General features: G+C 61.4%; 53 protein-coding genes (2 of these 53 cut by a window edge). 15 read left to right on the top strand and 38 right to left on the bottom strand.

Translation table 11 applies throughout. The annotated features are described in order from the left end of the window. Nucleotides 1-559, bottom strand: the 5' portion of a protein-coding gene (locus tag GXB78_RS12975) for an HAD family hydrolase (RefSeq protein ID WP_329515666.1). The gene continues 497 nt to the left of window position 1, outside the view; the window shows 559 of its 1,056 coding nt (coding positions 1-559); it begins with the start codon at nt 557-559; its stop codon lies beyond the left edge, outside the window. A 240-nt stretch (nt 560-799) separates the two neighbouring features. On the opposite strand from GXB78_RS12975, the gene GXB78_RS12980 reads away from it, so the two are divergent. Continuing rightward, nucleotides 800-2,188 carry an L-cystine transporter gene (locus tag GXB78_RS12980; RefSeq protein WP_329515667.1) on the top strand — a complete coding sequence of 463 codons (1,389 nt, stop codon included), beginning with the start codon at nt 800-802 and terminating at the stop codon, nt 2,186-2,188. A gap of 73 nt (nt 2,189-2,261) precedes the next feature. On the opposite strand, the gene GXB78_RS12985 is transcribed toward GXB78_RS12980, so the two are convergent. Further along, nucleotides 2,262-2,780 (bottom strand): dihydrofolate reductase, encoded by a 519-nt coding sequence (locus GXB78_RS12985; RefSeq protein ID WP_122506152.1) that lies wholly within the window; start codon nt 2,778-2,780, stop codon nt 2,262-2,264. A gap of 85 nt (nt 2,781-2,865) precedes the next feature. Here GXB78_RS12985 and GXB78_RS12990 point away from each other — a divergent pair, with 85 nt between their 5' ends. Next, the gene (locus GXB78_RS12990; RefSeq protein ID WP_329515668.1) at nt 2,866-4,239 is read left to right on the top strand and encodes a DUF2868 domain-containing protein; all 1,374 of its coding nucleotides are present in this window, start codon (nt 2,866-2,868) and stop codon (nt 4,237-4,239) included. Next, entirely contained in the window at nt 4,232-5,617 is a 1,386-nt protein-coding gene (locus GXB78_RS12995; RefSeq protein WP_329515669.1) for a GTPase/DUF3482 domain-containing protein, read from the top strand. Before GXB78_RS12990 ends, GXB78_RS12995 begins: the two co-directional genes overlap by 8 nt. 173 nt (nt 5,618-5,790) lie before the next feature. On the opposite strand, the gene GXB78_RS13000 is transcribed toward GXB78_RS12995, so the two are convergent. From GXB78_RS13000 to GXB78_RS13030, 7 genes are all read right to left on the bottom strand, one after another. Continuing rightward, nucleotides 5,791-6,348 carry a phosphonate degradation HD-domain oxygenase gene (locus GXB78_RS13000; protein ID WP_329515670.1) on the bottom strand — a complete coding sequence of 186 codons (558 nt, stop codon included), beginning with the start codon at nt 6,346-6,348 and terminating at the stop codon, nt 5,791-5,793. After that, nucleotides 6,345-7,478, bottom strand: coding sequence for a TIGR03364 family FAD-dependent oxidoreductase (locus GXB78_RS13005; protein ID WP_329515671.1), 1,134 nt, complete (start codon nt 7,476-7,478; stop codon nt 6,345-6,347). The genes GXB78_RS13000 and GXB78_RS13005 overlap by 4 nt, the downstream gene beginning before the upstream one ends. A 165-nt stretch (nt 7,479-7,643) precedes the next feature. After that, the gene (locus GXB78_RS13010) at nt 7,644-8,669 is read right to left on the bottom strand and encodes a putative 2-aminoethylphosphonate ABC transporter substrate-binding protein (protein WP_122692366.1); all 1,026 of its coding nucleotides are present in this window, start codon (nt 8,667-8,669) and stop codon (nt 7,644-7,646) included. 26 nt (nt 8,670-8,695) lie between these two features. After that, entirely contained in the window at nt 8,696-10,420 is a 1,725-nt protein-coding gene (locus GXB78_RS13015; protein ID WP_329515672.1) for a putative 2-aminoethylphosphonate ABC transporter permease subunit, read from the bottom strand. Then, nucleotides 10,420-11,496 carry a putative 2-aminoethylphosphonate ABC transporter ATP-binding protein gene (locus GXB78_RS13020; RefSeq protein WP_329515673.1) on the bottom strand — a complete coding sequence of 359 codons (1,077 nt, stop codon included), beginning with the start codon at nt 11,494-11,496 and terminating at the stop codon, nt 10,420-10,422. Before GXB78_RS13020 ends, GXB78_RS13015 begins: the two co-directional genes overlap by 1 nt. Before the next feature lie 234 nt (nt 11,497-11,730). Next, complete coding sequence (locus GXB78_RS13025) at nt 11,731-12,594, bottom strand: LysR family transcriptional regulator (protein ID WP_329515674.1); 864 nt, start codon at nt 12,592-12,594, stop codon at nt 11,731-11,733. Between the two features lie 13 nt (nt 12,595-12,607). Next, on the bottom strand, nt 12,608-14,863 hold the full coding sequence (locus tag GXB78_RS13030; RefSeq protein ID WP_329515675.1) for a heavy metal translocating P-type ATPase: 2,256 nt from the start codon (nt 14,861-14,863) through the stop codon (nt 12,608-12,610). Between the two features lie 84 nt (nt 14,864-14,947). On the opposite strand from GXB78_RS13030, the gene cadR reads away from it, so the two are divergent. After that, on the top strand, nt 14,948-15,397 hold the full coding sequence (cadR, locus tag GXB78_RS13035; RefSeq protein WP_329515676.1) for a Cd(II)/Pb(II)-responsive transcriptional regulator: 450 nt from the start codon (nt 14,948-14,950) through the stop codon (nt 15,395-15,397). Nucleotides 15,398-15,521: 124 nt separating this feature from the next. Here cadR and GXB78_RS13040 read toward each other — a convergent pair whose 3' ends face one another. The 3 genes from GXB78_RS13040 to GXB78_RS13050 form a co-directional block, all read right to left on the bottom strand. Then, nucleotides 15,522-16,493, bottom strand: coding sequence for a thymidylate synthase (locus GXB78_RS13040; RefSeq protein WP_329515677.1), 972 nt, complete (start codon nt 16,491-16,493; stop codon nt 15,522-15,524). A 50-nt stretch (nt 16,494-16,543) separates the two neighbouring features. After that, nucleotides 16,544-17,359: a prolipoprotein diacylglyceryl transferase gene (lgt, locus tag GXB78_RS13045; protein WP_016772683.1), complete on the bottom strand. Its 816-nt coding sequence runs from the start codon at nt 17,357-17,359 to the stop codon at nt 16,544-16,546. A gap of 79 nt (nt 17,360-17,438) precedes the next feature. Continuing rightward, the gene (locus tag GXB78_RS13050; RefSeq protein WP_329515678.1) at nt 17,439-18,221 is read right to left on the bottom strand and encodes a sulfite exporter TauE/SafE family protein; all 783 of its coding nucleotides are present in this window, start codon (nt 18,219-18,221) and stop codon (nt 17,439-17,441) included. Between the two features lie 130 nt (nt 18,222-18,351). On the opposite strand from GXB78_RS13050, the gene GXB78_RS13055 reads away from it, so the two are divergent. Continuing rightward, entirely contained in the window at nt 18,352-19,098 is a 747-nt protein-coding gene (locus GXB78_RS13055; protein WP_329515679.1) for an NRDE family protein, read from the top strand. Nucleotides 19,099-19,206: 108 nt separating this feature from the next. Here GXB78_RS13055 and ptsP read toward each other — a convergent pair whose 3' ends face one another. Further along, on the bottom strand, nt 19,207-21,486 hold the full coding sequence (ptsP, locus tag GXB78_RS13060) for a phosphoenolpyruvate--protein phosphotransferase (protein ID WP_064364717.1): 2,280 nt from the start codon (nt 21,484-21,486) through the stop codon (nt 19,207-19,209). A gap of 22 nt (nt 21,487-21,508) precedes the next feature. Further along, nucleotides 21,509-21,988: an RNA pyrophosphohydrolase gene (locus tag GXB78_RS13065; protein ID WP_060543982.1), complete on the bottom strand. Its 480-nt coding sequence runs from the start codon at nt 21,986-21,988 to the stop codon at nt 21,509-21,511. 143 nt (nt 21,989-22,131) lie between these two features. On the opposite strand from GXB78_RS13065, the gene GXB78_RS13070 reads away from it, so the two are divergent. Further along, nucleotides 22,132-22,788, top strand: a complete 657-nt coding sequence (locus GXB78_RS13070; RefSeq protein WP_042606521.1) for a histidinol-phosphatase — start codon at nt 22,132-22,134, stop codon at nt 22,786-22,788. A gap of 94 nt (nt 22,789-22,882) precedes the next feature. On the opposite strand, the gene GXB78_RS13075 is transcribed toward GXB78_RS13070, so the two are convergent. Together GXB78_RS13075 and ilvA are read right to left on the bottom strand one after the other, a co-directional pair. Next, the gene (locus GXB78_RS13075) at nt 22,883-23,296 is read right to left on the bottom strand and encodes a DUF2269 family protein (RefSeq protein ID WP_329515680.1); all 414 of its coding nucleotides are present in this window, start codon (nt 23,294-23,296) and stop codon (nt 22,883-22,885) included. Nucleotides 23,297-23,337: 41 nt separating this feature from the next. Continuing rightward, the gene (gene ilvA, locus GXB78_RS13080; protein WP_329515681.1) at nt 23,338-24,852 is read right to left on the bottom strand and encodes a threonine ammonia-lyase, biosynthetic; all 1,515 of its coding nucleotides are present in this window, start codon (nt 24,850-24,852) and stop codon (nt 23,338-23,340) included. A gap of 260 nt (nt 24,853-25,112) precedes the next feature. Between ilvA and rpiA the strand changes: the two genes are divergently transcribed. Then, entirely contained in the window at nt 25,113-25,787 is a 675-nt protein-coding gene (gene rpiA / locus GXB78_RS13085) for a ribose-5-phosphate isomerase RpiA (RefSeq protein ID WP_007913886.1), read from the top strand. Nucleotides 25,788-25,933: 146 nt separating this feature from the next. Here the strand turns inward: rpiA and GXB78_RS13090 are convergent, their stop codons facing one another. The 4 genes from GXB78_RS13090 to GXB78_RS13105 all read right to left on the bottom strand — a co-directional run bounded on the left by GXB78_RS13090 (nt 25,934) and on the right by GXB78_RS13105 (nt 30,293). Then, the gene (locus GXB78_RS13090) at nt 25,934-26,851 is read right to left on the bottom strand and encodes an SdiA-regulated domain-containing protein (protein ID WP_329515682.1); all 918 of its coding nucleotides are present in this window, start codon (nt 26,849-26,851) and stop codon (nt 25,934-25,936) included. 116 nt (nt 26,852-26,967) lie between these two features. Then, nucleotides 26,968-27,891, bottom strand: a complete 924-nt coding sequence (locus tag GXB78_RS13095) for an SdiA-regulated domain-containing protein (RefSeq protein ID WP_329515683.1) — start codon at nt 27,889-27,891, stop codon at nt 26,968-26,970. 300 nt (nt 27,892-28,191) lie between these two features. Further along, nucleotides 28,192-28,857 (bottom strand): fumarylacetoacetate hydrolase family protein, encoded by a 666-nt coding sequence (locus GXB78_RS13100; protein WP_329515684.1) that lies wholly within the window; start codon nt 28,855-28,857, stop codon nt 28,192-28,194. Between the two features lie 41 nt (nt 28,858-28,898). Further along, entirely contained in the window at nt 28,899-30,293 is a 1,395-nt protein-coding gene (locus GXB78_RS13105; protein WP_042606516.1) for an FAD-binding oxidoreductase, read from the bottom strand. 205 nt (nt 30,294-30,498) lie between these two features. Here GXB78_RS13105 and serA point away from each other — a divergent pair, with 205 nt between their 5' ends. Further along, nucleotides 30,499-31,728 carry a phosphoglycerate dehydrogenase gene (gene serA, locus GXB78_RS13110; RefSeq protein WP_025112046.1) on the top strand — a complete coding sequence of 410 codons (1,230 nt, stop codon included), beginning with the start codon at nt 30,499-30,501 and terminating at the stop codon, nt 31,726-31,728. Between the two features lie 122 nt (nt 31,729-31,850). Here serA and GXB78_RS13115 read toward each other — a convergent pair whose 3' ends face one another. Next, nucleotides 31,851-32,276 (bottom strand): DUF4399 domain-containing protein, encoded by a 426-nt coding sequence (locus GXB78_RS13115; protein ID WP_329515685.1) that lies wholly within the window; start codon nt 32,274-32,276, stop codon nt 31,851-31,853. 135 nt (nt 32,277-32,411) lie between these two features. Here GXB78_RS13115 and GXB78_RS13120 point away from each other — a divergent pair, with 135 nt between their 5' ends. Further along, the gene (locus GXB78_RS13120; RefSeq protein WP_329515686.1) at nt 32,412-32,978 is read left to right on the top strand and encodes a transporter substrate-binding domain-containing protein; all 567 of its coding nucleotides are present in this window, start codon (nt 32,412-32,414) and stop codon (nt 32,976-32,978) included. Between the two features lie 103 nt (nt 32,979-33,081). Here GXB78_RS13120 and GXB78_RS13125 read toward each other — a convergent pair whose 3' ends face one another. Together GXB78_RS13125 and GXB78_RS13130 are read right to left on the bottom strand one after the other, a co-directional pair. Beyond that, on the bottom strand, nt 33,082-33,567 hold the full coding sequence (locus GXB78_RS13125) for a DUF523 domain-containing protein (RefSeq protein WP_329515687.1): 486 nt from the start codon (nt 33,565-33,567) through the stop codon (nt 33,082-33,084). A gap of 2 nt (nt 33,568-33,569) precedes the next feature. Beyond that, nucleotides 33,570-34,202, bottom strand: coding sequence for a 2OG-Fe(II) oxygenase (locus GXB78_RS13130; RefSeq protein ID WP_329515688.1), 633 nt, complete (start codon nt 34,200-34,202; stop codon nt 33,570-33,572). Nucleotides 34,203-34,310: 108 nt separating this feature from the next. Here GXB78_RS13130 and GXB78_RS13135 point away from each other — a divergent pair, with 108 nt between their 5' ends. Continuing rightward, nucleotides 34,311-35,045 carry a DUF2059 domain-containing protein gene (locus GXB78_RS13135; protein WP_130900339.1) on the top strand — a complete coding sequence of 245 codons (735 nt, stop codon included), beginning with the start codon at nt 34,311-34,313 and terminating at the stop codon, nt 35,043-35,045. 91 nt (nt 35,046-35,136) lie between these two features. On the opposite strand, the gene GXB78_RS13140 is transcribed toward GXB78_RS13135, so the two are convergent. Then, the gene (locus tag GXB78_RS13140; RefSeq protein ID WP_329515689.1) at nt 35,137-36,084 is read right to left on the bottom strand and encodes a phospholipase BipL; all 948 of its coding nucleotides are present in this window, start codon (nt 36,082-36,084) and stop codon (nt 35,137-35,139) included. 99 nt (nt 36,085-36,183) lie between these two features. Here GXB78_RS13140 and GXB78_RS13145 point away from each other — a divergent pair, with 99 nt between their 5' ends. Next, entirely contained in the window at nt 36,184-36,762 is a 579-nt protein-coding gene (locus GXB78_RS13145) for a DUF6436 domain-containing protein (RefSeq protein WP_329515690.1), read from the top strand. A gap of 102 nt (nt 36,763-36,864) precedes the next feature. Beyond that, nucleotides 36,865-39,273, top strand: coding sequence for a penicillin acylase family protein (locus GXB78_RS13150; protein WP_329515691.1), 2,409 nt, complete (start codon nt 36,865-36,867; stop codon nt 39,271-39,273). A gap of 201 nt (nt 39,274-39,474) precedes the next feature. On the opposite strand, the gene GXB78_RS13155 is transcribed toward GXB78_RS13150, so the two are convergent. Next, nucleotides 39,475-40,440, bottom strand: coding sequence for a GlxA family transcriptional regulator (locus tag GXB78_RS13155; RefSeq protein WP_329515692.1), 966 nt, complete (start codon nt 40,438-40,440; stop codon nt 39,475-39,477). A 311-nt stretch (nt 40,441-40,751) separates the two neighbouring features. On the opposite strand from GXB78_RS13155, the gene GXB78_RS13160 reads away from it, so the two are divergent. Beyond that, the gene (locus GXB78_RS13160) at nt 40,752-41,393 is read left to right on the top strand and encodes an HD domain-containing protein (RefSeq protein WP_329515693.1); all 642 of its coding nucleotides are present in this window, start codon (nt 40,752-40,754) and stop codon (nt 41,391-41,393) included. Between the two features lie 142 nt (nt 41,394-41,535). Here GXB78_RS13160 and GXB78_RS13165 read toward each other — a convergent pair whose 3' ends face one another. The 8 genes from GXB78_RS13165 to GXB78_RS28165 all read right to left on the bottom strand — a co-directional run bounded on the left by GXB78_RS13165 (nt 41,536) and on the right by GXB78_RS28165 (nt 50,340). Then, nucleotides 41,536-42,426, bottom strand: coding sequence for an ABC transporter permease subunit (locus GXB78_RS13165; protein ID WP_122506169.1), 891 nt, complete (start codon nt 42,424-42,426; stop codon nt 41,536-41,538). After that, nucleotides 42,423-43,304 carry an ABC transporter permease subunit gene (locus tag GXB78_RS13170; protein WP_173867416.1) on the bottom strand — a complete coding sequence of 294 codons (882 nt, stop codon included), beginning with the start codon at nt 43,302-43,304 and terminating at the stop codon, nt 42,423-42,425. Before GXB78_RS13170 ends, GXB78_RS13165 begins: the two co-directional genes overlap by 4 nt. 35 nt (nt 43,305-43,339) lie before the next feature. Beyond that, nucleotides 43,340-44,482: an ABC transporter ATP-binding protein gene (locus tag GXB78_RS13175; protein WP_016772662.1), complete on the bottom strand. Its 1,143-nt coding sequence runs from the start codon at nt 44,480-44,482 to the stop codon at nt 43,340-43,342. Between the two features lie 63 nt (nt 44,483-44,545). Then, complete coding sequence (locus GXB78_RS13180) at nt 44,546-45,643, bottom strand: polyamine ABC transporter substrate-binding protein (RefSeq protein WP_329515694.1); 1,098 nt, start codon at nt 45,641-45,643, stop codon at nt 44,546-44,548. A gap of 186 nt (nt 45,644-45,829) precedes the next feature. Then, complete coding sequence (locus tag GXB78_RS13185) at nt 45,830-46,942, bottom strand: polyamine ABC transporter substrate-binding protein (RefSeq protein WP_042607056.1); 1,113 nt, start codon at nt 46,940-46,942, stop codon at nt 45,830-45,832. Nucleotides 46,943-47,113: 171 nt separating this feature from the next. Next, nucleotides 47,114-48,478 carry an aspartate aminotransferase family protein gene (locus GXB78_RS13190; RefSeq protein ID WP_329515695.1) on the bottom strand — a complete coding sequence of 455 codons (1,365 nt, stop codon included), beginning with the start codon at nt 48,476-48,478 and terminating at the stop codon, nt 47,114-47,116. 56 nt (nt 48,479-48,534) lie between these two features. Next, nucleotides 48,535-49,893: a glutamine synthetase family protein gene (locus GXB78_RS13195; protein ID WP_042607058.1), complete on the bottom strand. Its 1,359-nt coding sequence runs from the start codon at nt 49,891-49,893 to the stop codon at nt 48,535-48,537. A 90-nt stretch (nt 49,894-49,983) separates the two neighbouring features. Continuing rightward, entirely contained in the window at nt 49,984-50,340 is a 357-nt protein-coding gene (locus GXB78_RS28165; protein WP_408005127.1) for a glutamine amidotransferase, read from the bottom strand. A gap of 278 nt (nt 50,341-50,618) precedes the next feature. On the opposite strand from GXB78_RS28165, the gene GXB78_RS13205 reads away from it, so the two are divergent. Together GXB78_RS13205 and GXB78_RS13210 are read left to right on the top strand one after the other, a co-directional pair. Next, entirely contained in the window at nt 50,619-51,995 is a 1,377-nt protein-coding gene (locus GXB78_RS13205; RefSeq protein ID WP_039757469.1) for a glutamine synthetase family protein, read from the top strand. Between the two features lie 226 nt (nt 51,996-52,221). Beyond that, nucleotides 52,222-52,848 (top strand): TetR/AcrR family transcriptional regulator, encoded by a 627-nt coding sequence (locus GXB78_RS13210; RefSeq protein WP_042607059.1) that lies wholly within the window; start codon nt 52,222-52,224, stop codon nt 52,846-52,848. 137 nt (nt 52,849-52,985) lie between these two features. On the opposite strand, the gene GXB78_RS13215 is transcribed toward GXB78_RS13210, so the two are convergent. From GXB78_RS13215 to GXB78_RS13235, 5 genes are all read right to left on the bottom strand, one after another. Beyond that, entirely contained in the window at nt 52,986-53,201 is a 216-nt protein-coding gene (locus GXB78_RS13215) for a TOBE domain-containing protein (RefSeq protein WP_003229256.1), read from the bottom strand. A 120-nt stretch (nt 53,202-53,321) separates the two neighbouring features. Further along, entirely contained in the window at nt 53,322-54,128 is an 807-nt protein-coding gene (gene ssuB / locus GXB78_RS13220; protein ID WP_329515696.1) for an aliphatic sulfonates ABC transporter ATP-binding protein, read from the bottom strand. Further along, nucleotides 54,125-54,907 (bottom strand): aliphatic sulfonate ABC transporter permease SsuC, encoded by a 783-nt coding sequence (gene ssuC / locus GXB78_RS13225; protein WP_011336451.1) that lies wholly within the window; start codon nt 54,905-54,907, stop codon nt 54,125-54,127. Before ssuC ends, ssuB begins: the two co-directional genes overlap by 4 nt. A gap of 9 nt (nt 54,908-54,916) precedes the next feature. After that, on the bottom strand, nt 54,917-56,065 hold the full coding sequence (ssuD, locus tag GXB78_RS13230; protein ID WP_016772653.1) for an FMNH2-dependent alkanesulfonate monooxygenase: 1,149 nt from the start codon (nt 56,063-56,065) through the stop codon (nt 54,917-54,919). A gap of 25 nt (nt 56,066-56,090) precedes the next feature. Next, nucleotides 56,091-56,522, bottom strand: partial view of a sulfonate ABC transporter substrate-binding protein gene (locus GXB78_RS13235; RefSeq protein WP_329515697.1) — the end only. The gene runs 543 nt beyond the window's last position; 432 of the gene's 975 nt are visible here — the last part of the coding sequence; the start codon falls outside the window, past its right edge — the gene reads right to left on this strand; the stop codon is at nt 56,091-56,093.

Below are 56,522 nucleotides of genomic sequence, written 5' to 3' on the forward strand. Positions count from 1 at the left end.
TCACGTAGACCTCGATGCCATTCTCCATCAGCTTGTTGTACAGCTCCTGCTGGCCGGTGAAGATCTTCGGCGGATTGACGTCGAGCTTCTTCAGCACATCGCCTTCGTAATACGTCGCCGGCACCGGTTTGCCCGAGGCCATCAGCTCGTCGACGTAGCCCTTGAGCTCTTTGAGGGTGAAACCGGAAAACACCTGCGCCACCCACGGGTAACAGACCATGTCGTCGACTTCGCAGAGCCGGTAGTAATAACTGAACAGGCTTTCCTTGTGCTCGGCGGTGTCCTTGAAGGGCATCAGTTTCAGCGAGGGATCGAGCTTGTCGCGGGTGATCAAGCCCTTGTTCTCCATGAACGGCAACAAAGACTCTTCGAGGTCGTAGCGGTAACTGGTGTTGTCCATGTCGAACACCGCGTAGTTGCCCTTGTTGGCGTTGGCGGCAATCATCGCGTCCAGAGCCTTGGCCTGATCTGCCGGCCAATGCTTGAGCTCCGTGGCCAATGCATGGCCGGCGAGGCCAGCCGCCAATGCCACAGCCAACAACGTGCGTGCAATTCTCATAGCGCTACTCCCCGATGCAAAGAGTTCGACGCTAACAAATAAGTGTGACAACCCTGGCCTGTCAGCGACCGCCTGCGTCCCCTGTGCGTCAGCTGCATTGCCGACAGCGACACGCGCTTATTCCAAAAACGACGGACCCTCTGCCATTTCGGTATTAAATCATTGCAAATCAAGCTGTTAGGCTTGCCGGTTCGCAGCAGCCCCGGATGGCTGTTGGCACAGTCTTTTTCTGGAGTTCCCATGAATCTACCGCTGATTCTCAACCTGCTGGTGTTCCTCGCCCTGCTCTTCGGTCTGGCGCAAACCCGCCACACCTCGTGGAGCCTGGCGAAAAAAGTCCTGCTTGCACTGGTCCTCGGCGTGGCGTTCGGCGTCGCTCTGCACACGATTTACGGTGCCGGCAACCCGGTACTGAAAGCCTCGATCGGCTGGTTCGATCTGGTCGGCAACGGTTACGTGCAGTTGCTGCAAATGATCGTGATCCCGCTGGTTTTCGCTTCGATCCTCAGCGCCGTCGCCCGTCTGCATAACGCCTCGTCGCTGGGCAAGATCAGTTTCCTGACCATCGGCACGCTGCTGTTCACCACTGCCATTGCGGCGCTGATCGGCATCGGCCTGACCAACCTGTTCGGCCTCACCGCCGAAGGTCTGGTCGCCGGCACTCAGGAAATGGCGCGCCTGCAAACCATTCAGAACGACTACGCCGGCAAGGTCGCCGACCTGAATGTGCCGCAGCTGCTGTTGTCGTTCATCCCGCAGAACCCGTTCGCGGATCTGGCCCGGGCCAAGCCGACCTCGATCATCAGCGTGGTGATTTTCGCCGCGTTCCTTGGGGTTGCCGCGCTGCAACTGCTCAAGGACGACGTCGAGAAAGGTCAGAAAGTCATCAACGCCATCGACACCCTGCAAGCCTGGGTGATGCGTCTGGTGCGTCTGGTGATGAAGCTGACCCCGTACGGTGTGCTGGCGCTGATGACCAAAGTGGTCGCCGGTTCCAACCTGCAGGACATCATCAAGCTCGGCAGTTTCGTCGTGGTCTCGTATATCGGCCTGGGCCTGATGTTCGTAGTGCATGGCGTGCTGGTTTCGGCCGCGGGGATCAACCCGCTGCGCTTCTTCCGCAAGATCTGGCCGGTGCTGACGTTCGCTTTCACCAGCCGCTCCAGCGCCGCGACCATTCCGCTGAGCATTGAAGCGCAGACCCGTCGTCTGGGCATCCCGTCGTCGGTAGCCAGTTTCGCTGCCTCGTTCGGTGCGACCATCGGCCAGAACGGCTGCGCCGGTCTCTATCCGGCAATGTTGGCGGTAATGGTGGCGCCAACGGTCGGCATCAACCCGCTCGATCCGCTGTGGATCGCGACGCTGGTGGCAATTGTCACGTTGAGTTCGGCCGGCGTGGCCGGTGTCGGTGGCGGCGCGACCTTCGCCGCGCTGATCGTGCTGCCGGCGATGGGCTTGCCGGTTTCGCTGGTGGCGTTGCTGATTTCGGTTGAGCCGCTGATCGATATGGGCCGCACCGCGTTGAACGTGAGTGGCTCGATTACCGCGGGGGCGATTACCAGCCAGGTGATGCAGCAGACGGATAAAGCGCTGCTGGATGCGGATGAACACGCGCAGCTAGTCAGCTGAAGCTGCAAGCTGCAAGCTGCAAGCTGCAAGCCAAGAGCCAATCAGCTTTTACTTGCAGCTTGCAGCTTGAGGCTTAAAGCTGCTTTTTCTCCCAGACTTCGAAGTTGTACGCGGGTTTATCTTCAACCGCCGGGTTTTCAACATTCGACACCAGCTTCCATTCGCTCAGATCAAACTCCGGAAACCACGCATCCCCTTGCGGGCTCAGCGCCACGCGGGTCAGGTACAGACGATCGGCCTGCGCCAGCCCTTGCGCGTACAACTGCGCGCCGCCAATCAGCATCAGTTCATCAACCCCCTGCGCCTTCGCCCATTCCTCGGCACGCGCCACGGCGGCTTCCAGCGACGGGTAGACCTCGGCGCCTTCGAGCTGCAGATCCGGCTGACGGCTGACCACGATGTTCAAACGCCCCGGCAATGGCCGACCGAGCGAATCCCAGGTCTTGCGACCCATGATGATCGGCTTGCCGAGGGTGGTCGCCTTGAAGTATTTGAAATCCCCCGGCAGGTGCCAGGGCATGCTGTTGTCGACGCCGATCACGCGGTTTTCACCGAGGGCTGCGATCAGGCTGAGAGGGAGTGATTTAGTCATGCCGGCGAGGATACCAGAGCCGCGCTTACCCCGATAAGCGCCACAGCGGTTATGCTCAGCGCTCGATTTAGCGACGGGACGCCGCGTGACTGAACTGACTCCATTGCAAAACCTCTGGCTCACCGAAACCATCCGCCTGCGCGAAGAACACGCGGGGCCGCTGGATGATCTGGAAGCCAATCGTCTGGCCCGCGCCGCTGGCGGCGATCTGCCGAGCCGCATTCAGCGCCGGGCGCTATGGCTGGCCGAGCGTGACGGGCTGAGCGCCGCGCTCAGGCATTGGCTGCAGGGCGCGCGCCTGGCGCTGGTGGTGTTGATGATTTTTGCGCTGCTGAGCGGCGCCGGTCTGGCCTTCGCCGCACTTGGGCAGACGCCGGTGAATGTGTTCTGGGCGCTCGGCAGTCTGCTCGGGATCAATCTGCTTTTGCTGTTGAGTTGGGCGCTGGGCCTGATTTTCGCTGGCGAACACGGCGCCATCCTTGGGCGACTTTGGCTGTGGCTCAGCGAAAAATTCGCCCGCGACGCCAAAGCCGCGCAACTGGCGCCGGCCCTGCTGTTGCTGCTGCAACGCAAAAAACTCAACCGCTGGGCGCTGGGCGCTTTGGTCAATGGCCTGTGGCTGCTGGCGATGCTCAGCGCGCTGATTCTGTTGCTGACACTCATGGCTACCCGGCGCTACGGCTTTGTCTGGGAAACCACGATCCTCGGCGCCGACACCTTTATCCACCTCACCCAGACCATCGGCTATCTGCCGGCGCTGCTCGGTTTCAACGTACCGAACGAGGACATGATCCGCGCCAGTGGCGCCGGCGCCCTCGACATCGAAAGCGCACGACAGGCCTGGGCGACCTGGCTGGTCGGCGTGCTGGTGGTCTACGGCGTGCTGCCGCGCCTGCTGCTCGCACTGTTTTGTTTCTGGCGTTGGAACAGCGGCAAAGCCGCGCTGCGCCTGGACCTGAACCTGCCCGGCTACGCGCAACTGCGCGAACGGCTGATGCCGACCAGCGAACGCCTAGGCGTCAACGACCCGGAGCCGGCGCAGTTGCATAGTGTCGAAAGCAACCTCAGCGAACTCGTCAGTGAAGGCGCGCTGTTGGTAGCGATCGAGCTCGACGACCAACGCCCGTGGCCACCGGCGCTGCCGAAAAACGTCAGCAATGCCGGCGTCCTCGACAGTCGCGAATCGCGGCACAAACTGCTCGAACAACTCAGTCGCTTCCCCCCGGCGCGGCTGGCCATCGCCTGCGATCCGCGACGCTCGCCCGATCGCGGCAGTCTCGCATTGATCGCTGAGCTGGCGCGCAATGCCGGCGCCACCCGCATCTGGCTGCTGCAAGCGCCGCCCGGCGAAGCGCTGGATGGTCAGCGTCTGGGCGACTGGCACGCTGCGCTGCAACAGCTGGAATTGCCGTTCGCCGATTGCGCGCCGATGAACTGGCTGGAGAGCGGACATGACTGATGCACGCAAAGCCCCGCTGAAACTCGCGGTGGTCGGCCACACCAACGTCGGCAAGACTTCGCTGCTGCGCACCCTGACCCGTGATGTCGGCTTCGGCGAGGTCTCGCACCGGCCGAGCACCACCCGGCATGTCGAAGGCGCGCGGTTGTCGGTGGACGGCGAACCGTTGCTCGATCTGTACGACACGCCGGGGCTGGAAGATGCGATCGCCCTGCTGGATTTTCTCGAACGTCTGGAACGCCCCGGCGAACGCCTCGACGGCCCGGCACGGCTGGCGCGGTTTCTCGACGGCAGCGAGGCGCGCCAGCGTTTCGAACAGGAAGCCAAGGTACTGCGGCAATTGCTCGCCTCCGACGCCGGTCTGTATGTGATCGACGCCCGCGAGCCGGTGCTGGCCAAGTATCGCGACGAGCTGGAAGTCCTCGCCAGTTGCGGCAAACCGCTGCTGCCGGTGCTGAATTTCGTCAGCAGCGCCAACCATCGCGAACCCGATTGGCGTGAAGCGTTGGCGCGGCTGGGCCTGCATGCGCTGGTGCGCTTTGACAGCGTCGCGCCGCCCGAGGATGGCGAGCGGCGGCTGTATGAAAGTCTTGCGTTGCTGCTGGAAAACGCACGGCCGCAACTGGAGCGGTTGATCGCCGATCAACAGGCGCAACGCCTCGCTCGTCAGCAAAGCGCCGCGCGCTTGATTGCCGAATTGCTGATCGACTGCGCGGCGTGCCGGCGCAGTGTGGTCAGCGAGGCCGAGCAGGAACAGCAAGCGATCAGTGAATTGCGCAAAGCGGTGCGTCAGCGCGAGCAGCGTTGTGTCGAGGCGCTGCTCAAGCTTTACGCGTTTCGCCCGCAAGATGCGGCGGCCAGTGATTTGCCGTTGCTCGACGGGCGCTGGGGCGATGACCTGTTCAACCCGGAAACCCTGAAGCAGCTCGGCGTGCGCGTCGGCGGCGGCATTGCTGCCGGTGCGGCGGCCGGTGCTGGCGTGGATCTGCTGGTCGGCGGGATTACTCTCGGTGCAGCGGCGTTGGCCGGTGCGATTGCCGGCGGCGCACTGCAAACCGCGCGCAGTTATGGCAGCCGCTTGCTGGGCAAGATCAAGGGGCAGCGAGAACTGACCGTGGATGACGGGGTGCTGCGCCTGTTGGCGCTGCGTCAGCGGCAGTTGGTGTTGGCGCTGGATCAGCGCGGGCATGCGGCGATGGACAGCATTCAAGTAGCCACGCCTGTGGACAAGAGCTGGCGCGAAGGCAAGCTGCCCGAAGCCTTGAACAAGGCCCGGGCGCATCCGCAGTGGTCGTCGTTGAATCCGCAGGCGAAGTTGAATCAGGGGGAAAGGCAGGAGCAGGTTGAGGCGTTGGTTAATCGGGTGCTTGAGCTTTAGATCGCTCCCCCTCACCCCAGCCCTCTCCCCCAAAGGGGGCGAGGGGGAAAGGGAGCCGATCTGCATGCTTTTCAAACCTGAGTTCGACTGGATATCTAAGGTCGGCGCATGATCAGAGAACAACTCGGTCGGCTCCCTCTCCCTCCGGGAGAGGGCTGGGGTGAGGGCTGCAATCACTCAGCCGACAACAAATTCTCAGCCTTGCGCCTTAGCACACTCAGATCCATCACCGGCACCGCAACCTCCTTCGCCAACTCATCCCAGCGCCGCATGCGCAGACTGAGCGCACACAACGGATCAGCCTCGAACGCATCCGCCTCAGCCGCGCTCATCATCCCGCCCTGATATTCGAGCGTCCTGCGACTCGCCTCACTCAATCGCGCGTAATACCCCGGCTCGCGTAAGGTCAGATAGCGCTTGGCCTGGACGTGATACTCCACCAGCCGCGCCAGCCGCTCGCTGAAACCCGCCTCACGCAGATAATCCGCACCGAGCCGTTCATGGCTGACCACGCCAAAACCGCCCATGTTTTCCGCGCCCTCGGCACACAAATGGCCGATGTCATGGAAGAACGCCGCCAGCACCACTTCATCGTCACAGCCTTCGGCAATCGCCAGCTCGGCGGCCTGGGACATGTGCTTGAGTTGCGACACCGGTTCGCCGATGTAATCGCTGGCGCCGAAGCGTTCATACAGGCCGAACACCCGGGCGATCACCTGCTCATGCTTCATTCCTCCTCCAGCAACTGCGCGATGTTGCGCTCGGCCAGCGCCGGGCCGACGCTCATGCCGACGCCGGTGTGCATCAGCGCTACGCTCAAACCCGGTGCCGGGCGCAGGAACGAAAACGGCCCCGGCCCGCGAGAACCATAGACGCCCTGCCAGCGCTCGACCACTTGCACCCGACAGCCCAGAGTCTGCTCGGCGAGTTCAAGCATCCAGTTGTCGACCTGCTCGGCGTTGAACGGTGAAGCATCGCTGCCGTAATGATGCGAGTCGCCGATGATCAGTTCGCCATACGGCGTCGGGCTGATCAGCAGGTGAATGCCGTTGGCGTGCAGGTGCGGTTGTTCACGGAGGATCTGCGCCTGCACCGCTGCGGCTTGCGGCAAATCGGCGAAGGCGCCGTAGTGCACGCAGCTCAGGCCGGTGAGCACGGCGTGTTGCAGGTTCAGCTCGATGCCTGGTCTGGCGCGGAGCATTTGCAAACGGCAGATCTGCGGATTGAGCGCGGCAATCGGCTCGGCAAGCAGGGTCTGATAATCGTGACCGGAGCAGACGATGATCTGCTTCGCGTTGAAGTCACCGGCGGTGCTGCGCAGTCGCCCCGCCTCGACGTCGCGCACCAGGGTGGAGAAGTGAAACTCGACGCCCAGGTCGCGGCGCAGGTAATCGATCAGCGCCGGGATGGCTTCGCGCGAGTACAGCTGTTGATCGTCGATGCCGTGCAGTGCGGCGCGATGATGGCTGAACTGGCCGCCATAAAGATCACGCAACGCCGCGTCGCGCAGCAGTTCGACGTGGTAGCCATGCTCGATCGCACGGCCGGCGCAGAAGGCTTCGAGCAGGTGTTCTTCGGTTTCATTGCGGGCGAACAGATATGAGCCGTTGCACTTGATCTGCACACCGGCCAGTTGCGCCCAGTCGCCCCAGATTTCGCGGCTGGCCTTGGCCAGGTCGAGCATGATGCCGGGTGGCTGGCCGGTGACCAGCGCCTGGCCGAAGTTGCGCACCGAAGCGCCGAGGGGCGTGGCGGTGCGCTCGAATACCGCGACTTTGAGACCGCGCTTGGCGGCAGCGTAGGCGTGGGACAGGCCGAGGATGCCGGCGCCGATGATGAGCAGGTCTTTGGGTTGTGTCATGGAGTCAATCCCGCTTTTGTGGCGAGGGAGCTTGCTCCCGCTCGGCTGCGCAGCAGTCGCAACTTCAGCAGATGTGGAGTGCCTGACACTACTCATTTGCAGAATTTGCGACCGCTTCGCGCTCCAGCGGGAGCAAGCTCCCTCGCCACAGGATGTGTGGGTCGGTTACTTGGCGACAACTTTCTCGGACTTGCCGTCATAGCGCTTGCGCCATTCAGCCAGGATCTCGTCGCGATTCTTCGACGCCCAGGCAAAGTCGTTCTTGATCAGGCGCTGCTCATAATCCGCCGGCAACTCGGTCTGCGGCTTGGCAATCCCCGGCTGCGCAAGAACAGCGAAGTTCTCCTTGTACAGGTCCATCGCCTCGGCGCTGGCGGAGAAATCAGCGAGTTTCTTCGCTGCCTCTTCATGCGGTGTGCCTTTGATCACCGCCGTCGCTTCGATCTCCCAGCCCAGACCTTCCTTCGGCAGGATGATGTCCAGCGGCGCGCCCTGGCGTTTCAGCTGTACCGCCGGATATTCAAAGGAAATGCCGATCGGAAACTCCCCCGCCGCCGCCAATTTGCACGGCTTGGAACCGGAGTGGACGTACTGGCCGATGTTCTGGTGCAAGCCATCCATGTAGGCCCAGCCCTGCTTTTCGCCGAAGGTTTGCAGCCAGGCGCTGACGTCGAGGAAACCGGTGCCGGACGACGCCGGATTGGGCATGACGATCTTGCCCTTGTATTCAGGCTTGGTCAGGTCTTGCCAGCTCACCGGTTTAGTCAGGCCCTGCTTTTCGGCTTCGACGGTGTTGAAGCAAATCGTCGCGGCCCAGACATCCATGCCCACCCACGCTGGCGGGTTGGCGGCGTCGCGGTAGTTCGCGCCGATCTTGCCGAGATCCTTCGGCGCGTAGCTTTGCAGCATGCCTTGCTGATCGAGAATCGCCAGGCTCGACGCCGCCAAGCCCCACACCGCGTCGGCCTGCGGGCGAGCCTTTTCGGCGAGGAGTTTGGCGGTGATGATCCCAGTGGAATCGCGCACCCATTTAATCTCGACGTCCGGGTTGGCCTTTTCGAAGGCTTCTTTGTAGGACTTCAACTGTTCGGCTTCGAGGGCGGTGTACACCGTCAACTCGGTTTTTGCCGCGAAGGCGTTCAGGCTGAAAGTCGCGAGCACAGCAGCGGCCAGGGCCATAGGCTTGAACATGAGCGTTTTCCTGTAAGTGAGTTGAATCAGTGGCCGGGGGCGGTTTGCCGCCAGGCCTGGGAACGGCGCAACAGGCCGCGCGAAGCCCACGCCAGCAGCAAGGACACGCCCGCCGAGGTGAACAGAATCAGGGTCGACATCGCCGCCGCGCCGCCGACATTGCCGGCGTCGTCCATGTTCAGCACTGCAACCGCGGCGAGGATGGTGTCGGGGCTGTAGAGGAAGATCGCTGCGGAAACCGTGGTCATCGCCGAGACGAACAGGTAGCGCACGATGTCGAGCAGCGCCGGCAGGCAGATCGGCACGGTCACGCGCAGGTAATGCCGGTACAGCGGCGCCTTCAGCGACAGCGCCGCCGCTTCGAACTCGGCGTCGAGCTGGCGCAGCGCGGTGGTCGCGGTCATTTGTGCGGTGGTCAGATAGTGCGCAATGGTGCAGACGATCAGCAGCGTCATCGTGCCGTAGAGCACGTGCAGCGGATTGCCCGTGAGGTTGAAGAAGAAGACATAACCCAGGCCGAGCACCAGCCCCGGCACGGCCATCGGCACGAAACTGAGCAGGCGCAACGTCAGGTTCAGCCCGCGCTGGGTGCGGGTTTTCTCCATCAGATAAGCGCCAGTGAAAATCAGCACACTGCCGATCAGCGCCGTGCCCAACGCCATTTTCAGACTGTTGCTGTAGGCGAGCCAGCCACCGCCGGCGGTCTCGTTGAATTGATAGTGGTTGAACGACAGCGACAGGTTGTACGGCCAGAATTTCACCAGCGAGGAGAACACCGCCATGCCGAACACCAGCAGCAGCGCGGCGCAGATCAGCAAAACGATCACCAGATAGCAGCCGTCGCGCCATTTCGATGGCAGCGGCTTGAACACCTGCGCCCGGCCGCTCATCGAGTCGCCTTGGCGGCGACGCAACCACGCATCGACGCCGAAACTGAACAGCGCCGGCAGCAACAGCACCATGCCGATCAACGCGCCGCGACCGAATTGCTGCTGGCCGACCACCGCTTTGTAGGCCTCCAGCGCCAGCACTTGATAGTCGCCACCGACCACCACCGGCACACCGAAATCGGTAATGGTCAGGGTGAACACCAGGCAGAACGCCGCAAACACCGCCTGCCGAGTTGCCGGCCAGGTAATGCTGCGAAACGCCTTGGCCGGACTGGCACCCATACTCGACGCGGCATCGAACAAACGCGCATCGGCCAGCGACAACGCCGAAAGCAAAATCATCAGCGCATGGGGGAAGGTGTAGATCACCTCACCCAAGACGATGCCCCAGAAGCCGTAGATATTGTCCGAGAGCAGCCCACGCAACATGCCCTGGTTGCCGAACAGGTAGACCAGCGCAATCCCCGGCAGCATCGACGGCGCCATCAGCGGCAGCAGCGAGATTCCGCGCCAGATGCCTTTGCCCGGAATGAGCGTGCGTTGCAGCGCGTAGGCAAACAGGTAGGCCAGCGGTACCACGATGGCGGCGACGCTGAGGGAAACTTTCAGGCTGTTGCCGAGCAGCCAGTGGAAATTCTCGCTGGTCACCAACTCCTTCGCCGCGACCCAGCCACCGCCCTGCCCGGCGTCATTGCTGAAACCGCGCCAGAAGATCGCCAGCAAGGGCAGCAGCACCGCGAGGCCGAGCAATACCAGCAAAACGATTTTGCCGCCAACGACGAAAATGCGATCGCCGATCTCGGCCGTCGAAGACTGTCGCACTTGCTTGTGCGGTAGCGGCAGCGCGAGGTTGCTGTTCATCAGGCAAACACCTGGAGGCTGCGCGGCGGCAAGGCAACCATGATCTGCTGCGCGCCGAGACGCGGCATCGCTTCCGGGGCGATTTCGGCGAGCAGTGCGTGGCCCGGCAATTGATCGAGTTCGAAGCTCATCCGGCAACGATTGCCGAGGAAAGTGATCTCGCGAACCTTGGCCGGAAACAGGTTTTCTTCATGCACCAGCGGATTGACATTGATCGCCTCCGGGCGACAGAACAGTCGACCCGAGGCTTTGCTGACGCTGCCGTCGGCCAGACGCAGATTCATTCCGCCAACCCAGGCGTGGCTGTCGCTGCTGCGCTGGAACGGCAGCCAGTTGCCCTGGCCGACAAACTCGGCCACGAACGGCGTGGCCGGGCGATCGTAGATTTCCTGTGGGGTGGCGTATTGCTCGACGCGACCGTTGTTCATCACCGCGATGCGATCGGCCATCAACATCGCTTCGTCCTGATTGTGCGTGACCATCAGGGTGGTAATGCCGAGGTTGCGCTGCAACTGGCGCAGCTCGGTGCACAGATGCTCGCGCACCCGCGCGTCGAGGGCCGACATCGGTTCATCGAGCAACAACAGTGACGGGGCCGGCGCCAGGGCACGGGCCAGCGCGACGCGCTGTTGCTGGCCGCCGGACAATTGGCCTGGGTACTTTTTCTCACTGCCGGTGAGGCCGACCAGTTCCAGCATCTGACCGACACGCCGGCGCACTTCATCGCGACCGCTGCCGGCGAGGCCGTAGGCAATGTTCGCCTCGACAGTCAGATTGGGGAACAGCGCGTAGGACTGGAACAGGATCCCGTAATCCCGCGCTTGCGGGGCGAGGTGCGAGACGTCGCGCTCACCCAGATACAGCTCGCCTCCGTCCTGCTTCTCCAGTCCGGCGATGCAGCGCAGCAGCGTGGTCTTGCCACAGCCGGACGGGCCGAGCAGACACACCAGCTCACCGGCGGCGACATTGAGGGAAACGTTATCCAGCGCGGTGAACGCGCCGAAACGCTTGTGCACGCCGCGCAATTTCATCGGCGCACCGGGGTTGGTCAGGGCAGTTGCGATGGCAGGATTCATGGACAGACCTCATCAAGCAGATGAGGCCAATCCTAGAGTTGTAATGCGTCCGTCATGTGGCAGCGAGGCAAAAACGGCTGATAGTGGTATTCGGGGATTTTGGTTCAAGTGATGGGGTGACTGATCTGGCGCCTTCGCGAGCAGGCTCGCGCCCACAGGGGATAGTGTTCACAGCGCAGATCCAATGTGGGAGCGAGCCTGCTCGCGAAGAGGCCAGCTCGCACACTGAAGATCTCAGGCCGGCGACATTTCCTGTACGAGTCCCAAAAAAGCCGCCGGCAACCGCGCGCCCTTGCGCTCCTTGAGGCAATACAAATACTCCGGAATCTGCGGTGCATTCTCGATGGTCAGCACGCGCAATTGCGGATCATGCGGCACTTCCTGGCGGGCAATGATGCTGATGCCGATGTTGCGCAGCACCGCCTCACGAATCGACTCGCGACTGCCGATCTCCAGCAGCGGCCCGAAGCTGACCCCGGCGCTGGCGAGCAACTCTTCGGTCAGGCGCCGGGTGGTCGAGCCCGACTCACGCATCAACAACGTATGCCCGGCCAGCGCATTCAACGTTACATGTTCCTGCGCCGCCAATGGATGATTGCGATGCACCGCCAGCACCAGCGGATCGGTGCCGAGCACCCGGCGAATCAACCGCGCATCGTCGAGCAACTGCGACGATGCCGCGACATCAACGCGGTAATCCTCAAGCGCCTCCAGCACTTGCTGCGAGTTGCCGATTTCCACCGACACTTCCACCTGCGGCAAACGCTCGCGGAAGGTCTTCACCAGATCGAGGATGTAATACGGCGCCGTCGCGGCAATGCGCAACGTGCCCTGCACTTGCCCGCTATTGCGCAGAAAGAACTCGATGTCGGCCTCTTGCTGCAGCAGGGTCTTGACCATCGGCAGCAAGCGCGCGCCTTCGTCGCTGACGCTCAAACGGCGCCCGCCACGGTAGAACAACTCCACCGAATACTGGCTTTCCAGATTGCGGATCTGCGTGGTCACGGTCGGTTGGCTGAGGCCGAGTTTTTTCGCCGCCAGGGTGATGCTGCCCAGGCGGGCGACCATGTAGAACGCTTTCAGCTCGGCACTCAGCACACTCTTTCCTCATCTATTTGCGCAGCAGGCGCAAACCGTTGAACACCACCAGCAGGCTCACGCCCATGTCGGCGAACACCGCCATCCACATGGTGGCGAGCCCGGCGAAGGTTACCGCAAGAAAGATCGCCTTGATCACCAGCGCCAAGGCAATGTTCTGTTTCAGGATGCTCGCGGTGTTGCGCGACAGGCTGATGAACGCGGGGATCTTGCGCAGATCGTCGTCCATCAGGGCGACATCGGCGGTTTCGATCGCTGTATCGGTTCCGGCGGCGGCCATGGCGAAACCGATCTCGGCGCGGGCCAATGCCGGGGCGTCGTTGATGCCATCGCCAACCATGCCGACGCGGTGGCCCTGCTTGTAGAGGTCTTCGATGGCTTGCAGTTTATCGGTCGGCAGCAAATCACCCCGCGCTTCATCAATGCCGACTTGAGCGGCAATAGCTTGCGCGGTGTGGACGTTGTCGCCGGTCAGCATCAGAGTCTTCACGCCCAGCTCATGCAGTTGGCGAATCGCCTCGCGGCTGGTTTCCTTGACCGTGTCGGCGACGGCAAACAGCGCCAGTGGACCGGAGCCGTCGAGCAGCAGCACCACGGACTTGCCCTGTTTTTCCAGCGCGAACAGCTTTTCCTCCAATTGCGGCGAGCACAGACCCAGTTCCTCGACCAGACGATGGTTGCCCAAGTGATAGGTCTGACCGTTGATGTCACCTTTGACGCCGCGCCCGCCCAGCGCGGCGAAGTTATCCACAGTCAGGGCGGCGAAGTTTTTATCCACAGCGGCATTGGCAATCGCCAGCGACACCGGATGATCGGAGCGCCCGGCCAGCGCGGCAGCAATTGCCGGCGCAGTAGCGTCGGCCGTCGGGTCGAGTGACAGGTAATCGGTCTGCACCGGTTTGCCGTGGGTGATCGTGCCGGTTTTGTCCAGCGCCAGATAATCGAGCTTGAAGCCGCCCTCCAGATACACACCGCCCTTGACCAGAATGCCCTTGCGCGCCGCCGCCGCGAGTCCGCTGACGATGGTCACCGGAGTGGAAATCACCAGTGCGCATGGACAGGCCACCACCAGCAGCACCAGCGCGCGGTAGATCCAGTCGAACCACGCCGCGCCCATGAACAGCGGCGGAATCACCGCGATGGCCAAGGCGAAGACGAACACCGCCGGGGTGTAGATTTTCGAGAATTGATCAACGAAACGCTGGGTCGGCGCCCGTGCGCCTTGCGCCTGTTCGACGGCGTGGATGATCCGCGCGAGTGTCGAGTTGTTCGCCGCAGCGGTCACCGTGTATTCCAGCGAACCGGCCTGATTGATGGTGCCAGCGAAGACTTTGTCACCGACGGTTTTCTCCACGGGCAGGCTTTCGCCGGTGATCGGCGCCTGGTCGATGGTCGAGCTACCGCTGACCACCGCGCCGTCAAGCGCGATGCGTTCGCCCGGTTTTACTCGCACCCGGGCACCGAGTTCGACGCTGTTTACCTCTTGTTCGAGCCAATTGCCGTCAGCCTGCAATACCGTGGCTTGCTCCGGGGTCATCTGCATCAAGCCGCTGATCGCATTGCGCGCGCGATCCAGCGAGCGCGCTTCGATCAGCTCGGCGACGGTGAACAGGAACATCACCATCGCCGCTTCCGGCCACTGGCCGATGAGGATGGCACCGGTTACGGCGATGCTCATCAGCGCATTGATATTGAGGTTAAGGTTCCTCAGGGCGATCCAGCCCTTTTTATAAGTACCGAGGCCGCCACTGAGGATCGAGATCAGCGCAACAATCGCCACCACCCAGTCGGGTGCGGCGCTGGTGAAGTGAATGACTTCGGCGCCCAGCGCGGTCAGGCCGGACAGCGCCAGTGGCCACCAGTGTTTTTTCACGGGTGCCGGGGCCTGTGCGTCGACGCCCGCCTCCAGCGGCTCGGCGTGCATGCCGAGGGACTTGATCGCTTCGGTGATGGGCTCGGTACCCGGCAGATTGTGGGTCACGCCAAGTACGCGGTTGATCAGGTTGAATTCCAACTGCTGCACGCCGGCCAGTTTGCCGAGCTTGTTCTGGATCAGCGTCTGCTCGGTCGGGCAGTCCATCGCCTCGATACGGAAGCTGCTCAGGCGCGCGTCGGCGCTGGTTTTATCGCTTAGTTGCACCCGCGCAGGCGCTGCGGCTTTTGACGAACAGCAGGAGTCGCCGCCATGCGAATGTTTATGCACGAGCTGCAATTTATGACTGTGATCGTGTCCGTCGCCGGGCTTGTGGGTGTGCAGGGAATCGCTCATTGGTCGCGTCCATGAAGGTGCCTGTTGCCAAGTAAAGACCCTGTAGCCACTATAGGGTCAAGCACCCTTTTGGAGATTGCCGGCATGAAGATCGGAGAACTGGCCAGACTCACCGACTGCGCCGTGGAAACCATCCGCTACTACGAGCGCGAAAACCTCCTGCCGGAACCGGCGCGCAGCGACGGCAACTACCGCGTCTACACCCAGGCCCACGCCGAGCGCCTGACCTTCATCCGCAACTGCCGCACCCTCGACATGACCCTCGAAGAAATCCGCAGCCTGCTCGCCCTGCGCGACAGCCCGCAGGATCAGTGCGAGAGCGTCAATGCGCTGATCGACGAGCACATTCAGCATGTTAAAGCGCGGATTGACGGCTTGCTGGCCTTGCAGACACAACTGCTCGACCTGCGCCAACGCTGTGGCGAAGGGCCAGGGGCGGAGCAGTGCGGGATCTTGCAGCGACTGGAAGTGAGTGGCGGGGTTGTTGCGACGGAGGTTGAGCATTCCCATGTGGGCCGTAGCCACGGCCACTAAGCACACCGCAAAAGCAAATGTGGGAGCGAGCCTGCTCGCGAAAGCGGTGTATCAGTCGACCCATCTATGACTGACACGCCCTCTTCGCGAGCAGGCTCGCTCCCACAGGGATATTGCGGTGTGGTTAAACTGCCATCGGCGCGGTCATTGGCGGGTGGTGCTCGTAACCCTCCAGCGAGAAATCACTCGGCTCGACCAGTTCCAGCCACTCCGGCTGATACACACCGGTCTTGGCAAACTCAGGCACGCGGTCGGAGATTTTCAGCTTCGGCATGGCAAACGGCTCGCGCTTGAGCTGTTCGTTGAGCATGTCCAGATGATTTTCGTAGACGTGCGCATCGCCGATGAAATAGGTAAACCAGCGCGGCGTGTAGCCGGTCAGGCGACCGATCAGGCTCAGCAGGGCGGCGCCTTCGGTGAGGTTGAACGGCGTGCCCAGCCCCAGATCGTTGGAGCGAATGTACAGGGTCAGGGAGATCTCTTTGGTCTCGACGTTCGGGTGGAACTGGTACAGCAGATGGCATGGCGGCAGGGCCATTTCATCGAGCTGGGCGACGTTCCAGCCGTGGAACAGAATGCGCCGGCTGCCCGGATCCTTGATGATCGTGTCGACGCACTGGCGCACCTGATCGATCGCCTTGTACAGCACAACGTAGGCCTGGCCGTCTTCTTCGCCCTGAGCGATCTGCTTGTAGCCGTTGCTCAAGGTTTGCTCGATGGCGGCGGTGTTGCTCAGCGGGATCTGCTTGTACGCCGGCCACTTGCGCCATTGCACGCCGTAGATTTCGCCGAGGTCGTCGTCGCCCTGGCGGAACGGGTTGGCCAGCCACTGCGCGTTTTCGTTGGCGTTCTGGTCCCAGACCTTGCAGCCCAGCGCGCGGAATTCAGCGGCGTTGTTCACGCCACGCAGAAACCCGCACATCTCGCCGATGGCCGATTTGAAGGCCATCCTGCGCGTGGTGATCGCCGGGAAGCCTTCCTGCAGATCGAAACGCAGCATCGCCCCCGGGAAACTGATGGTGTTGATGCCGGTGCGGTTGGCCTGTTTGCTGCCGTTCTGGATGACGTGCGAAACCAGTTCGAGATATTGCTTCATGAGTTACCTGTGTCCTTTGAGCCCCGGCGTCGCGCGCCGGGGTTCGTAGTTTAAGCCGTCGGCGCGAGCGGCGCTGCCGGGGCGCGACGATAGGCCAGCCAGATCAGCAACAGCCCGCCGACGATCATCGGCACGCAGAGCACCTGGCCCATGGTCAGCCAGTTCCACGCCAGATAGCCCAGCTGCGCATCCGGGACGCGAACGAATTCGACGATGAAACGGAAGATGCCATAGAACAGCGCGAACATGCCGGAGACGGCCATGGTCGGGCGCGGTTTGCGCGAGAAGATCCACAGGATCAGGAACAGCGCCACGCCTTCGAGGGCGAACTGATACAGCTGCGACGGGTGACGCGGCAATTGCGCCGGATCGCTGAACGGCGGAAACACCATGGCCCACGGCACGTCGGTGGCCTTGCCCCACAGCTCGGCGTTGATGAAGTTGCCGATGCGCCCGGCGCCCAGACCGATCGGCACCATCGGCGCGACGAAGTCCATCAGCTGGAAGAACGACTTGCCATTGCGCTTGCCGAACCACAACGCTGCGAGCATCACGCCGATGAATCCGCCGTGGAACGACATGCCGCCCTTCCACACTTCGAAAATCAGCGTCGGGTTGGCCAGGTACGCGCTCAGGTCATAGAACAGCACGTAACCCAGACGGCCGCCGACGATCACGCCCATCGACAGCCAGAACACCAGATCGGAGAGTTTCTCCTTGGTCCAGGTCGGGTCGAAGCGGTTAAGCCGACGCGACGCCAACAGCCACGCGCCGCCGATGCCGATCAGGTACATCAGACCGTACCAGTGGATTTTCAGCGGACCGATGGCCAGGGCCACCGGGTCGATCTGCGGGTAAGGCAGCATTGCGACTCCTTGTTAGAGTTGAAAGCGAAATTCCCGGGCGACGCTGCCACCTCAGGATTAAGCCAGGATTGCCACGCGTTCAGAGCAGAAAGCTCAAACCCACGCAGAACAGCAAAGCGGCGAACAGCCTTTTCAGCAAGCGCGGCGACAACCTGTGCGCCAGACGCGCGCCGAGCCGAGCGAAGACCATGCTGGTCAGGGCGATGCCCAACAACGCCGGCAAATACACAAAACCGAGACTATGGGCCGGCAGCAACGGATCGTGCCACCCCAGAATCATGAAACTTAACGCACTCGCCAATGCGATTGGCAGGCCACAGGCCGACGAGGTCGCCACGGCCTGCTGCATCGGCACGCTGCGCCAGGTCAGAAACGGCACGGTCAGCGAGCCGCCACCAATCCCGAAAATCGCCGAGGCCCAGCCAATCACGGTACCGGCCGCAGTCAGACCGAGCTTGCCCGGCACCGTTCGGCTGGCCTTGGGTTTGACGTCGAGCGCCAATTGCACGGCGATCACCAGGGCGAACACGCCGATGATCTTTTGCAGGTTCGGCCCGGAGATCGCTTCTGCGGTCAGCGCACCGAAACCGGCACCGAGCAGAATACCCACGGTCATCCAGCGGAAAATCGCCCAACGTACCGCGCCACGGCGGTGATGTTCACGCACGGCGTTGATCGAGGTGAAGATGATCGTCGCCAGCGACGTACCCACCGCCAGATGCGTGAGAATCGACTGATCGAAGCCTTGCAGGGTAAAGCTGAACACCAGCACCGGGACGATGATGATCCCGCCGCCGACGCCAAACAGCCCGGCGAGCACGCCCGCACAGGCACCGAGCGCCAGGTAGAGCAGAAATTCCATGACCGTCTCCAGCACGCGTCGGCAAAACAGGACCGGCATGGTAACGGATGCGCAGCCTTCTGCTCCACTGGCGATGGATGCACGGACGCCGGATGCGTAGAGTGGGCAAAAAACACACAAGGACCACCTTATGTGCCTGATTGTTTTCGCCTGGCGCCCGGGCCATGCCCAGCCGCTGATCGTCGCGGCCAACCGCGACGAGTTCTACGCCCGTCCCAGCCTGCCACTGGCGCCATGGTTAGACGCGCCGCATGTGCATGCCGGGCGCGATCTTGAGGCCGGTGGCACCTGGCTGGGGATCGGCGCCAACGGACGCTTCGCCGCACTGACCAATATTCGCGATCCGCAGCAGCCGCCGGCCACCAAATCACGAGGCGAACTGGTGGCGCGCTTTCTCACGGGTGACCTGTCGATTGATGATTATTTGAGCGATGTGGTGGGTCGTGCGGCGGAGTACGCCGGGTTCAACCTGCTGCTGGGCAATGCCCATGAGCTTTGGCATTTCAATGCGCGGGCGTCCGAGCCGGTGATGTTGCAACCCGGGGTTTACGGGTTATCCAATGCCGGACTGGACACGCCGTGGCCAAAACTGCTCAAGGCCAGGGCGGCGTTGAGCGCAGTGCTGGACGATCCGCAGCCTGAGCGGTTGCTGGCCTTGCTGAGCGATGCGCAGCCCGCACCGGAGGCAGAGTTGCCGGATACCGGAGTGGGCATGGCGACGGAGTCGTTGCTGTCGAGCGTGTTTATTGCCAGCCAGAGTTACGGGACGCGGGCGAGTACGGCGCTGGTTGTGCAGGCGGACGGGACGCGGCGGATGGTGGAGCGCAGTTTTGGGCCGTATGGCGGGCATTTGGGCGAGGTGGAGATTGTGGTTTAGCGGTGCCTGAACTGGCGCCTTCGCGAGCAGGCTCGCTCCCACATGGGTTCCGTGATCGATACGAATCCCTGTGGGAGCGAGCCTGCTCGCGAAGAGGACATCAGCCTTTTAGAGAGCCTTGTTCACCACCGGCGAATTCATCTTCGCCAACCCGAGATTCTTCAGCGCCAGTTGCAGCGAGCTGTGGATAACCTGCGGGTTATCGATCTTCATCAGCTCCGCCAGCATTTCCTGCGCCTTGCTCAGATTCACTTGGCGCAACATCCACTTCACCTTCGGCAGGTTGGTGGCGTTCATCGACAGGCTGTCGAAACCCATCGCCATCAACAGCACCGCCGCCGCCGGATCACCGGCCATCTCGCCGCAGATGCTCACCGGTTTTCCTTCGGCATGGGCGTCAGTGACCACGGTTTGCAGGGCTTGCAGCACTGCCGGGTGCAGGTAGTCGTAGAGGTCGGCGACGCGCGGGTTGTTGCGATCGACCGCCAGCAGATACTGGGTCAGGTCGTTGGAGCCGACCGAAAGGAAGTCGACCATCCGCGCCAGCTCCTTGGTCTGGTACACCGCTGCCGGGATTTCGATCATCACGCCGATCGGCGGCATCGGCACGTCGGTGCCTTCGTCGCGCACCTCGCCCCAGGCACGGTGGATCAGGTGCAGGGCTTCTTCAAGTTCGTGAGTGCCGGAGATCATCGGCAGCAGGATTCGCAGGTTGTTCAGGCCTTCGCTGGCCTTGAGCATCGCACGGGTCTGTACCAGGAAGATTTCCGGGTGGTCGAGGGTGACGCGAATACCGCGCCAGCCGAGGAACGGGTTGTCTTCCTTGATCGGGAAGTACGACAGCGACTTGTCACCGCCGATGTCGAGGCTGCGCATGGTCACCGGTTGCGGGTGGAACGCGGCGAGCTGTTCGCGGTAGATCGCCAGTTGTTCCTTCTCGCTCGGGAAGCGCTGGTTGATCATGAACGGCACTTCGGTGCGGTACAGACCGACTCCCTCGGCGCCGCGCTTCTGCGCCCGCGCCACATCGGCGAGCAGGCCGGTGTTGACCCACAGCGGCATGCGGTGGCCATCAAGGGTCACGCACGGCAGGTCGCGCAGGGTGTCGAGGCCCAGCGCCAGTTGTTTCTCTTCTTCGACGACTTCGGCGAACTGCTTGCGCAGCACTTCGCTCGGGTTGGTGTAGACCTCGCCACGGGTGCCGTCGACGATCATTTCGATGCCGTCGACCTTGGCGTATGGCAGATCGACCAAGCCCATGACCGTCGGAATGCCCATGGCCCGGGCCAGAATCGCGACGTGGGAGTTACCCGAGCCAAGTACCGACACCAGACCGACCAGCGTGCCTTCCGGCACCTCGCCGAGCATCGCCGGCGTCAGTTCTTCGCTGACCAGGATGGTTTTTTCCGGGTAGACCAGGTTCTGCTGGCGCTCTTCCTGCAGATAGGCGAGCAGACGGCGACCGAGGTCTTTGACGTCCGAAGCACGCTCACGCAGGTAGGCGTCGTCCATCAATTCGAAGCGGTTGACGTGCTCAGTGACCACCTGACGCAGCGCGCCCTGAGCCCACTGCCCCGTCTTGATCACGGTGGTGATTTCGCTGCCCAGCGAGGCATCGTCGAGCATCATCAGGTAGACATCGAACAGCGCGCGCTCTTCCGGGCGCAGCTGGGTCGCCAGCTTGGCGGACAACGCGCGCATGTCGGCGCGCACGCCTTCGATGGCGGTCTTGAACAGCGCCAGCTCAGCGTTGATGTCGGTGATGGTCTTGTCCGGCACCACGTCCAGATCCGCCGGCGGCAGCATGACCACGGCGGTACCGACGGCAGCACCCGGAGAGCCCGGCACGCCGACGAACTTGGCTTCCTGAATACCCTTGCCCTGCCGGCCCAGACCACGGATCGAGCCGGTGGCCTCGGCGTGGGCGATAACGCCGGCGAGCTGCGCGCTCATGGTCACGAGGAAGGCTTCTTCGCCTTCGTCGAACTGACGACGTTCTTTCTGCTGGATGACCAACACGCCGACGACGCGGCGGTGGTGAATGATCGGTGCACCGAGGAACGAGGCGTAACGCTCTTCACCGGTTTCGGCGAAGTAGCGATAACGCGGGTGAACCGAAGCGTTTTCCAGGTTCAGGGGTTCTTCACGCGTGCCGACCAGACCGACCAGACCCTCGTTGGGGGCCATGCTGACCTTGCCGATCGAGCGCTTGTTCAAGCCCTCGGTGGCCATCAGGACGAAGCGATTGGTTTCCGGATCAAGCAGGTAGACCGAGCAGACCTGGCTGCCCATGGCCTCTTTGACGCGCAACACAATAATCCCCAACGCCGCCTTGAGATCCTTGGCGGAGTTAACTTCCTGGACGATCTTGCGCAGCGTATTGAGCATGGCTCGGGGTCGAACTCCGTCGTCAGTCGCGCGTTAAAAGGCGCGGGGCAAGCTCTTTGAGAGCGCGTCGATACACCTCGCGCTTGAATGTCACCACCTGGCCCAACGGATACCAATAGCTGACCCAGCGCCAGCCATCGAATTCCGGTTTACCGGTCAGATCCATCCGCACCCGCTGCTCGTTGGAGATCAGGCGCAGGAGAAACCATTTCTGTTTCTGGCCGATGCACAGCGGTTGGCTGTGGGTACGCACCAGACGTTGCGGCAAACGATAGCGCAACCAGCCCCGGGTACAGGCCAGTATTTCAACATCTTCACGTTCCAGGCCAACTTCTTCGTTCAGCTCGCGGTACAAGGCGTCTTCCGGCGTCTCCTCGGGGTTGATCCCCCCTTGCGGAAACTGCCAGGCGTCCTGATTGATACGGCGAGCCCATAGCACCTGGCCGGCGTCATTCGTCAGAATGATCCCGACATTGGGGCGGAAACCATCGGGGTCGATCACGGCAACAACCTCGCAAACGCATGTCGCCGCATTGTTCCACAAAGCTTGATCAGGCGGCAACGAAGGTTCCTACCTTATGTGCACTCTTGTGAAAAGACCGTATTCTTGTCGCCTTTTTACTGACTTTTCAGCGGGTAACTGCAATGCGCCTGGCTCTATTCGATTTGGACAACACCCTTCTGGGCGGCGACAGCGATCACGCCTGGGGCGATTATCTGTGCGAGCGCGGCTTCCTCGACCCGATCGCCTACAAGGCGCGCAACGACGAGTTCTATCAGGATTACCTGGCCGGCAAGCTGGACAACGCCGCGTACCTGAACTTCTGCCTGGAGATTCTTGGCCGCACGGAAATGTCTGTGCTTGACGCCTGGCACAGTGATTACATGCGCGACTGCATCGAGCCGATCGTCCTGCCCAAGGCTCTGGATCTGCTGAAAAAGCACCGCGATGCCGGCGACAAACTGGTGATCATCACCGCCACCAACCGTTTCGTCACGGCGCCGATCGCCGTGCGTCTGGGCGTAGAAACCCTGATCGCCACCGAATGCGAGATGGTTGATGGCCGCTACAGCGGGCGCAGCACCGATATCCCATGCTTCCGTGAAGGCAAGGTCACGCGCCTGAATCGTTGGCTGGAAGAAACCGGTTATTCGCTGGAGGGCAGCTATTTCTATAGCGACTCGATGAATGACCTGCCATTGCTGGAGCAGGTGGCGAATCCGGTGGCAGTGGATCCTGATCCGAATCTGCGGGCCGAGGCAGAGAAGCGTGGTTGGCCGGTGATTTCGTTGCGCGACTGATATCGCCTTCGCGAGCAGGCTCGCTCCCACATCTGGAATGCGTTCCCTTGTAGGAGTGAGCCTGCTCGCGATGGGGTCGACGCGGTCTCAAACCTTAAACCGGCTTGGCCCCCATCAACCCCGCAATGGCGACAAATCCGACGCCGCTGACAATCGCCAGGGCAAGATTGAACCTGCGGTTGCCCACCCCGCTTGTCCACAGCCGATCCAGCCGGACCAGCAGCCAGACCGCACTGAACGCGGCCACGGCATAGATCACGCTGGAACCCAGAATCCACAATTGCCCCAATGGCCAGCCAACCAGATGCACCAGCCACCAGCCGGTGAAAGGCATGCTGAGCATGCCGATCAGCATCAGGCACCAGATGAACAGCCAGGGACGGCGCATCGTACTCGCTGGGCCTTCGCTGCGATTACGCCAGGTCAGGAAGGCGAGCCCAAGCCCACTCGCGAGAATGACCACGGTCGCCGCGACGTGAAGGACTTTCAGGGTGGTCAGGGTTTCCATGTCGTTCTCTTCCGTAGGTCCATGCCCATCAGCGTAGCCGCTCAGCCGAGAAACAGCTGATAGGCCGGGTTGTCGCTTTCGTCCCAGTACGGGTAGCCGATTTCCGCAAGTGCCGCCGGCACCAGATGACGCTCGTCGTGGGGCACTTGCAGGCCGGCGACCACGCGGCCGTCCGCCGCGCCGTGGTTGCGATAGTGGAACATCGAGATGTTCCAGCGCCCGCCGAGTTTGTTGAGGAAGTTGAACAGCGCGCCCGGACGCTCGGGGAATTCGAAACGCAGCACCACTTCATCAACCACCTGAGCCGCACGACCGCCAACCATGTGACGGATGTGCAGCTTGGCCAGTTCGTTGTCGGTCAGGTCAATGACCGGGAAACCCTGCTCGGTCAGGCTCGCCAGCAAGGCGCTGCGCGGGTCGTTGTCCGGGTGGGTCTGCACGCCGACGAAGATGTGCGCTTCGCTGCCGGTGTTGTAGCGGTAGTTGAACTCGGTGATCTGGCGCTTGCCGATGGCTTCGCAGAAGGCCTTGAAGCTGCCGGCCTGTTCGGGAATGGTCACAGCGATGATCGCCTCGCGACCTTCGCCCAGCTCGGCGCGCTCGGCAACGTGGCGCAAGCGGTCGAAGTTGACGTTGGCGCCAGAGTCGATAGCGACAAAAGTCTGGCCGCTGACGCCGCGCTGCTCCACGTATTTCTTGATCCCGGCCACGCCCAGCGCGCCGGCAGGCTCGGTGATCGAGCGGGTATCGTCGTAGATATCCTTGATTGCCGCGCAGATCTCGTCGGTGCTGACGGTGATCACTTCATCGACATAATCCTTGCAGATCTCGAAGGTGTACTGGCCGATCTGCGCCACCGCCACGCCGTCGGCAAAGATGCCCACCGTCGGCAAAACAACGCGCTCGCCCGCCGCCATCGCTGCTTGCAGGCAGTTGGAGTCGTCCGGCTCGACACCGATTATCTTGATGTCCGGACGCAGGTATTTCACGTACGCCGCGATCCCGGCGATCAGCCCGCCGCCGCCGACCGGTACGAAAATCGCGTCCAGCGGCTGCGGGTGCTGGCGAAGAATTTCCATGGCCACGGTGCCCTGCCCGGCAATGGTGTGCGGATCGTCGTATGGATGGATGTAGACGTAGCCTTTTTCATCAACCAGTTTCAGCGAATAGGCCAGCGCTTCCGGGAACGAATCGCCGTGCAGCACCACTTTGCCGCCGCGCGAACGCACGCCTTCGACTTTGATTTCCGGGGTGGTCTTGGGCATGACGATGGTGGCTTTGACGCCCAGCACTTTCGCCGCCAGGGCCAGACCCTGCGCATGATTACCCGCCGAAGCGGTGACCACGCCACGGGCGCGCTCTTCGTCGCTCAGTTGGGTCAACTTGTTATAGGCGCCGCGAATCTTGAACGAGAACACCGGCTGCAAGTCTTCGCGCTTGAGCCAAATGTCGTTGCCCAGCCGCTCGGAGAGCTGGCGAGCGTTCTGCAGCGGGGTTTCTACGGCAACGTCATAAACGCGCGAGGTGAGGATCTTTTTGACGTACTGTTCGAGCATCGGAAAGCATCACTGAGCGGGTTGGGCAGGGCCAAGGAGTCTAACCCGGCTTTCGGGCGCACGACCACACGGATCCAGAGGTTTTATGCGCCCAAAAAGATCGCAGCCTTCGGCAGCTCCTGCACTTTGGAACGCATTCCCCTGTAGGAGCTGCCGAAGGCTGCGATCTTTTGATCTGCCAACAGGACAATGACCTTCACGACCGCGAGGCCTATAATGCCGGCCTTTCTGCCCAACCCCTTGCCCGCTTCGGAGCCCGCATGACCCAGGATCAACTCAAACAGGCCGTGGCCCAGGCCGCCGTCGACTTCATCCTGCCGAAACTCGACGACAAGAGCATCGTCGGCGTCGGCACCGGCTCCACCGCCAATTGCTTCATCGATGCCCTGGCCCAGCACAAGGGCGCGTTCGATGGCGCGGTCGCCAGTTCCGAAGCCACTGCCGCGCGCCTCAAGGGTCACGGGATTCCGGTGTACGAACTGAACACTGTCAGCGATCTGGAGTTCTACGTCGACGGCGCCGATGAAAGCGACGCGCACCTGAACCTGATCAAGGGCGGCGGCGCGGCCCTGACCCGCGAGAAGATCGTCGCCGCCGTGGCCAAGACCTTCATCTGCATCGCCGACGCCAGCAAACTTGTGCCGGTGCTCGGTGAGTTCCCGCTGCCGGTGGAAGTGATCCCGATGGCCCGCAGCCACGTTGCCCGCCAACTGGTCAAACTCGGTGGCGACCCGGTGTACCGCGAAGGCGTACTGACCGACAACGGCAACATCATCCTCGACGTGTTCAACCTGCAGATCACCAACCCGGTGGAGCTGGAAGCGCAGATCAACGCCATCGTCGGCGTGGTCACCAACGGCCTGTTCGCCGCGCGCCCGGCGGATCTGTTGCTGCTGGGCACCAGTGAAGGTGTGAAGACGCTGAAGGCTGAGTAAGTCCAGACTGCCCGAAATTTATCGGCAGACAAATAAACCTGTGGCAGCGAGCCTGCTCGCGAAAGCGCCAGTTCAGCCAACATTTTCATTGGCTGACACGACGCCTTCGCGAGCAGGCTCGCTCCCACAGTGTTTTGTGGTGTGAGTTAAGGCTGTGCAGGCTTTTTAAAGACGTAAAACAGGTTCGGCTCGCTCACCAGATACAACGTGCCGTCATCATCCATCGCAATCCCCTCGGCCTGCGGCACGGTTTTCTGCAAACCCTGGCGCCCGCCACTGATCGACATAGTGCTCAACGGGCGACCGTCGACGTCCAGCTCGATAATCAACCGCGACTCGTCCGACAGTGCCAGCAAGTGCCCGCTGCGCTCGTCGTATTGCAGACTCGACAGGTCACGCACGAACATCCCGGCATCGCGCTTGGGGTTGTTGATCACGTGCACGGCGTAGGTCTTGTCCGGCTTGAAGTGCGGGAAACCGTGGACCTCATAAATCAGCATCGGGTCGCGTTCTTTCGCCACGAACAGGCGTTTGCCCACCGAGTCGTAAGCCAGCCCCTCGAAACCCTTGTTGCTGGCCATGTGCACACCGAGGGTCATTTGCTCGGCATCTTCGGCATCGAGGAACGTGGTGTCGGCGTCGAGATGGATCTTGATCAAGCGTTGCTGACGCTCGTCGGTGATCACGTAGGTGTCGGCGCTGATGTACTCGACGGCTTCCGGATCGCCAAAACCGACCAGAGCGATGCGCCGCAGGATCTTGCCTTCCAGCGACAGCTCGATCAGTTCGGAATTCTTGTTGGTCACGGTGAACAGGCTTTTGCGCACCGGATCGTAGGTCAGCGCCGAGACATCATCGTCGAGCCCGTCGATAGGCCGCGCTTCGATCGTCACGCGATATTGATCCAGACCAATCGCCTCGCTGCTCAATGGCTGCCACAGCGTGTGCAGGTTGAACCAGGCGCGCTCGAACAGGCGCAGGTACTGGCCGATCGCGAGCAACGCGACCAGGACAACCATCAACAGGACAAGAATCAGCGGTTTGGGACGGGCAAGTCGACGCATTCAGGCAGGCTCGGATTCAAGACAGGCCGATGAAATATCACGCCCGTCTGAACTGAAGCTTAATGGCCACTTGCCTGCCACGACAACCGCACAATTCCGCAATTGCCGTAGGAAAGTTACCGGTGCTTTTCGAAGCGATAGAACAGGTTCGGCTCGCTGACCATGTACAGCGTGCCGTCTTCATCCATGGTCATGCCTTCGGCGCGGGGGATGGTGTCTTTCAGACCGTTGAAATTTCCCAGCAGAGTCATGAAGCTGACTTGCTCGCCCTTCTCATCCAGTTCCAGCAAAAGGTGCGAATCGGCAGAAAGCACCAACAGATGGCCAGTGCGTGGGTCGACCGCCAGCGCCGAGAGATTGCGAATGTCGAGCCCGTCACTGGCCAGTTTCTGCTTGTCGCCAGTCAGGGTCTGACTGCCATCGCTTTTCCAGGTGAACAAGGCTGGCGGGCGTTCTTCGCCCAAAATCAGCTGCTGATTGCGCGGATCCCAGGTGATGGCTTCGAAAGCCTTGTTCTGGTCTTTTGACGGCCCGAGGTCGTATTTCGGAAAGTCGGCAATGTTCAGCTCGCGGGTACCGGCGTCGACCTTGACGATCGACAGCGTGTGCTGGCGCTCATCGACGATTGCCAGCAAGCCGTTTTCCATGACCGTCAGGCCTTCCGGATTACTCCAGCCCACCAGCGGCATCTTGCGCAGCACATCGCCCTGCAACGTCAACTCAGCGAGGAACGGATTCTTGCCCATCACCGAAAACAGGGTTTTGGTCTGCGGGTTGTACGCCAGGTCCGAAGCTTCGTCCTTCTCCATGCCCGGCAACGGTTTGGCATCGATCACCACCTGATAGTCCGGCAGCCACACGCTCTCCTTCTGCTCGGCCTTGCTCTCGAAGCGCTCCAGCACCCACAGCACACCACGATCATCCCAGTGCATGGCAAACGCCAGCCCATAAGCCGCCACGATGGCCAGCAACAGCCAGACATACCAGCGCAGAGCGAAGCGGGAACGGAGGGTGGGTTTCTGCTGAGTTCGAGATGCCATCAAGGGACGCGTTCCGTAAATTCAGGCCAAGGGTAATAGCACAAAGAGGCCGGCTGAGACGCCGCAATCGCGGAAATTATCCAGAGAGGATGTGAAAAAAACGGGAAATGGCGGGATTGGCGTATGCGTTTTGCCAGCAGCAACACATAACCAGGGTGGCTGGGACAATTGTGGCGAGGGAGCTTGCTCCCGCTGGGGCGCGAAGCGGCCCCGCTTTTTTTACTGCAAAAAGCAGGGGCCTGCTGCGCAGTCCAGCGGGAGCAAGCTCCCTCGCCACAGGTGCGGTGACATCACTACAAGTTAGCGCACGCTGCTGTTGAAGCGGCTCGCCCCCGGCAGTTCAAGAACGATCTCATCGCCAACGTTCAGCGGGCCGACACCCACCGGCGTGCCAGTGAGGATGACGTCACCAGCCTGCAGCGAGAAGCAGCCGGCCATGTGCTGGATCATCGGCACGATCGGGTTGAGCATCGCGCTGCTGTTGCCGTCCTGGCGCACTTCACCGTTGATGGTCAGGCGAATGCCGATATCGGTCAGGTCAGCGAAGGTGCTGCCGACCACGAACGGGGCGATCACTGCCGCGCCGTCGAACGACTTGGCGATTTCCCACGGCAGGCCCTTGGATTTGAGCTCGGCCTGCTTGTCGCGCAGGGTCAGGTCCAGCGCCGGGGCGAAACCGGAGATCGCATCGAGGACTTCTTCGCGGCTTGGTTTGGTCGACAGCGGCTTGCCGATCAACACGGCGATTTCCGCCTCGTAGTGCACCGAACCACGCTCGGTCGGAATGCTGAAACCGCCTTCCAGCGGCACCACGCAACTGCCCGGCTTGATGAACAGCAGCGGCTCGGTCGGCACCGGGTTATCCAGTTCCTTGGCGTGTTCGGCGTAATTGCGGCCAATGCATACGACTTTCCCGATCGGGAAGTGGATGCGCGTGCCGTCGACGTACTGGTGCTGATAGCTCATTTACCGACTCCTGCCTTCATTGATTCAACAGAGATTACCGATCAAACCGGGAATATTTTCCCCGGGTTCATGATGCCGTTCGGGTCGAACACTGCCTTGACCGCTTTCATGTACTCGATCTCCGCCGGCGAGCGGCTGTAGGTCAGGTAATCACGTTTGGTCATGCCCACGCCGTGTTCGGCCGAGATCGAGCCGTTGTATTTCTCGACGGTTTCGAACACCCACTTGTTGACGGTGGCGCACTTGGCAAAGAACTCGTCCTTGCTCAGGTTTTCCGGCTTGAGGATGTTCAGGTGCAGATTGCCGTCGCCGATGTGGCCGAACCAGACGATTTCGAAATCCGGATAGTGCTCGCCGACAATCGCGTCGATCTCGCGCAGGAACGCCGGCACCCTGGAAACGGTCACCGAGATGTCGTTCTTGTACGGCGTCCAGTGCGAGATGGTTTCGGAGATGTATTCGCGCAGCTTCCACAGATTGTGCAACTGGGTTTCGCTCTGGCTCATCACGCCGTCGAGTACCCAGCCCTGCTCAACGCAGTGCTCGAAGGTTTCCAGCGCGCTGTTGGCAACTTCTTCAGTGGTCGCTTCGAACTCCAGCAGGGCGTAGAACGGGCAGTCGGTGTCGAACGGCGCCGGCACGTCGCCCCGGCCCATGACCTTGGCCAGGGCCTTGTCGGAGAAGAATTCGAACGCGGTCAGGTCGAGCTTGCCCTGGAAGGCATGCAGCACCGGCATGATCGAATCGAAATCGGCGGTGCCGAGGACCATCGCCGTGAGGTTTTTCGGCGCGCGATCAAGGCGCATGGTCGCTTCGACGACGAAGCCGAGGGTGCCTTCGGCGCCAATGAACAGCTGGCGCAGGTCGTAACCGGTGGCGTTCTTGATCAGGTCCTTGTTCAGCTCGAGCACGTCGCCCTTGCCGGTGACGACTTTCATGCCGGCCACCCAATTGCGGGTCATGCCGTAGCGAATCACTTTGATCCCGCCGGCATTGGTGCCGATGTTGCCGCCAATCTGGCTGGAACCCGCCGACGCGAAATCGACCGGGTAGTACAAGCCGTTTTCCTCGGCGACGTTCTGCAGATGCTCGGTGACCACGCCCGGCTGGCAGACGGCAGTGCGGTCAGTGAGATTGACGTCGAGAATCTGGTTCATGTAATCGAACGAAACCACCACTTCGCCATTGGCCGCCACCGCAGCGGCGGACAACCCGGTACGCCCGCCGGACGGCACCAGCGCAACCTTGTGGGTGTTGGCCCAACGCACCACGGCCTGCACTTGTTCGATGGTCTTGGGAAACACGATGGCGCTCGGCGCCGGCGCGAAGTGCTTGGTCCAATCCTTGCCGTAAGCATTCAGGGAGTCGGCGTCGGTGAGGACTTTGCCAGGCTCAACCAGGGTCTTCAGTTCATCAATCAGCGCAGGATTGGTCATCGACAGAACTCTCGAACAATTCATGGTCATCCTGAGAACGCTTCACGTCGCAGGAATGAGTGTTTAGCGGGGTGGCTATGCTAGCATACCGACCCCGCAGGACAGTGCCCAAGGCCAGATCCGCGGTGACGGCTTTGTTGCCGTGCGGGTCAGCTCCAGGCTGCTCCCTCCCTGCCATTTTTCTCCGGGATACAGGTTTACGCAGATGAGCAAGACTTCTCTCGATAAGAGCAAGATCAAGTTCCTTCTTCTCGAAGGCGTCCACCAATCGGCTGTCGACGTCCTCAAGGCGGCGGGCTACACCAGCATCGAATACCTGACTGGTTCCTTGCCGGAAGCCCAGCTCAAGGAAAAGATCGCTGACGCTCACTTCATCGGCATTCGCTCGCGCACGCAACTGACCGAAGAGATCTTCGATCACGCGAAGAAACTGGTCGCGGTCGGCTGTTTCTGCATCGGCACCAACCAGGTTGACCTCAGTGCGGCCCGCGAGCGCGGTATCGCCGTGTTCAACGCGCCGTACTCCAACACCCGTTCCGTAGCCGAGCTGGTGCTGGCCGAAGCGATCCTGCTGCTGCGCGGCATCCCTGAGAAAAACGCCTCCTGCCACCGTGGCGGCTGGATCAAGTCCGCCGCCAACTCGTTCGAGATCCGTGGCAAGAAGCTCGGCATCGTCGGCTACGGCTCAATCGGCACGCAGCTGTCGGTGCTGGCCGAAGGGCTGGGCATGCAGGTGTTCTTCTATGACACCGTGACCAAGTTGCCACTGGGCAACGCCACCCAGGTCGGCAATCTGCATGAGCTGCTGGGCATGTCCGACATCGTCACCCTGCACGTCCCGGAAACCGCGGCGACCCAGTGGATGATCGGCGAGAAGGAAATCCGCGCCATCAAGAAGGGCGGCATCCTGATCAACGCCGCACGCGGCACCGTGGTCGAGCTCGACGCCCTGGCGGACGCGATCAAGGACAAGCACCTGATCGGCGCGGCCATCGACGTGTTCCCGGTGGAGCCACGCTCCAACGACGAAGAGTTCGAAAGCCCGCTGCGTGGCCTCGACAACGTGATCCTGACCCCGCACATCGGTGGCTCGACTGCCGAGGCGCAAGCCAACATCGGTCTGGAAGTGGCGGAAAAACTGGTCAAGTACAGCGACAACGGTACTTCGGTGTCGTCGGTCAACTTCCCGGAAGTGGCCCTGCCGGCTCACCCTGGCAAGCACCGCCTGCTGCACATCCACGAGAACATCCCGGGTGTGATGAGCGAGATCAACAAGGTCTTCGCCGAAAACGGCATCAACATCTCCGGTCAGTTCCTGCAGACCAACGAGAAGGTCGGCTACGTGGTGATCGACGTCGACGCCGAGTACTCCGAGCTGGCGCAAGAGAAGCTGCAACACGTCAACGGTACTATCCGTAGCCGGGTGCTGTTCTAACAGCAGTTGCGAGCTTCAAGCTACAAGCGGCAAGTGAAAAGCGCTTTTGCCTTTACTTGCCGCTTGCAGCTAGCCACTTGAAGCTGAATAAAAGAAGGGAGCCCCGAAAGGGCTCCCTTCTTTTATTCGACGTTGACGGTGATTTTCTTGGAGACGATGGGCGGGTCGAATGCCATGTGACCGCTGTCGCCAAGCTCCAACTGCAAGGTGTGCTTGCCCGGGGCGAGCTTGATGTCAGCCTGGGTCTGCGCCTTGCCGAAGTGCATATGATTGGCATCGGTAGGGACGACCGAGCCGGCAGGAACGATTTCCTTGGCGTCGATCAGCAAATGATGGTGCCCGGTGTTTTTGGTGACATCACCGGCCGGTGCCAGCGCGACGTTCTTGGTACCAAACTTGACGGTGAAGGTCCGCGAGACCGTAGCGCCGTCCTCGGGAGAAACGATGAACACTTCAGCATCCTTGGGAGCCGGCGTTGCCGCACTGGCCAGCACCGAAACACCCATCAGCACACCGGCCAACGCTGCACGTGACATAAAGCTTTTCATTTTCTTCTCCAGTTTTTCCGTAAAATCCGCACGGTCATGACAACTTCATGACCATTCGTTGTCGAAGGCACTCGACAACCATAGCAAAGCGAGCCTGAATCAGAGCGTCGCGATAATGATTTCAAAGGAGTGACCATGCGCTTGCTGCCTGGCCTGATCTGCCTGCTACCCCTTTTAAGCCCGCTGGCTCACGCCGAACTGATTGATGACGTCAACGACCGTGGCGAGTTGCGCATAGCCCTTGAGGCTAATACACCGCCCTTCAATTACAAGGAAGGCGACACACTCACGGGGTTCGAGGTCGAGCTTGGGCAACTTCTGGCCAAGGAGCTGGATGTACGCGCCGACTTCATCGTCACCGACGCGGGCGATCTGCTCCAGGGCGTTGAAAGCGGCAAGTACGACGTCGCGCTCAACCACATAGCACTGACACCCGAACTCAAGGATCGTTTCGACTTCAGCGAGCCGTACGGCGAGGTCGACGGGCAATTGCTGGCGAAGAAGGACGAGACGCCGCGGCCGATGGTGCTGGTGCAGGCATTGACCGAAGAGAAGCCGAAAGCGGTTGAGCCGGTAGAACTGGCGATTCCGTTTCAGAAGGGTAATCCGGCGTTTCAGGCCAGTCTCAAGAGCGCGATGCAGCGGATCAAAGACGACGGACGCCTGGCGGCGCTGTCGAAGAAGTGGTTCACCGAACCGTAGGAGCTGCCGCAGGCTGCGATCTTTTGATGTTGATTTTGAAGATCAAAAGATCGCAGCCTCGTTTCACTCGTCAGCTCCTACAGTTGGATTTGCGATGAAACTTTTAATCGAGTCGGGTCAGGGCTTGCGCGGCTTGCCGTAGTTCAAGCTCACTGAACACCCGAACCCCATGACGCTTGAGCAACGCCGCCGTCACCCCTTCGCCATTGACCTTGACCCCGCTGAACGTCCCGTCATACGTCAGCAGATTCCCGCAAGACGGACTGTCGGCCTTGAGCACCGCCACCCGAATGCCGTGCTTTTTCACCAACTCAAGCGCCTGCCGTGCGCCCTCGAGAAACTGCGCACTGACATCCTCGCCTTCGGTAGTGATGACAGCAGCATTGCCATCCAGCACCTCACCGCCCTGCCCGCCGGGAATCTCCGCCGCCGCCCTCGGCGTCGGCAAACCACCGGCCACTTCCGGACACAATGGCACTACCCGGCCTTCTTCGATCCACTGCTCAAGCAGATCAAACGGACCACTCGCGCCACCGTCATAACGCACGCGATGGCCCAACAGGCAGCGGCTGACCAGGATCTTTTCCATCTTCAGAACGGCTCGTTGCCACGCCGACGAAACCATCCGGTCAGCGACAGCCGCTCGCGATGGGCCGGCAGTACTTCGTGGGGTACTTCGCCGGAAAGGAACACCACAAGGCAGCCACCGGTAGGCTGCACGTCGTGTATGCGCTCATCGCCAAGGTACATGCGCAACTGGCCACCGTCCTCCGGCAGCCACGCGTCATTGAGGTAGATCACCGCCGAAACCATGCGCCGATCGTCGTCACGAAAGCGGTCGACGTGCTTGCGATAAAACGCGCCGGGCGGGTACAGGGCGAAATGGCATTCGAAGTCTTCAAGGCCAAGAAACAAGCCGCGATTGAGTGCCTCGCGCAGGCTGTCCATCAGGCTCAGGTAGCGGTCAGTGGCGTCAGCCTGACCCGGGTCGATCCACTGGATATGGTCGCCGCGAATACCCTCGCGAATCTCCGAAAACGGTCCGCGCCCGACCGCCGCCGGCGCCAGTTCTCCCTCGGCCTCACGTTTACGGCACTCGGCCGCCAGCGCCCGGGTCAGATCGGCGGGCAGGAAGATGTTCTGCTGTGACCAGCCGTGTTCGGCCAGGTCGTCGACAATGCGTAACAGCAGCGGGTGTTCAGAGGATATCGGCATGGCGCGCATAGTATGCCGACGGCAACAAATCCGACAGAGCCACGCAGCGGCTTGCTACGAATTCTCGACAAGTACCGGCACCGCACGGAGAATAGTCCGCTGCTGACAGGAGTCCCTATGCGCCGTTTGCTTTTTTCACTGTTGATGTTCTGCGTATTGCCCGCCTGGGCGGACGGCTTTGATCAGTTGTACAAGGTCGCCGGCTGGCCAGAACAACGCGCGCATTTCAACGATGCCCTGAGTGCCGCCCAGCAGCGCTATCAGAACAGCCTGCCGCCTGCGGTGTTTCAAGCACTGGTCAACAACAGCAACCAGCGGTTCGCCGCGCAGGCCATGGATCAACGCGCCGAAGCGCAACTGCGGCAGAAACTCGCTGATCCGAAACCGGCGCTGACCTTTTTCCAGTCACCGCTGGGCAAGAAGATCGTCGCCGCCGAGCTGCTCGCGACCCGCCGCGATCAATTGGCGAAAAATGCCCAGGGCCTGCCAAAAATGCAGGCCAGCGACAGTCGTTTGCTGATCATCGGCCATCTCGCCCAGGCCCTGCCGGCCCGTGAGGCTGGCGCCGAGGTGAGTCTGGCGATTGCCGGCGTCGCGGCGGACAGTTTGAGTTCGATGATTCCGGGGCTGCTCGGTGGCGGTCAGGCGCAGGGCATGCTGAACGGCCAACGCCAGCGGCTGATGGATCAGATCGGCGCCGATCTGAACAACACCCTGCTCTACGTTTATCGCGATTTGTCGGATGAAGAGCTGGAAGAGTTTGCGACGTTTGCCGAGTCGACCGAGGGCAAGGCTTACTATCAGGCGGCGCTGGCGGCGATTCGGGCGGGGTTGGCGGTCGGCCAACCTTAAAAGATCGCAGCCTTCGGCAGCTCCTACATTGAAACGCGTTCCCCTGTAGGAGCTGCCGAAGGCTGCGATCTTTTGATCTTGCCTTAACGCTTCAGAGATTCCTGCCCCTGATCCGCTTGCTCAAGAATTCGAAATACTCCTCACGCATCTCCGCCGTTTCATTGGCCAGGTGATGCCGTGCCTCGGCCAGCAGCAGAATCTGCGGCCGGTCGAACTTCCATTTCAACACCTGCAGATTGTGCTGCCAGTCCACAGTCATGTCCGCCTGCCCCTGAATGATCAGCGGCCGTCGCGGACTTTTTTTCGCGTGCTCGACGCGGATGATCCAGCGCGACAGCGCGCCCACCCACTTCGTCGGCAGACGCCGAGGCTGTAACGGATCGGCCTGCAGAAACGGCAGAAAGTCCGGATCGTTGGAGTTTTCGCTGAAGCGTCGCGCCACACCGCGAACAAACGGCCGCAGCAGGTAATAACTCAACTGCGACCAACCCCAGGCCCGTGGTCGCACCAACGGCGCCAGCAGAATCACCTGCCCCTGCGCCGGGCTGTTCTCGCCATGGTTGAGCAGGTGATCGACGACAATCGCGCCCCCGGTGCTCTGCCCGCACAAATGCCACGGCTGTGGCAGCGCGATCGAATTCGCTTCCGCGAACAGCGCTTGCAGCATGTGCTGATATTCAGCGAAATCGCGGATGCTCGCCCGCGGCCCGCTCGACAGCCCATGCCCCGGCAAGTCGCAGGCGATCACGGCGAAATCCTGATCCAGCGCCCACTCGATCACATGACGGTACAGGCCGATGTGGTCGTAGTAACCGTGCAGCAGAAACAGCGTCGCCTTGACCTTCTCCGGCCACCAGCAATGGCTGACCAGCTCGTAGCCATCGACCTCGAAACGACCCATGCCGCGCCACACATCGCGCTCGGCGAAGTCGGTCTTGTAGAAGCGCTGATAAGCCTTCGCCTCATCCGATAACGGCTGCCACTCGGCCAACGGCTTGAGGCTCGCACGTAAATGATCGGGGTCGAAAGAATCAGGCATGCGCACATTCCAAAGCGGTAAACGGACTTTATCGGCCTGCGATATTCATCTGTCGCGACAGACATGGCAAGCTAGCCGGCCTTTCGAGGATCGAAAACCATGCGTTCGCCCTACCGCACCGCACTGTTCGCCAGCCTGCTCGCGCTGATCTGCGCCGGGGTGCTGTGGGCGGCGTATGACTGGTTTCAGGGGCGCTATCTGCGCGCGTTCAGCGAACACACCGCAGTGTTTTCCGGCGATCCGCTGCGCCTGCCGGACAACCTCGCCGGGCCGGGCAATATCCGTCTCGTGCATTTCTGGGACCCGGCCTGTCCGTGCAACGTCGGCAATCAACAGCACCTGAGCGAGATGGTCGAACAGTTCGGCGCGCGCGGCGTGGAGTTCTTCGCCGTGCAAAAACCCGGCAGCCACGGTCAGTTGCCCGCCACCCTCGCCGGCCTGAAAACCATCATCGTCCTGCCCGGCTCCGAAAAGATCCCCGCCAGCCCCGCCGTGGCGATCTGGGATCGCAGTGGCAAACTCGCCTACTTCGGCCCGTACAGCGAAGGCCTGACCTGCAATTCCAGCAACAGCTTTATCGAACCGATCCTGCATGCCCTGACGGAAGATCGCCCGGTGAACGCTACGCACACCTTGGCGGTGGGTTGTTATTGCCCGTGGCCGGCGGATGCGCGGTAAGGCATTCCGGACTTTTCGAGGACAGCGCTGCATCGCACAGATGCTCTGTGCTAAATGTTTGCAGCCCGACGGGCGGCCCACCCGCCTGCACAAGGAGTCACCATGAAGCGTGCGTTGATCGTTGTTGCCCTGCTCATCGTTGTCCTGCTCTGCGCCGCTGGCGGGTATATCTACAGCAAGCAGCCGACGCGCCAGGGTCAGGTGGAGCTGCATAACCTGCAAGGCTCGGTGACCGTGCGTTATGACGAGCGCGGTGTGCCGCATATCCGCGCCGAGAACGAAACCGACCTCTATCGCGCCCTCGGCTATGTCCACGCGCAGGATCGTCTGTTCCAGATGGAAGCCATGCGTCGCCTCGCCCGCGGTGAGCTGGCCGAAGTGCTCGGGCCGAAACTGCTCGACACCGACAAGCTGTTTCGCAGCCTGCGCATCCGCGAGCGTGCGGCCAGTTATGTCGCCAGCCTCGACAAGCAGTCGCCGGCATGGAAGGGCCTGCAAGCTTATCTGGACGGCATCAACCAATATCAGGACAGCCACGCCGCGCCGATCGAGTTTGACGTGCTGGGCATCCCCAAGCGGCCGTTCACCGCCGAAGACAGCATCAGCGTCGCCGGTTACATGGCCTACAGCTTTGCCGCCGCGTTTCGCACCGAGCCGCTGCTGACCTACGTGCGCGATCAGCTCGGCACCGATTACCTCAATGTGTTTGATCTGGACTGGCAGGCCAAAGGCGTACTCGCCACCGATCACGCCAGGCATGCGCCGGCCCTCGCCGCCGGCGACTGGCAAGACCTCACCGCCCTCGCTCGCCTCAGCGAACAGGCACTGATCGACAACGGTCTGCCGCAGTTCGAGGGCAGCAACGCCTGGGTTATTGCCGGCAGCCGCAGCCAGAGTGGCAAGCCGTTGCTGGCCGGCGATCCGCACATCCGTTTCTCGGTGCCGTCGGTGTGGTACGAGGCGCAGCTCTCGGCGCCGGGTTTCGAGTTGTACGGCCACCATCAGGCGCTGGTGCCGTTCGCGTTTCTGGGGCACAACCTCGACTTCGGCTGGAGCCTGACCATGTTCCAGAACGACGACCTCGATCTGATCGCCGAGAAGGTCAACCCGGACAATTCCAATCAAGTCTGGTATCGCGGCCAGTGGACCGACATGCTCGTCAGCGAGCAGCAGATCAATGTGAAAGGCCAGGCGCCGGTGACGATCACCTTGCGCCAGTCGCCGCATGGGCCGATCGTCAACGATGCCCTCGGCAGCGCTGCCGGGAAAACCCCGATTGCAATGTGGTGGGCGTTCCTCGAAACACCGAATCCGATCCTCGAAGGTTTCTATCAGCTCAACCGCGCCGATACCCTGGCCAAGGCCCGCGCTGCGGCGGCCAAGGTACAGGCGCCGGGCCTGAACCTGGTTTACGCCAATGCCAAGGGCGATATCGCCTGGTGGGCATCGGCCCTGTTGCCCAAACGTCCGGCCGGGGTGAAACCGGGCTTCATTCTCGACGGCAGCACGCCTGAGGCGGACAAGGACGGCTACTACCCGTTCAGCGCCAACCCGCAGGAAGAGAACCCCGCGCGCGGCTATATCGTCTCGGCCAACTTCCAGCCGGTATCGCCGACCGGCATGGAGATTCCCGGTTATTACAACCTCGCCGATCGCGGTCAGCAGCTCGATCGTCAGCTCAGCGACAACCGGGTGAAGTGGAGCAACGAGGCCAACCAGAAACTGCAGCTGGGCACGGCGACCGGCTACGGCCCGCGCCTGTTGGCGCCGCTGTTGCCGGTGTTGCGTGAGGTAATCAGCGATCCGGCGCAACGCAAATTGGTCGAGCAACTGGCGCAGTGGCCCGGCGACTATCCGCTGGATTCGGTCAGCGCGACGGTGTTCAACCAATTCCTCTACGACCTGGCCGACGCGGCGATGCGCGACGAGTTGGGCAATGATTTCTTTGAAACACTGCTGTCGACGCGGGTGATCGATTCGGCCTTGCCGCGATTGGCGGCGAAGGCTGATTCACCCTGGTGGGACAATCGCAGCACGCCAGCCAGGGAAACCCGCGCCGACATCGTGCGCACAGCGTGGGCGGCAAGCATGCAGCATCTGCGACTGACCCTCGGCGACGATGTGGCGGGTTGGCAGTGGGGCGCGGCGCACACCCTGACCCACGGCCATCCGCTGGGCCAGCAGAAACCACTGGATCGGCTGTTCAACGTCGGCCCGTTCGCAGCGCCAGGCAGCCACGAAGTGCCGAACAACCTCTCGGCGAAAATCGGCCCGGCGCCATGGCCGGTGACCTATGGACCGTCGACGCGGCGTCTGGTCGATTTCGCCGATGCGGTGCATGCCCTGACGATCAATCCGGTCGGCCAGAGCGGCGTGCCGTTGGACAGTCACTATGACGATCAGGCCGAGGCGTATGTGGAGGGGATTTATGTGCAGGCGCATTTCAGTGAGGAAGAGGTGCTGGCGAATACCCGCAGTACGTTGAAGCTGTTGCCTGCGCGCAAGCCCTGAAGAGCCCCTCACCCTAGCCCTCTCCCAGAGGGAGAGGGGACCGATTGGGGGATATTGGGGAGAAACGCCGACGTGCAAGATTGGTACCGAATCCATAATCGATAAGGTCTTTCAGGTCGATGTAACACGCCAGACACCGCGGTCGGCCCCCTCTCCCTTTGGGAGAGGGCTGGGGTGAGGGCTTTCGAGCTCAAGCCCGGATCAAACATTCAGCGCAAAATTCAGCCGAAACTGCTGCGGCGTCACGCCCAAGCGCCGGTTGAACACGCTGCGCATATGTTGCGCATCACGAAATCCGCATTGATACGCCACGGTCTTCAACGGCGCCGTGGTGCTTTCCAGCATCACCCGTGCTGCATCCACCCGCGCCCGTTCGACGAATTCCGCCGGGGTCACTTTCGCTTCCCGCGCGAACACCCGCGAGAAATTGCGTGCACTCATGTTCGCCGCATTGGCCAGATCGGCAATCGTCAGGTCGCCGGTGAGATTGGCCAGCACGTACAACTGCACCAGCGCCACCGCTGACGTCGGTTCGGCATGTGGCGTGAGGAATGGGCTGAACTGCGATTGCCCGCCCGAGCGCTGGGTGAACACCACCAGCCGTTTCGCCACACTCAGCGCCACCTCGGCGCCGTGGTCGCGCGCCAGCAGGTACAGCGACAGATCGATGCCCGCCGTGACCCCGGCCGACGTGTAGAGCGCGCCGTCCTCGACATACAGACGATCCGCCTCGACCCGCGTGGTCGGGCACAACTGCGCAAGCGCCTCGGCATCGTTCCAGTGCGTGGTGACGGTGCGCCCCTCGAGCAAACCGGCGCGGGCGAGCATGAACGCGCCGTTGCAGATCGAACCGAAACGCCGGGCGCGACCACAGGCATCACGCAGCCAGGCGTCGAACGTCGGGCCGAAATCCATGAACGGCAATTGCGGGCCGCCAGCGACCAGCAACAGGTCGGGGCTATCCGTTGCTTCGCTGAAGTGGCAGTGGGCGTTCAGGCTCATTCCATTGGAACAGGCCAGCGGCCCGTGCTCGACGCCGATCACTTGCAAGCGATAGTGATCCTGCGGCGCAAGAAAGCGGTTGGCTTCGGCGAACACGTCCATGGGGCCGCTGACGTCCAGTGACTGCACGCCGGGGAATACCACGATGGCGACGGATTTGTGCATGGCTCAAACGTCCTCAATACCTGTGACAAACACACCAACCTGTGGGAGCGAGCCTGCTCGCGAAGAGGTCATCACACGCAACATAGCGGCCGAATGACACACCGCCTTCGCGAGCAGGCTCGCTCCCACATGGGCCGTGCCTGGCTTGTTGATCGAGCCAACCTGGCCAACCCACACCCGACAAGCGAGCTTGGCACGATTTGCAGGCGGATTGGCAAGGATCGCAGCCATGCCTCGATTGTTCGCTCGCCGCGCCGGGAACAGACTTTCTCCAGCAGCGCCACGACGGCGTTTTCGAAGAGGAAACCGTTATGACCAGCACCATCGCCGGCATCAAGATCCCTGACAGCGCCCTCGCCCGGGCCACCACCGAATATATCCGCGACATTGAATCCGACCTGCTCTATCACCACTCGCGCCGGGTGTTTTTGTTTGGTGCCTTGAGCGGCGAGCGCCAGCAACTCGCCTACAACCCTGAGCTGCTGTACGTCGGCGCGATGTTCCACGACCTCGGTCTGGTCGCAGGCCATCGCAGCGATGACGAACGTTTCGAGGTGGACGGCGCGAATGCCGCGGCAGCCTTTCTCAAGCCGTACGGACTGAGCGATGACGATATCGAGCAAGTGTGGCTGTCGATCGCGTTGCACACCACGCCGGGCGTGCCCAGGCATCTGCGCCCGACCGTAGCACTGGTGACGGCCGGGGTTGAGATGGACGTGCTGGGCATGGACTACGCGGCCTTCAGCAGCGTGCAGCGCGAAGCCGTGGTACATGCGCATCCGCGTGGGGAAGGTTTCAAGGAGTGCATCATCTGCGCGTTCGCCGATGGCTTGCGTCATCGTCCGCAAACCACGTTTGGCAATGTGAAAACTGATGTGCTGGTGGATCAGGAGCCGGGGTTCAAACCGATGAATTTCGTCGAGGTCATCCGCCGCTCTCCTTGGGTCAACTGAGATCGAATGTGGGAGCGAGCCTGCTCGCGAAAGCGCTGTGTCAGCCGACATCTGAGTCGACTGACACCCCGTCTTCGCGAGCAGGCTCGCTCCCACATTTACAACCGGGTTGGCCTCGAGGTTGAGGCCAACCTGATATTGCTCAAGCCGATTGTGGCGCAGGCGCGCGGCGCGCGTCCGGTTGTTTCCACGAATCGGCGGCGCTTTCTTCGATGGCTTGCTGGATGGCTTTCTTGCGTGCTTCTTCGGCGCGGCGGCTGAAGAACCAGACGAGGAAGGTCACCAGCGACACCGCCAGCAGAATCAGACTGGCCACGGCGTTGATCTCAGGTTTCACACCGAGGCGCACCGCCGAGAACACTTCCATCGGCAGGGTCGTCGAGCCCGGGCCGGAAACGAAGCTCGCCAGCACCAGGTCATCCAGCGACAGCGCGAAGGACATCATCCCGCCCGCCGCCAGCGATGGCGCGATCATCGGGATGGTGATCAGGAAGAACACCTTCCACGGCCGCGCACCCAAGTCCATCGCCGCCTCTTCGATCGACAGATCCAGCTCACGCAAACGCGCCGACACGACCACCGCCACATACGCTGCACAGAACGTCGTATGCGCGATCCAGATGGTGACGATGCCGCGCTCCTGCGGCCAGCCGATCATCTGCGCCATGGCCACGAACAGCAGCAACAGCGACAGACCGGTGATCACTTCCGGCATCACCAGTGGCGCAGTCACCAGGCCGCCGAACAGCGTGCGACCCTTGAAGTGGGTGATGCGGGTCAGCACGAACGCTGCCAGGGTACCCAGTGCCACCGCAGCAACCGCGGTGTAGCAGGCGATTTCCAGCGAGCGCAGCACCGAGCCCATCAGCTGCGAGTTGTCGAGCAGGCCGACGTACCACTTGATCGACCAGCCACCCCACACCGTCACCAGTTTCGAGGCGTTGAACGAGTAGATCACCAGGATCAGCATCGGCAGATAGATGAACAGCAGACCCAATACCAGCATCAGGCTGGAGAAACGGAAGCGCTTCATTCTTTACCCTCCATTTCCTTGGCCTGACTGCGGTTGAACAGGATGATCGGCACAATCAGGATCGCCAGCATCACCACCGCCAGCGCGGATGCCACCGGCCAGTCGCGGTTGTTGAAGAACTCTTGCCAGAGCACCTTGCCGATCATCAGGGTTTCCGGACCGCCGAGCAGTTCCGGAATCACGAACTCGCCAACCACCGGAATGAACACCAGCATGCAGCCGGCGATGATGCCGTTCTTGGACAGCGGAATGGTGATTTTCCAGAAGCTGTTGAAGGTGCTCGAACCCAGGTCCGACGCGGCTTCCAGCAGGCTCTGGTCGTGTTTGACCAGGTTGGCGTACAGCGGCAGGATCATGAACGGCAGGTACGAATAGACCACGCCGATGTACACGGCGAGGTTGGTGTTGAGGATCTGCAGCGGCTCGTCGATCAGGCCCATGCTCATCAGGAAACCGTTGAGCAGGCCGTTGTTGCTGAGGATGCCCATCCACGCGTAGACGCGGATCAGGATCGCGGTCCAGGTCGGCATCATGATCAACAGCACCAACACCGTTTGCAGCTCCTTGCGTGCACTGGCGATGGCGTAGGCCATCGGGTAACCGATCAGCAGGCAGAGCACGGTGCTGATAAAGGCCATTTTCAGCGAGCCGAGATAGGCGGCGATGTACAGCTCGTCGTCGCCGAGCATCGCGTAGTTGCCCAGGTTCAGCAGCAGTTGCAGCTTCTGCTCGGCGTAGGTGTAGATCTCGGTGTACGGCGGAATCGCCACGTCGGCTTCGGCGAAGCTGATCTTCAGAACGATGAAGAACGGCAGCATGAAGAACAGGAACAGCCAGATGAATGGCACCCCGATGACCAGCTGCCGGCCATTGGGGATGATTCGGTTCATGCGGCGTTTGAATTTGCGCATGTTCATGAGCGAAGTACCACGCCGCTGTCGTCTTCCCACCACACGTAGACCTGATCGCCCCAGGTCGGACGCGCGCCGCGACGTTCGGCGTTGGCGACGAACGACTGCACCAGTTTGCCGCTCGGCAATTCGACGTAGAACACCGAGTGCCCGCCCAGATAGGCGATGTCGTGGACCTTGCCGCTCGACCAGTTGTATTCGCAGGTCGGCATGTCGGCGGTGACCAACAGTTTCTCCGGGCGAATCGCGTAGGTGACCGACTTGTCCTGCACTGAGGTGCTGATGCCGTGGCCGACGTAGATCTGCCGGTCGAGATCCTTGCAGGTGATGGTCGCGTGGCCTTCGGCGTCGTCGATCACTTCGCCCTCGAAGATGTTGACGTTGCCGATGAATTCACAGACCAGACGGCTGGTCGGGGTTTCGTAGATGTCGATCGGGCTGCCGATCTGCGCGATCCAGCCCAGGTGCATGATCGCGATGCGCTCGGCCATGGTCATGGCCTCTTCCTGGTCGTGGGTCACCATCACGCAGGTCACGCCGACGCGCTCGATGATTTCCACCAGTTCCAGCTGCATCTGCGAACGCAGCTTCTTGTCCAGTGCGCCCATCGGTTCGTCGAGCAGCAGCAGCTTTGGCCGCTTGGCCAGCGAACGGGCTAGGGCCACGCGCTGACGCTGACCGCCGGACAGTTGATGCGGCTTGCGCTTGGCGTACTGGCTCATCTGCACCAGCTTGAGCATTTCGGCCACACGGGCGTCGATCTCGGCCTTGGGGATCTTGTCCTGCTGCAGGCCGAAGGCGATGTTCTGCGCCACGGTCATATGCGGGAACAGGGCGTAGGACTGAAACATCATGTTGATCGGACGGTCGTACGGCGGCATGTCGGTGATATCGACGCCGTCGAGGAATATCCGCCCTTCCGTGGGCCGTTCGAAGCCTGCCAGCATCCTCAGCAAGGTGGATTTGCCCGATCCCGAACCGCCGAGCAGGGCAAAAATCTCGCCCTTCTTGATTTCCAGGGACACGTCGTCCACGGCAATCGTCTCGTCGAACTTCTTCGTGACCCGGTCGATTTTGACCAGCACCTGTTTGGGTGTCTGGTCGCCCTCGAGGGCTTTCTTGTAGGCGCCGGAGGCAACTGCCATTTACGAAACTCCCAACAGAAGCAGCAGTTCGCCACGCAAGACGAACCCTGGATAGTTTGTGCGTTATTTGCCCGACTTGACCTTGGTCCAGCTGCGGGTCATCAAACGCTGAATATTGGCTGGCAACTCGGTCGACACGTAGGTCTTGTCGAGGACTGCTTGCGGTGGGTAAACCGCTTCATCGGTGCGAATGGATTGTTCCATCAGCTTGTCCGAACCCGGATTGGGGTTGGCGTAACCGACGTAATCACTGACCTGGGCGATCACCTCAGGTTTCAGCAAATAATTGATGAAGGCGTGGGCTTCCTTGACGTTGGACGAATCCTTGGGGATCGCCAGCATGTCGAACCACAGCGCGCCGCCCTCTTTCGGAATCGAGTAGGCGATGTTGACGCCCTTCTTCGCTTCCTCGGCACGGTTCTTCGCCTGGAAAATGTCGCCGGAGAAACCGATGGCCACGCAGATGTCGCCGTTGGCCAGGTCGCCGATGTACTTCGACGAGTGGAAATAGGTCACGTACGGACGCACCGCGAGCAACTTGGCGGTGGCTTTTTCGTAATCCTTGGTGTTGGTGCTGTTGGCGTTCAGGCCCAGGTAATTGAGCATGGTCGGCATCATTTCATCTGCCGAATCGAGGAACGCGACGCCGCAGCTGTGCAGCTTCTTGATGTTTTCCGGCTCGAACAGCACGGCCCAGGAATCGATCTTGTCGATGCCGAGCACGGCTTTGACCTTGTCGACGTTGTAGCCGATGCCGTTGGTGCCCCACAGATACGGTACGGCGTAGAGGTTGCCGGGGTCGTTCTGCTGCAGGCGCTTGAGCAGCACCGGATCGAGGTTGGAATAGTTCGGCAGCTGCGCCTTGTCGAGCTTCTGGAACGCGCCCGCCTTGATCTGCTTGCCAAGGAAGTGGTTCGACGGCACGACCACGTCGTAACCGGTGCGCCCGGCGAGCAGCTTGCCTTCCAGGGTTTCGTTGGAGTCGAAAACGTCGTAGACCGGTTTGATCCCGGTCTCTTTCTCGAAGTCGGCCAGGGTCGATTCGCCGATGTAATCGGACCAGTTATAAATATGCACCGTACCGGCGGCCTGGGCTCCGACAGCGATTGTCAGGCCGGCAGCGGCCAGCAGGGCTTTGCGCAAAGAAGAAAATACAGGCAAGTGGAGGTCCTCTAAATGGATTGGGCCCAAGTTGCCCCGCGCTGCATGACAGCCATGGCTGCCCGACAACAAAACCGGCGCGCAACTTACCCTCGAAAAACCGATCCAGCAAAACTTTCTGTCATTTAATTATCCGCTGGCCGCCGTCGCGGCGACGACGGCCAGTGGTTGTGGCGACAAACCGGCTTATTTACCCGATTTGATCTTGGTCCAGCTGCGGGTGATCAGACGCAGTGTCGCGGCGTCCAGATCGCTGATCGCATAGAGCTGCTTCTTCACTTCAGCCGACGGATAGATGCTCGGGTCGCTGGTGATGTCCTTGTCCACCAGAGGCGTCGCCGCCTTGTTGCCGTTCGGGAAACGCACGGCGTTGGTGATGCCGGCCATCACTTGCGGCTCGAGCAGGTAGTTCATGAACTTGTAGGCGGCTTCGACGTTTTCGGCATCCTTGGGAATGGCGACCATGTCGTAGAAAGTACCGGCGCCTTCTTTTGGAATGGTGTAGGCCAGTTTGACCTTGTCTCCGGCTTCCTGGGCGCGGGTCTTGGATTGCTCCAGGTCACCCGAGTAACCGACGGCGACACAGATGTTGCCGTTGGCAAGGTCCGAGATGTACTTGGACGAGTGGAAGTAGGCGACCGAAGGACGGATCTTCAGGAACAGGTCTTCGGCGGCTTTCAGATCAGCCTTGTCCTTGCTGTTGGTCGGCTTGCCCAGGTAGTGCAATGCCGCCGGAATCATCTCGGTCGGCGCATCGAGGAAGCTCACGCCGCAGCTTTTGAGTTTCTCGATGTTTTCCGGCTTGAATACCACGTCCCACGAATCGATCTTGTCGATGCCCAGTGCAGCCTTGACCTTGGCCGGGTTGTAGCCGATGCCGATCGAGCCCCACATGTACGGGAAGGCGTGTTTGTTGCCCTGGTCGCTGGCGTCGCCAACGGCCTTGAGCAGGTCTTCGTCGAGGTTTTTCCAGTTTGGCAGCCTGGACTTGTCCAGCTCCTGGTAGACGCCGGCCTTGATCTGCTTGGCGAGGAAGTTGTTGGAAGGCACCACGATGTCGTAACCGGATTTGCCGGCCAGCAGCTTGGCTTCCAGGGTTTCGTTACTGTCGAAGACGTCGTAGACGACTTTGATCCCGGTGGCTTTCTCGAAGTTGGCCACGGTATCCGGCGCGATGTAGTCGGACCAGTTGTAGACGTGCAGTACCTTGTCGTCCGCGTGCACCGCACCCGCCATCATGCCCGCCATGGACAACGCGAGCAGAGTCTTGCCAGCTAGCTTTTTACCTAATGCCTTCATGCGTCATGCTCCAAATTTTTCTTTTTTGAACCACTTTGTTCAGCGGCCGAACCCGGACAACTGGAACCGCGGCTAGTCTGGCAAGATCCGAGGCGGTCTTTCAACAAAAGACCAGCCTTTATGACAGCTTTGAGCGAGTGCGCCGCAGCTCCCCCACTCAAAGCCTAGCACCTAGGCCTGCAGCGCACTGAGGGTCAGGTCCAGACACTTGCGTGCTTTTGTAACCAGCTCATCGATCTCGGCTTTGCTGATCACCAGCGGCGGCGCGATGATCATGGTGTCGCCCACCGCGCGCATGATCAGGCCGTTGTCGAAGCAGAACTGCCGGCAGATCATGCCGACGCCCTTGCCTTCATAACGCTTGCGCGTGGCCTTGTCCTGCACCAGCTCGATCGCCCCCAGCAGACCGACACCGCGAACTTCACCCACCAACGGGTGATCATTCAGCTCGCGCAGACGTTTCTGCAAATACGGTGCCGTTTCGTTATGGGCATTCTCGATAATTTTTTCGTCGCGCAGGATGCGGATGTTTTCCAGGCCCACCGCTGCTGCCACCGGGTGCCCGGAGTAAGTGAAGCCGTGGTTGAAATCGCCGCCTTCATTGAGCACGGCCACCACCGAGTCGCGCACGATCAGCCCACCCATCGGGATATAGCCGGAGGTCAGGCCCTTGGCGATGGTCATCATGTGAGGTTTGAGGTCGTAGAAATCGCTACCGAACCACTCACCGGTCCGGCCGAAACCGCAGATCACTTCGTCGGCGACGAAGAGGATGTCGTACTTGGCGAGGATTTCCTTGATGCGCGGCCAGTAGGTATCGGGCGGAATGATCACGCCACCGGCACCCTGGATCGGCTCGGCAATAAAGGCACCGACCTTGTCGACGCCGACTTCGAGAATCTTCTCTTCCAGCTGATTGGCCGCCCAGATGCCGAACTCTTCCGGCGACATGTCGCCACCTTCGGCGAACCAGTACGGCTGCGCGATGTGGACGATGCCCGGAATCGGCAAGTCGCCCTGCTCGTGCATGTAGGTCATGCCGCCGAGGCTCGCGCCGGCCACGGTCGAACCGTGATAACCGTTCTTGCGGCTGATGATGACTTTCTTGTTCGGCTGGCCCTTGATCGCCCAGTAGTGGCGGACCATGCGCAGCATGGTGTCGTTGCCTTCGGAGCCGGAACCGGTGAAGAACACATGGTTCATGCCTTCTGGCGCGACGTCGGCGATCGACTTGGCCAGTTCCAGCGCCGGCGGGTGGGCAGTCTGGAAGAACAGGTTGTAGTACGGCAGCTCGCGCATCTGCTTGGCGGCGGCATCGGCCAGTTCATCGCGGCCGTAACCGATCGCCACGCACCACAGGCCGGCCATGCCGTCGAGGATCTTGTTGCCTTCGCTGTCCCACAGGTAAACGCCCTTGGCGTTGGTGATGATCCGCGGGCCCTTCTCCTTCAATTGCTTGAAGTCGCTGAACGGGGCCAGGTGGTGTTCGCTGCTCAGCGCTTGCCACTCACGGGTTTGCGGGTTGTTGCTGGTCATGCCAATTCTCCTTGTTATCGGTGAAGGCGCGACGGCTGGCCGCCGCGCCCGGCGTATCAGACGGCGAAGAGCAGGTACTCACGCTCCCAGGAACTGATCACGCGCTTGAAGTTTTCATGCTCGGCCCGCTTGACCGCGACGTAGCCGGTGATGAAGGTCTTGCCGAGGTATTTCTCGACGGTCTTGCTGTTCTCCATGCGCTCCAGCGCATCTTCGATGGTCAGCGGCAGGCGCAGGTTGCGGCGCTCGTAACCACGACCGACCACCGGCGCGCTCGGGTTCAGGCCCTCGACCATGCCGATGTAGCCGCAGAGCAGGCTCGCGGCGATCGCCAGATACGGGTTGGCATCGGCGCCCGGCAGACGGTTTTCCACGCGGCGGTTCTGCGGGCCGGCATCCGGTACGCGCAGGCCGACGGTGCGGTTCTCTTCGCCCCACTCGACATTCACCGGTGCCGAAGTGTCCGGCAGGAAGCGGCGGAACGAGTTGACGTTCGGCGCGAACAGCGGCAACAGCTCGGGGATCAGTTTCTGCAGGCCACCGATGTGATGCAGGAACAGTTGGCTCATGGTCCCGTCTTCGTTGGAGAAAACGTTCTTGCCGGTCTGAATGTCGATGATGCTCTGGTGCAGGTGCATGGCGCTGCCCGGCTCGCCGGTCATCGGCTTGGCCATGAATGTCGCGGCCACGTCGTGCTTGAGCGCGGCTTCACGCATGGTGCGCTTGAACACCAGAATCTGATCGGCGAGCGACAGCGCGTCACCGTGACGGAAGTTGATTTCCATCTGCGCCGTGCCGTCTTCGTGGATCAGCGTGTCGAGGTCGAGCTCTTGCAGTTCGCACCAGTCGTAGACGTCTTCGAACAGCGGGTCGAATTCGTTGGCCGCCTCAATGGAGAACGACTGCCGACCGATTTCCGGACGGCCCGAGCGGCCGATCGGCGGCTGCAACGGATAGTCGGGGTCGTCGCTGCGCTTGGTCAGGTAGAACTCCATTTCCGGCGCCACGATTGGCTGCCAGCCCTTGTCGGCATACAGCTTCAAGACTTTCTTGAGCACGTTGCGCGGCGACAGCTCGATCGGGTTGCCTTGCTTGTCGTAGGTGTCGTGAATCACCTGCGCGGTCGGCTCGATGGCCCACGGCACCAGGTACACGGCGTTCTGGTCGGGGCGGCAGATCATGTCGATGTCGGCCGGGTCGAGCAGTTCGTAATAGATGTCGTCTTCGACGTAGTCGCCGGTCACGGTCTGCAACAGCACGCTCTCCGGCAGCCGCATGCCTTTTTCGGCGATGAACTTGTTGGTCGGCGAAATCTTGCCCCGGGTGATCCCGGTCAAGTCCGCAATCATGCATTCGACTTCTGTGATCTTGCGGTCTTTCAACCAATCGGTGAGCTGGTCGAGGTTGTTACTCATAAATGCCTCTGGGCTGAGTCTCCTGACGATGTCAGGCAATTTTGACGCTTGGGGCGTCGCGTTAAGGGGGCTTGCTCGCGCAGTGCCGGCTTACGCCTGGCACCGCGCATAGACAATGAAAGAGGAGCTTACCTGCCCTTGACGCTGGCGTTGCATTTCCCGTGCACTTTGCAAACGTGCAGAATCACAAGCGCGGCGCTGCGAGCGGCACGGGCTTTGAGAGGGAAAGAGTTCTATAGTGGAAGGAAACGCCATAAAGCGGATGCTGTGTCCGACGTCCAGAATATCGGACGCTGCCGTTTCGCCGGTGGTTGACGAGCGTGTCGTCGACAGGCTGCGCGCCTTGCTGGCTGCGCTACGGACGGATTGATCGCCACTGATGTGATGAGCATGCAGACCGGACTGTTGCGAGCAGTCGGTGATGCCGATTAACGGCAGGCGAGACATGAAGCACCCCGGTATTATTGCTGTTATGGGTTTGACCGGAGCTTAGCCTTGTTCATTTTTTTACACAACACCCCCGTAAAAAATACAACACGGCCTGCTCAAGCCCGTAGCTGAGCAACGTTCAAGGTTTGAAAAAACGCCCCAAAGTGCCCCATAAATGCCCTTCAAGCGCTTTTTCGGGGCAAAAAAGGCCTCGCTTGACTTCGGCAGGCCGTTCGGGTTGACTGAAACCAGAAAAGATCAATGATTGATATTTTTAACAACAAAGGTGTTGCATCATGTCGGTACCCCCGCGTGCCGTTCAGCTTAACGAAGCGAACGCGTTCCTTAAGGAACATCCTGAGGTTCTGTACGTCGACCTTCTGATTGCGGATATGAATGGTGTGGTGCGCGGCAAGCGCATCGAACGCACCAGCCTCCACAAGGTTTACGAGAAAGGCATCAACCTGCCGGCCTCTCTATTTGCTCTGGATATCAACGGCTCCACGGTGGAAAGCACCGGCCTGGGCCTGGACATCGGCGACGCCGATCGTATCTGCTATCCGATCCCCGATACCCTGTGCAACGAGCCATGGCAGAAGCGCCCGACCGCGCAACTGCTGATGACCATGCATGAACTCGAAGGCGACCCGTTCTTCGCCGATCCGCGTGAAGTGCTGCGCCAGGTGGTGACCAAGTTCGACGAGCTCGGCCTGACCATCTGCGCCGCCTTCGAACTCGAGTTCTACCTGATCGACCAGGAAAACGTGAACGGCCGTCCACAGCCGCCACGCTCGCCGATCTCCGGCAAACGCCCGCACTCGACTCAGGTCTACCTGATCGACGACCTCGACGAATACGTCGACTGCCTCCAGGACATTCTGGAAGGCGCCAAAGAGCAAGGCATCCCGGCCGATGCAATCGTCAAGGAAAGTGCCCCGGCGCAGTTCGAAGTGAACCTGCACCATGTCGCCGACCCGATCAAGGCCTGCGACTACGCGGTCCTGCTCAAGCGTCTGATCAAGAACATCGCCTACGACCATGAAATGGACACCACCTTCATGGCCAAGCCATATCCGGGCCAGGCGGGCAATGGTCTGCACGTACACATTTCGATTCTGGACAAAGCCGGCAAGAACATTTTTGCCAGCGAGGATCCCGAGCAGAACGCCGCGCTGCGTCACGCGATCGGCGGTGTGCTCGAGACCCTGCCGGCGCAGATGGCTTTCCTCTGCCCGAACGTCAACTCGTACCGTCGTTTCGGCGCGCAGTTCTACGTACCGAACTCACCGTGCTGGGGCCTGGACAACCGCACCGTGGCGATTCGCGTACCGACCGGCTCGGCCGATGCGGTGCGTATCGAACACCGCGTGGCCGGCGCCGACGCCAACCCGTACCTGCTGATGGCTTCGGTCCTGGCCGGCGTGCACCACGGCCTGGTCAACCAGATCGAACCGGGCGCGCCTGTCGAAGGCAACAGCTACGAGCAGAACGAGCAGAGCCTGCCGAACAACTTGCGCGATGCCCTGCGCGAGCTCGACGACAGTGAGGTGATGGCCAAGTACATCGATCCGAAATACATCGATATCTTCGTCGCCTGCAAGGAAAGCGAGCTGGAGGAGTTCGAACACTCCATCTCCGACCTTGAGTACAACTGGTATCTGCATACGGTTTGAGTGGTTTGCAGCTTCAAAAAAACGCCGTTGGCTTCACGCCCACGGCGTTTTTTTATGGCCGCCTGCGGCGGTTCGCGAGCAGGCTCGCTCCCACAGGGATGTCGTGCGGGGTGAAGATCTGGATTCGCTGGAGATCCATGTGGGAGCGAGCCTGCTCGCGAAAGCAGCCGACAAGACAACACAGGAACCGCCTCGTACAATGCCCGCTGCCCCGCAGGAGACTTCCATGACGCGTCCCGCCACCGTTCGCAAACCTCGTGCCCGCAGTCAGGCGCGAATCGATTCGATACTCGACGCCGCGCGCACGCTGCTGGCCGCCGAGGGCGTGGCCAGCCTGTCGATCTACAGCGTCGCCGAGCGCGCGCAGATTCCGCCCTCTTCCGTGTATCACTTTTTCGCCAGCGTCCCGGCGCTGCTCGAAGCGCTGACCGCCGATGTCCACGCGGCTTTCCGCGCCTGCCTGCAAGCGCCGATTGATCATGATGCTTTGCGCGACTGGCGAGATCTGTCGCGACTGGTCGAACAGCGCATGCTCGAGATCTACGACCAGGATGCGGCCGCACGGCAATTGATCCTGGCGCAACACGGCCTGACCGAAGTGACCCAGGCTGACCGCCAGCACGACCTGGAACTGGGTGACTTGATGCACAAGTTGTTCGACCAGCATTTCGAATTGCCGAGGCTGCCGGATGATGTCGATGTGTTTGCCCTGGCGATGGAGCTCGGCGACCGGGTGTATGCCCGCTCGGTGCAGCAGCACGGGCAGATCACCCCGCGCATGGCCGAGGAAGGGATGCGGGTGTTTGATGCCTACATTGGTCTGTATCTACCGCCCTATCTACCTAAACGCTAAAAGATCGCAGCCTTCGGCAGCTCCTACAGGGGAATGCAATCCAAATGTAGGAGCTGCCGAAGGCTGCGATCTTTTGATCTTCAAAAAAGAAACCCCGAAGGGCACACACCCTCCGGGGTTGTTTTTTGTTCACCGGCTTACAACTTGGCGATCGACACCTCGGTGGATTTCACAAAGGCGATCACCTCACTGCCAACCACCAGCTCCAGCTCTTTCACTGAACGGGTGGTGATCACCGAAGTGACGATGCCCGAAGCGGTCTGCACGTCGATTTCCGACAGCACGTCGCCGAGGACGATTTCCTTGATCGAGCCTTTGAACTGGTTGCGCACGTTGATGGCTTTGATAGTCATGATATTTCTCCTGAGGTCGAAATTAGCTGCAAGTTGCAAGCTGCAAGCCTCAAGCGAGAAGCAAAAGCGCAATGCTTTTACTTGCAGCTTGTAGCTTGTAGCTTGCAGCTCACACCTGCTTCATTGCGCCCAACGCAATTGCGTAGGCAGGGGTGAAACGGGTTCCGGCGCCGGCGGTTCGCCGGGCAGGGACAGAACACGGTTGAGCACTTCGGTTTCCAGTGCGGCGAGGCGATGCGAGCCACGGACCCGCGGGCGCGGCAGTTCGACGTGCAGGTCGAGGCCGACTTCGCCGTCCTCGATCAGGATCACCCGATCGGCAATCGCCACCGCTTCACTGACGTCGTGGGTCACCAGCAGCACGGTAAAGCCGTGTTGCTGCCAGAGCCGTTCGATCAGTTGCTGCATCTCGATGCGGGTTAGCGCATCCAGCGCGCCGAGCGGTTCGTCGAGCAACAGCAGACGCGGCTGGTGAATCAGCGCCCGAGCCAGCGCGACGCGCTGCTTCTGGCCACCGGACAACGCTGCCGGCCATTCATTGGCGCGATCCGCCAGGCCCACTGCGTCCAGTGCATCCAGCGCTTGCTGGCGCCAGTTGCCCTTGAGGCCAAGGCCGACGTTGTCGATGATTTTTTTCCACGGCAGCAGCCGCGCTTCCTGGAACATCAATCGCGTGTCGTCACGCGCCTGGCTGAGCGGCGCGGAGCCGGCAAGCAAGTCGCCGCCAGTCGGTTGATCGAGGCCAGCGAGCAAGCGCAAGAACGTGCTCTTGCCACAGCCGCTGCGTCCGACCACGGCGACGAATTGCCCCGCCGGAATGTGCAGATCGATATCACGCAGCACCTGGCGCGCGCCGAAGGTTTTCTGCAGATTGCGCACCGCCAGTGGAATCCCGCGCAACAGGCGTGGAGGTTGTTGAGCAGTCATGCCGCACCTCCCTTGGCAACCTGATAGGCCGGGTGCCAGCGCAGCCACACACGTTCCAGCCCACGAGCGGCGAGGTCGGCGAGTTTGCCCAGCACCGCGTAAAGCAGGATCGCCAGCACTACCACGTCGGTCTGCAAGAACTCGCGGGCGTTCATCGCCAGATAGCCGATGCCGGAGCTGGCCGAGATGGTTTCGGCGACGATCAGCGTCAGCCACATAAAGCCCAGGGCGAAGCGCACGCCGACCAGAATCGACGGCAGCGCGCCCGGCAGAATCACCTGCCAGAACAGGCTGAAACCGCTCAGGCCATAACTGCGCGCCATCTCCACCAGCGCCGGGTCGACGTTGCGGATGCCGTGGTAAGTGTTCAGGTAGATCGGGAACAAGGTGCCCAGCGCCACGAGGAAAATCTTCGCCGACTCGTCGATGCCGAACCACAGGATCACCAGCGGAATCAGCGCCAGATGCGGCACGTTGCGGATCATCTGCACCGAGCTGTCGAGCAGGCGCTCGCCCCACTTCGACAGACCGGTGATGAAACCCAGCACCAGACCAATGCTGCCGCCAATGGTGAAACCGAGTGCCGCGCGCCAGCCGCTGATCGCCAGGTGCGTCCAGATCTCGCCGCTGCGCACCAGGCTGACGCCGGCCTCGATCACCGCCACCGGTGCCGGCAGAATCCGCGTCGACAACCAACCGGCCGACACCGACAACTGCCACACCGCCAGCAGCAATACTGGCAACGCCCAGGGCGCGAGGCTGTGGATAAATTTCTTCATGGCCGCGCCTCAGCTCTGCGACGCGGCTTTGGGCAGGATATCGTTGGCAACCATCTCGCCGAACGGGCTGACATAACCGGCGCTTTTCGGCAGTTCCGGGCGCTCGACGTCGAGGTGCGGGAACAGCAGCTCGGCCACCCGATACGATTCTTCGAGGTGTGGATAACCGGAGAAAATGAACGTATCGATGCCCAGATCGGCATATTCCTTGACCCGCGCTGCCACGGTCGGGCCGTCACCGACCAGCGCAGTACCGGCACCGCCGCGCACCAGACCGACGCCGGCCCAGAGATTCGGGCTGACTTCGAGATTGTCGCGGCTGCCGCCGTGCAGCGCGGCCATGCGTTGCTGGCCGACCGAATCGAAGCGCGCCAGCGAGGCCTGCGCACGCTGGATGGTGTCGTCGTCCAGATGCGAGATCAGGCGGTCCGCTGCTTGCCAGGCTTCGGCGTTGGTTTCACGGACGATCACATGCAGACGAATGCCGAAGCGCACAGTGCGGCCGAGCTTGGCGGCTTTGGCGCGGACCTGGGCAATCTTCTCGGCCACCGCTGCCGGCGGCTCGCCCCAGGTCAGGACCATTTCCACTTGTTCGGCGGCCAGATCCTGCGCCGCTTCGGAGGAGCCACCGAAATACAGCGGCGGACGCGGTTGCTGGATCGGTGGATAAAGCAGCTTCGCGCCCTTCACGCTGATGTGCTCGCCGTCGTAATCGACGGTTTCGCCTTCCAGCACGCGACGCCAGATGCGGGTGAATTCCACCGAGGCCTGATAGCGTTCCTCATGGTTGAGGAACAGGCCGTCGCCGGCGAGTTCTTCCGGATCGCCACCGGTGACCAGATTGAACAGCGCACGCCCGCCGGACAAGCGGTCCAGCGTCGCTGCCTGACGCGCCGCGACTGTCGGGGAAATGATCCCGGGGCGCAGGGCGACGAGGAATTTCAAGCGCTGGGTGACCGGAATCAGCGAGGCCGCCACCAGCCAGGAGTCTTCGCAGGAACGCCCGGTGGGGATCAGCACCCCGCCAAACCCCAGACGATCCGCCGCTTGCGCGACCTGTTGCAGATAACCGTGATCAACCGCGCGGGCGCCTTCGGCAGTGCCAAGGTAATGGCCGTCGCCGTGGGTAGGCAGGAACCAGAAGATATTGAGGCTCATGGAGTGGTCTCCTTGTAGATTCGAATTACTGGGCTTGTGAGCTTTGGGCCACAGCGGCCGGCGGGGTCCAGATCACATCCTTGATGCTCAACGGTTTGGGAATCAGCTTGAGCTGGTAGAACGTGTCGGCGATTTTCTGTTGCGCGGCGACCACTTCCGGGGTCAGGAACAGCGCGCCATAGCCCTGGCGTTTCACCGAGGTCAGGGTGATGTCCGCCGGCAGGCCGAGCAGTGGCGCGACTTGTTGGGTCACGTCTTGCGGATTGGCTTTGGACCACTCGCCCACCGCGCGCACCTCTTCGACGAGGGTCTTGATCACCTCGGGATTTTTCTGCGCGTAAGGTTTGGTCGCCAGATAGAACTGATGGTTGTCGACGATGCCTTTGCCATCGCGCAGGGTGTGCGCTTGCAGTTGTTTCTCGGCAGCGGCCTGGTACGGATCCCAGATGACCCAGGC

Origin of the sequence: Pseudomonas moraviensis subsp. stanleyae (assembly GCF_036283065.1) — a bacterium.
In the GTDB taxonomy this organism is placed as follows: Bacteria; Pseudomonadota; Gammaproteobacteria; order Pseudomonadales; family Pseudomonadaceae; genus Aquipseudomonas; species Aquipseudomonas stanleyae.

Coding starts and splice junctions, on each gene's coding strand:
- GXB78_RS13040 (WP_329515677.1), bottom strand. CDS start 16,493: ATGAAGCAATATCTCGAACTGGTTTCGCACGTCATCCAGAACGGCAGC.
- GXB78_RS13115 (WP_329515685.1), bottom strand. CDS start 32,276: ATGAAAAGCTTTATGTCACGTGCAGCGTTGGCCGGTGTGCTGATGGGT.
- GXB78_RS13130 (WP_329515688.1), bottom strand. CDS start 34,202: ATGCGCGCCATGCCGATATCCTCTGAACACCCGCTGCTGTTACGCATT.
- GXB78_RS12985 (WP_122506152.1), bottom strand. CDS start 2,780: ATGACTAAATCACTCCCTCTCAGCCTGATCGCAGCCCTCGGTGAAAAC.
- GXB78_RS13195 (WP_042607058.1), bottom strand. CDS start 49,893: ATGAGTAACAACCTCGACCAGCTCACCGATTGGTTGAAAGACCGCAAG.
- GXB78_RS13155 (WP_329515692.1), bottom strand. CDS start 40,440: ATGCACAAATCCGTCGCCATCGTGGTATTCCCCGGCGTGCAGTCACTG.
- GXB78_RS13105 (WP_042606516.1), bottom strand. CDS start 30,293: ATGACCAATCCTGCGCTGATTGATGAACTGAAGACCCTGGTTGAGCCT.
- GXB78_RS13190 (WP_329515695.1), bottom strand. CDS start 48,478: ATGACCAGCAACAACCCGCAAACCCGTGAGTGGCAAGCGCTGAGCAGC.
- GXB78_RS13125 (WP_329515687.1), bottom strand. CDS start 33,567: ATGGAAAAGATCCTGGTCAGCCGCTGCCTGTTGGGCCATCGCGTGCGT.
- rpiA (WP_007913886.1), top strand. CDS start 25,113: ATGACCCAGGATCAACTCAAACAGGCCGTGGCCCAGGCCGCCGTCGAC.
- GXB78_RS13205 (WP_039757469.1), top strand. CDS start 50,619: ATGTCGGTACCCCCGCGTGCCGTTCAGCTTAACGAAGCGAACGCGTTC.
- GXB78_RS13090 (WP_329515682.1), bottom strand. CDS start 26,851: ATGCGTCGACTTGCCCGTCCCAAACCGCTGATTCTTGTCCTGTTGATG.
- GXB78_RS13095 (WP_329515683.1), bottom strand. CDS start 27,891: ATGGCATCTCGAACTCAGCAGAAACCCACCCTCCGTTCCCGCTTCGCT.
- GXB78_RS13015 (WP_329515672.1), bottom strand. CDS start 10,420: ATGAACAGCAACCTCGCGCTGCCGCTACCGCACAAGCAAGTGCGACAG.
- GXB78_RS13100 (WP_329515684.1), bottom strand. CDS start 28,857: ATGAGCTATCAGCACCAGTACGTCGACGGCACGCGCATCCACTTCCCG.
- GXB78_RS13165 (WP_122506169.1), bottom strand. CDS start 42,426: ATGAAGCGCTTCCGTTTCTCCAGCCTGATGCTGGTATTGGGTCTGCTG.
- GXB78_RS12980 (WP_329515667.1), top strand. CDS start 800: ATGAATCTACCGCTGATTCTCAACCTGCTGGTGTTCCTCGCCCTGCTC.
- GXB78_RS13185 (WP_042607056.1), bottom strand. CDS start 46,942: ATGAAGGCATTAGGTAAAAAGCTAGCTGGCAAGACTCTGCTCGCGTTG.
- GXB78_RS12995 (WP_329515669.1), top strand. CDS start 4,232: ATGACTGATGCACGCAAAGCCCCGCTGAAACTCGCGGTGGTCGGCCAC.
- GXB78_RS13005 (WP_329515671.1), bottom strand. CDS start 7,478: ATGACACAACCCAAAGACCTGCTCATCATCGGCGCCGGCATCCTCGGC.
- GXB78_RS13150 (WP_329515691.1), top strand. CDS start 36,865: ATGAAGCGTGCGTTGATCGTTGTTGCCCTGCTCATCGTTGTCCTGCTC.
- GXB78_RS13160 (WP_329515693.1), top strand. CDS start 40,752: ATGACCAGCACCATCGCCGGCATCAAGATCCCTGACAGCGCCCTCGCC.
- ilvA (WP_329515681.1), bottom strand. CDS start 24,852: ATGCTCGAACAGTACGTCAAAAAGATCCTCACCTCGCGCGTTTATGAC.
- GXB78_RS13000 (WP_329515670.1), bottom strand. CDS start 6,348: ATGAAGCATGAGCAGGTGATCGCCCGGGTGTTCGGCCTGTATGAACGC.
- GXB78_RS13175 (WP_016772662.1), bottom strand. CDS start 44,482: ATGGCAGTTGCCTCCGGCGCCTACAAGAAAGCCCTCGAGGGCGACCAG.
- GXB78_RS13010 (WP_122692366.1), bottom strand. CDS start 8,669: ATGTTCAAGCCTATGGCCCTGGCCGCTGCTGTGCTCGCGACTTTCAGC.
- GXB78_RS13120 (WP_329515686.1), top strand. CDS start 32,412: ATGCGCTTGCTGCCTGGCCTGATCTGCCTGCTACCCCTTTTAAGCCCG.
- GXB78_RS13070 (WP_042606521.1), top strand. CDS start 22,132: ATGCGCCTGGCTCTATTCGATTTGGACAACACCCTTCTGGGCGGCGAC.
- GXB78_RS13055 (WP_329515679.1), top strand. CDS start 18,352: ATGTGCCTGATTGTTTTCGCCTGGCGCCCGGGCCATGCCCAGCCGCTG.
- ssuD (WP_016772653.1), bottom strand. CDS start 56,065: ATGAGCCTCAATATCTTCTGGTTCCTGCCTACCCACGGCGACGGCCAT.
- GXB78_RS13030 (WP_329515675.1), bottom strand. CDS start 14,863: ATGAGCGATTCCCTGCACACCCACAAGCCCGGCGACGGACACGATCAC.
- GXB78_RS13215 (WP_003229256.1), bottom strand. CDS start 53,201: ATGACTATCAAAGCCATCAACGTGCGCAACCAGTTCAAAGGCTCGATC.
- ssuB (WP_329515696.1), bottom strand. CDS start 54,128: ATGACTGCTCAACAACCTCCACGCCTGTTGCGCGGGATTCCACTGGCG.
- GXB78_RS13140 (WP_329515689.1), bottom strand. CDS start 36,084: ATGCCTGATTCTTTCGACCCCGATCATTTACGTGCGAGCCTCAAGCCG.
- ssuC (WP_011336451.1), bottom strand. CDS start 54,907: ATGAAGAAATTTATCCACAGCCTCGCGCCCTGGGCGTTGCCAGTATTG.
- GXB78_RS13145 (WP_329515690.1), top strand. CDS start 36,184: ATGCGTTCGCCCTACCGCACCGCACTGTTCGCCAGCCTGCTCGCGCTG.
- GXB78_RS13210 (WP_042607059.1), top strand. CDS start 52,222: ATGACGCGTCCCGCCACCGTTCGCAAACCTCGTGCCCGCAGTCAGGCG.
- serA (WP_025112046.1), top strand. CDS start 30,499: ATGAGCAAGACTTCTCTCGATAAGAGCAAGATCAAGTTCCTTCTTCTC.
- GXB78_RS13020 (WP_329515673.1), bottom strand. CDS start 11,496: ATGAATCCTGCCATCGCAACTGCCCTGACCAACCCCGGTGCGCCGATG.
- cadR (WP_329515676.1), top strand. CDS start 14,948: ATGAAGATCGGAGAACTGGCCAGACTCACCGACTGCGCCGTGGAAACC.
- ptsP (WP_064364717.1), bottom strand. CDS start 21,486: ATGCTCAATACGCTGCGCAAGATCGTCCAGGAAGTTAACTCCGCCAAG.
- GXB78_RS13050 (WP_329515678.1), bottom strand. CDS start 18,221: ATGGAATTTCTGCTCTACCTGGCGCTCGGTGCCTGTGCGGGCGTGCTC.
- GXB78_RS28165 (WP_408005127.1), bottom strand. CDS start 50,340: ATGTCTCGCCTGCCGTTAATCGGCATCACCGACTGCTCGCAACAGTCC.
- GXB78_RS13135 (WP_130900339.1), top strand. CDS start 34,311: ATGCGCCGTTTGCTTTTTTCACTGTTGATGTTCTGCGTATTGCCCGCC.
- lgt (WP_016772683.1), bottom strand. CDS start 17,359: ATGCTGCCTTACCCGCAGATCGACCCGGTGGCCCTGGCCATCGGTCCG.
- GXB78_RS13075 (WP_329515680.1), bottom strand. CDS start 23,296: ATGGAAACCCTGACCACCCTGAAAGTCCTTCACGTCGCGGCGACCGTG.